This window comes from Agathobaculum faecis, assembly GCF_014287995.1.
Taxonomy (GTDB): Bacteria; Bacillota; Clostridia; order Oscillospirales; family Butyricicoccaceae; genus Agathobaculum; species Agathobaculum ammoniilyticum.
This window is the reverse complement of record NZ_JACOPL010000005.1, coordinates 1-56,567: the sequence shown is the minus strand read 5'-3', so window position 1 is coordinate 56,567 and position 56,567 is coordinate 1. Positions and strand designations below refer to the sequence as shown.

Annotated in this window: 59 protein-coding genes, 1 rRNA gene and 1 pseudogene (1 of these 61 running past the window's edge); 15 read left to right on the top strand and 46 right to left on the bottom strand. The window is 52.4% G+C overall.

Annotated features, from left to right (window positions below):
* Positions 1-68, top strand: the end of a protein-coding gene (locus tag H8S45_RS06520) for a flagellin N-terminal helical domain-containing protein (protein ID WP_186949833.1). The gene continues 1,402 nt to the left of window position 1, outside the view; the window shows 68 of its 1,470 coding nt (coding positions 1,403-1,470); its start codon lies beyond the left edge, outside the window; the stop codon is at positions 66-68.
* A gap of 107 nt (positions 69-175) precedes the next feature.
* Positions 176-358: a YjfB family protein gene (locus H8S45_RS06515; protein WP_054327104.1), complete on the top strand. Its 183-nt coding sequence runs from the start codon at positions 176-178 to the stop codon at positions 356-358.
* 71 nt (positions 359-429) lie between these two features.
* Here the strand turns inward: H8S45_RS06515 and H8S45_RS06510 are convergent, their stop codons facing one another.
* From H8S45_RS06510 to H8S45_RS06355, 32 genes are all read right to left on the bottom strand, one after another.
* Positions 430-1,758 carry an EAL and HDOD domain-containing protein gene (locus H8S45_RS06510; protein WP_082397030.1) on the bottom strand — a complete coding sequence of 443 codons (1,329 nt, stop codon included), beginning with the start codon at positions 1,756-1,758 and terminating at the stop codon, positions 430-432.
* A gap of 24 nt (positions 1,759-1,782) precedes the next feature.
* Positions 1,783-2,715 (bottom strand): chemotaxis protein, encoded by a 933-nt coding sequence (locus H8S45_RS06505; RefSeq protein ID WP_107631883.1) that lies wholly within the window; start codon positions 2,713-2,715, stop codon positions 1,783-1,785.
* Positions 2,716-2,743: 28 nt separating this feature from the next.
* On the bottom strand, positions 2,744-3,223 hold the full coding sequence (locus tag H8S45_RS06500) for a chemotaxis protein CheD (RefSeq protein WP_054327103.1): 480 nt from the start codon (positions 3,221-3,223) through the stop codon (positions 2,744-2,746).
* A complete protein-coding gene (locus tag H8S45_RS06495) occupies positions 3,220-3,843 on the bottom strand; it encodes a chemotaxis protein CheC (RefSeq protein WP_174887850.1) in 624 nt (207 codons plus the stop codon). Before H8S45_RS06495 ends, H8S45_RS06500 begins: the two co-directional genes overlap by 4 nt.
* A gap of 15 nt (positions 3,844-3,858) precedes the next feature.
* A complete protein-coding gene (locus H8S45_RS06490) occupies positions 3,859-4,575 on the bottom strand; it encodes a flagellar hook-basal body complex protein (RefSeq protein ID WP_054327102.1) in 717 nt (238 codons plus the stop codon).
* A gap of 24 nt (positions 4,576-4,599) precedes the next feature.
* Positions 4,600-5,355 carry a flagellar hook-basal body protein gene (locus H8S45_RS06485; protein WP_054327101.1) on the bottom strand — a complete coding sequence of 252 codons (756 nt, stop codon included), beginning with the start codon at positions 5,353-5,355 and terminating at the stop codon, positions 4,600-4,602.
* A gap of 17 nt (positions 5,356-5,372) precedes the next feature.
* Positions 5,373-6,155 carry a sigma-70 family RNA polymerase sigma factor gene (locus tag H8S45_RS06480; RefSeq protein WP_054327100.1) on the bottom strand — a complete coding sequence of 261 codons (783 nt, stop codon included), beginning with the start codon at positions 6,153-6,155 and terminating at the stop codon, positions 5,373-5,375.
* 43 nt (positions 6,156-6,198) lie between these two features.
* On the bottom strand, positions 6,199-8,271 hold the full coding sequence (flhA, locus tag H8S45_RS06475) for a flagellar biosynthesis protein FlhA (RefSeq protein WP_054327099.1): 2,073 nt from the start codon (positions 8,269-8,271) through the stop codon (positions 6,199-6,201).
* Between the two features lie 26 nt (positions 8,272-8,297).
* Positions 8,298-9,368: a flagellar biosynthesis protein FlhB gene (flhB, locus tag H8S45_RS06470; RefSeq protein WP_147574316.1), complete on the bottom strand. Its 1,071-nt coding sequence runs from the start codon at positions 9,366-9,368 to the stop codon at positions 8,298-8,300.
* A 28-nt stretch (positions 9,369-9,396) separates the two neighbouring features.
* Positions 9,397-10,167: a flagellar biosynthetic protein FliR gene (locus tag H8S45_RS06465; protein ID WP_107631879.1), complete on the bottom strand. Its 771-nt coding sequence runs from the start codon at positions 10,165-10,167 to the stop codon at positions 9,397-9,399.
* A 19-nt stretch (positions 10,168-10,186) separates the two neighbouring features.
* Positions 10,187-10,447, bottom strand: a complete 261-nt coding sequence (gene fliQ, locus H8S45_RS06460) for a flagellar biosynthesis protein FliQ (RefSeq protein ID WP_054327098.1) — start codon at positions 10,445-10,447, stop codon at positions 10,187-10,189.
* Positions 10,448-10,471: 24 nt separating this feature from the next.
* Positions 10,472-11,137, bottom strand: a complete 666-nt coding sequence (fliP, locus tag H8S45_RS06455; RefSeq protein WP_054327097.1) for a flagellar type III secretion system pore protein FliP — start codon at positions 11,135-11,137, stop codon at positions 10,472-10,474.
* A 5-nt stretch (positions 11,138-11,142) separates the two neighbouring features.
* Entirely contained in the window at positions 11,143-11,517 is a 375-nt protein-coding gene (fliO, locus tag H8S45_RS06450) for a flagellar biosynthetic protein FliO (protein WP_054327096.1), read from the bottom strand.
* A 1-nt stretch (position 11,518) separates the two neighbouring features.
* A complete protein-coding gene (locus H8S45_RS06445; protein WP_054327095.1) occupies positions 11,519-11,884 on the bottom strand; it encodes a response regulator in 366 nt (121 codons plus the stop codon).
* A 24-nt stretch (positions 11,885-11,908) separates the two neighbouring features.
* Positions 11,909-13,150, bottom strand: a complete 1,242-nt coding sequence (fliY, locus tag H8S45_RS06440; RefSeq protein ID WP_054327094.1) for a flagellar motor switch phosphatase FliY — start codon at positions 13,148-13,150, stop codon at positions 11,909-11,911.
* A 2-nt stretch (positions 13,151-13,152) separates the two neighbouring features.
* Positions 13,153-14,184 (bottom strand): flagellar motor switch protein FliM, encoded by a 1,032-nt coding sequence (locus H8S45_RS06435; RefSeq protein WP_054327093.1) that lies wholly within the window; start codon positions 14,182-14,184, stop codon positions 13,153-13,155.
* A 33-nt stretch (positions 14,185-14,217) separates the two neighbouring features.
* Positions 14,218-14,967, bottom strand: a complete 750-nt coding sequence (locus tag H8S45_RS06430; RefSeq protein WP_107631876.1) for an OmpA/MotB family protein — start codon at positions 14,965-14,967, stop codon at positions 14,218-14,220.
* Between the two features lie 34 nt (positions 14,968-15,001).
* On the bottom strand, positions 15,002-15,841 hold the full coding sequence (locus tag H8S45_RS06425) for a motility protein A (protein ID WP_054327091.1): 840 nt from the start codon (positions 15,839-15,841) through the stop codon (positions 15,002-15,004).
* A 57-nt stretch (positions 15,842-15,898) separates the two neighbouring features.
* Positions 15,899-16,129 carry a flagellar FlbD family protein gene (locus tag H8S45_RS06420; protein WP_054327090.1) on the bottom strand — a complete coding sequence of 77 codons (231 nt, stop codon included), beginning with the start codon at positions 16,127-16,129 and terminating at the stop codon, positions 15,899-15,901.
* Positions 16,130-16,214: 85 nt separating this feature from the next.
* A complete protein-coding gene (locus H8S45_RS06415) occupies positions 16,215-17,372 on the bottom strand; it encodes a flagellar hook-basal body complex protein (protein ID WP_082397028.1) in 1,158 nt (385 codons plus the stop codon).
* Positions 17,373-17,472: 100 nt separating this feature from the next.
* The gene (locus H8S45_RS06410; protein ID WP_054327088.1) at positions 17,473-17,856 is read right to left on the bottom strand and encodes a TIGR02530 family flagellar biosynthesis protein; all 384 of its coding nucleotides are present in this window, start codon (positions 17,854-17,856) and stop codon (positions 17,473-17,475) included.
* Positions 17,853-18,431 (bottom strand): flagellar hook capping FlgD N-terminal domain-containing protein, encoded by a 579-nt coding sequence (locus tag H8S45_RS06405; RefSeq protein ID WP_107631874.1) that lies wholly within the window; start codon positions 18,429-18,431, stop codon positions 17,853-17,855. Before H8S45_RS06405 ends, H8S45_RS06410 begins: the two co-directional genes overlap by 4 nt.
* A gap of 20 nt (positions 18,432-18,451) precedes the next feature.
* Positions 18,452-19,567 carry a flagellar hook-length control protein FliK gene (locus H8S45_RS06400; RefSeq protein WP_054327086.1) on the bottom strand — a complete coding sequence of 372 codons (1,116 nt, stop codon included), beginning with the start codon at positions 19,565-19,567 and terminating at the stop codon, positions 18,452-18,454.
* 30 nt (positions 19,568-19,597) lie between these two features.
* Positions 19,598-20,050: a flagellar export protein FliJ gene (fliJ, locus tag H8S45_RS06395; protein WP_054327085.1), complete on the bottom strand. Its 453-nt coding sequence runs from the start codon at positions 20,048-20,050 to the stop codon at positions 19,598-19,600.
* Positions 20,051-20,075: 25 nt separating this feature from the next.
* Entirely contained in the window at positions 20,076-21,377 is a 1,302-nt protein-coding gene (fliI, locus tag H8S45_RS06390) for a flagellar protein export ATPase FliI (RefSeq protein ID WP_107631872.1), read from the bottom strand.
* Positions 21,378-21,408: 31 nt separating this feature from the next.
* Complete coding sequence (locus H8S45_RS06385; protein WP_082397026.1) at positions 21,409-22,269, bottom strand: FliH/SctL family protein; 861 nt, start codon at positions 22,267-22,269, stop codon at positions 21,409-21,411.
* Entirely contained in the window at positions 22,253-23,260 is a 1,008-nt protein-coding gene (gene fliG, locus H8S45_RS06380) for a flagellar motor switch protein FliG (protein ID WP_054327083.1), read from the bottom strand. Before fliG ends, H8S45_RS06385 begins: the two co-directional genes overlap by 17 nt.
* Positions 23,253-24,863, bottom strand: a complete 1,611-nt coding sequence (gene fliF / locus H8S45_RS06375; protein ID WP_054327082.1) for a flagellar basal-body MS-ring/collar protein FliF — start codon at positions 24,861-24,863, stop codon at positions 23,253-23,255. Before fliF ends, fliG begins: the two co-directional genes overlap by 8 nt.
* A gap of 54 nt (positions 24,864-24,917) precedes the next feature.
* A complete protein-coding gene (locus H8S45_RS06370; RefSeq protein WP_082397025.1) occupies positions 24,918-25,229 on the bottom strand; it encodes a flagellar hook-basal body complex protein FliE in 312 nt (103 codons plus the stop codon).
* Positions 25,230-25,247: 18 nt separating this feature from the next.
* A complete protein-coding gene (flgC, locus tag H8S45_RS06365) occupies positions 25,248-25,715 on the bottom strand; it encodes a flagellar basal body rod protein FlgC (protein ID WP_054327081.1) in 468 nt (155 codons plus the stop codon).
* Positions 25,716-25,730: 15 nt separating this feature from the next.
* The gene (gene flgB, locus H8S45_RS06360) at positions 25,731-26,111 is read right to left on the bottom strand and encodes a flagellar basal body rod protein FlgB (protein WP_054327080.1); all 381 of its coding nucleotides are present in this window, start codon (positions 26,109-26,111) and stop codon (positions 25,731-25,733) included.
* A 621-nt stretch (positions 26,112-26,732) separates the two neighbouring features.
* Positions 26,733-28,991, bottom strand: coding sequence for an S-layer homology domain-containing protein (locus H8S45_RS06355; RefSeq protein WP_082397023.1), 2,259 nt, complete (start codon positions 28,989-28,991; stop codon positions 26,733-26,735).
* Between the two features lie 261 nt (positions 28,992-29,252).
* On the opposite strand from H8S45_RS06355, the gene H8S45_RS06350 reads away from it, so the two are divergent.
* Positions 29,253-30,212, top strand: a complete 960-nt coding sequence (locus H8S45_RS06350; protein WP_147574313.1) for a hypothetical protein — start codon at positions 29,253-29,255, stop codon at positions 30,210-30,212.
* Between the two features lie 145 nt (positions 30,213-30,357).
* On the opposite strand, the gene H8S45_RS06345 is transcribed toward H8S45_RS06350, so the two are convergent.
* A complete protein-coding gene (locus H8S45_RS06345; protein ID WP_054327077.1) occupies positions 30,358-30,933 on the bottom strand; it encodes an HDIG domain-containing metalloprotein in 576 nt (191 codons plus the stop codon).
* Between the two features lie 53 nt (positions 30,934-30,986).
* A complete protein-coding gene (locus H8S45_RS06340; RefSeq protein WP_054327076.1) occupies positions 30,987-32,117 on the bottom strand; it encodes an FtsW/RodA/SpoVE family cell cycle protein in 1,131 nt (376 codons plus the stop codon).
* Positions 32,118-32,285: 168 nt separating this feature from the next.
* On the opposite strand from H8S45_RS06340, the gene H8S45_RS06335 reads away from it, so the two are divergent.
* The 3 genes from H8S45_RS06335 (at position 32,286) to H8S45_RS06325 (ending at position 35,465) form a co-directional block, all read left to right on the top strand.
* Positions 32,286-33,956, top strand: coding sequence for a formate--tetrahydrofolate ligase (locus H8S45_RS06335; protein WP_186949831.1), 1,671 nt, complete (start codon positions 32,286-32,288; stop codon positions 33,954-33,956).
* A 72-nt stretch (positions 33,957-34,028) separates the two neighbouring features.
* Positions 34,029-34,961, top strand: coding sequence for an AEC family transporter (locus H8S45_RS06330; RefSeq protein ID WP_054327074.1), 933 nt, complete (start codon positions 34,029-34,031; stop codon positions 34,959-34,961).
* 129 nt (positions 34,962-35,090) lie between these two features.
* Entirely contained in the window at positions 35,091-35,465 is a 375-nt protein-coding gene (locus H8S45_RS06325) for a TnpV protein (protein WP_054327073.1), read from the top strand.
* A gap of 91 nt (positions 35,466-35,556) precedes the next feature.
* Here H8S45_RS06325 and H8S45_RS06320 read toward each other — a convergent pair whose 3' ends face one another.
* Genes H8S45_RS06320 through H8S45_RS06310 form a run of 3 tightly spaced genes read right to left on the bottom strand, consistent with a single transcriptional unit; the run spans position 35,557 to position 38,888 of the window.
* On the bottom strand, positions 35,557-36,684 hold the full coding sequence (locus H8S45_RS06320; protein ID WP_186949829.1) for a restriction endonuclease subunit S: 1,128 nt from the start codon (positions 36,682-36,684) through the stop codon (positions 35,557-35,559).
* Positions 36,671-38,704 carry an HsdM family class I SAM-dependent methyltransferase gene (locus H8S45_RS06315; RefSeq protein ID WP_186949827.1) on the bottom strand — a complete coding sequence of 678 codons (2,034 nt, stop codon included), beginning with the start codon at positions 38,702-38,704 and terminating at the stop codon, positions 36,671-36,673. Before H8S45_RS06315 ends, H8S45_RS06320 begins: the two co-directional genes overlap by 14 nt.
* Entirely contained in the window at positions 38,691-38,888 is a 198-nt protein-coding gene (locus H8S45_RS06310) for a hypothetical protein (protein ID WP_186949825.1), read from the bottom strand. Before H8S45_RS06310 ends, H8S45_RS06315 begins: the two co-directional genes overlap by 14 nt.
* Positions 38,889-39,781: 893 nt before the next feature.
* On the opposite strand from H8S45_RS06310, the gene H8S45_RS06305 reads away from it, so the two are divergent.
* The 3 genes from H8S45_RS06305 to H8S45_RS06295 all read left to right on the top strand — a co-directional run bounded on the left by H8S45_RS06305 (position 39,782) and on the right by H8S45_RS06295 (position 43,074).
* A complete protein-coding gene (locus tag H8S45_RS06305) occupies positions 39,782-41,026 on the top strand; it encodes a plasmid recombination protein (RefSeq protein WP_330603153.1) in 1,245 nt (414 codons plus the stop codon).
* The gene (locus tag H8S45_RS16240; protein WP_054327070.1) at positions 41,023-41,292 is read left to right on the top strand and encodes a transposon-encoded TnpW family protein; all 270 of its coding nucleotides are present in this window, start codon (positions 41,023-41,025) and stop codon (positions 41,290-41,292) included. The genes H8S45_RS06305 and H8S45_RS16240 overlap by 4 nt, the downstream gene beginning before the upstream one ends.
* A 102-nt stretch (positions 41,293-41,394) precedes the next feature.
* The gene (locus tag H8S45_RS06295; RefSeq protein WP_054327069.1) at positions 41,395-43,074 is read left to right on the top strand and encodes a recombinase family protein; all 1,680 of its coding nucleotides are present in this window, start codon (positions 41,395-41,397) and stop codon (positions 43,072-43,074) included.
* Positions 43,075-43,176: 102 nt separating this feature from the next.
* Here H8S45_RS06295 and H8S45_RS06290 read toward each other — a convergent pair whose 3' ends face one another.
* Positions 43,177-44,157 (bottom strand): hypothetical protein, encoded by a 981-nt coding sequence (locus H8S45_RS06290; RefSeq protein ID WP_147574311.1) that lies wholly within the window; start codon positions 44,155-44,157, stop codon positions 43,177-43,179.
* On the bottom strand, positions 44,141-44,659 hold the full coding sequence (locus H8S45_RS06285; protein WP_242977945.1) for a sigma-70 family RNA polymerase sigma factor: 519 nt from the start codon (positions 44,657-44,659) through the stop codon (positions 44,141-44,143). Before H8S45_RS06285 ends, H8S45_RS06290 begins: the two co-directional genes overlap by 17 nt.
* Positions 44,660-44,828: 169 nt before the next feature.
* Here H8S45_RS06285 and H8S45_RS06280 point away from each other — a divergent pair, with 169 nt between their 5' ends.
* Positions 44,829-45,671: an aldo/keto reductase gene (locus H8S45_RS06280; protein WP_307718894.1), complete on the top strand. Its 843-nt coding sequence runs from the start codon at positions 44,829-44,831 to the stop codon at positions 45,669-45,671.
* Between the two features lie 277 nt (positions 45,672-45,948).
* A complete protein-coding gene (abc-f, locus tag H8S45_RS06275) occupies positions 45,949-47,424 on the top strand; it encodes a ribosomal protection-like ABC-F family protein (protein ID WP_147574310.1) in 1,476 nt (491 codons plus the stop codon).
* A 4-nt stretch (positions 47,425-47,428) separates the two neighbouring features.
* On the opposite strand, the gene H8S45_RS06270 is transcribed toward abc-f, so the two are convergent.
* On the bottom strand, positions 47,429-47,962 hold the full coding sequence (locus H8S45_RS06270; protein ID WP_054327065.1) for a zinc ribbon domain-containing protein: 534 nt from the start codon (positions 47,960-47,962) through the stop codon (positions 47,429-47,431).
* 162 nt (positions 47,963-48,124) lie between these two features.
* Here H8S45_RS06270 and tsaE point away from each other — a divergent pair, with 162 nt between their 5' ends.
* The 4 genes from tsaE to H8S45_RS06250 are packed head-to-tail and all read left to right on the top strand — an operon-like array spanning position 48,125 to position 50,533.
* Complete coding sequence (tsaE, locus tag H8S45_RS06265; RefSeq protein ID WP_054327064.1) at positions 48,125-48,550, top strand: tRNA (adenosine(37)-N6)-threonylcarbamoyltransferase complex ATPase subunit type 1 TsaE; 426 nt, start codon at positions 48,125-48,127, stop codon at positions 48,548-48,550.
* On the top strand, positions 48,547-49,248 hold the full coding sequence (gene tsaB, locus H8S45_RS06260; protein ID WP_054327063.1) for a tRNA (adenosine(37)-N6)-threonylcarbamoyltransferase complex dimerization subunit type 1 TsaB: 702 nt from the start codon (positions 48,547-48,549) through the stop codon (positions 49,246-49,248). The genes tsaE and tsaB overlap by 4 nt, the downstream gene beginning before the upstream one ends.
* A 26-nt stretch (positions 49,249-49,274) precedes the next feature.
* Complete coding sequence (upp, locus tag H8S45_RS06255) at positions 49,275-49,904, top strand: uracil phosphoribosyltransferase (protein ID WP_147574309.1); 630 nt, start codon at positions 49,275-49,277, stop codon at positions 49,902-49,904.
* 56 nt (positions 49,905-49,960) lie between these two features.
* On the top strand, positions 49,961-50,533 hold the full coding sequence (locus H8S45_RS06250) for a GNAT family N-acetyltransferase (RefSeq protein ID WP_054327062.1): 573 nt from the start codon (positions 49,961-49,963) through the stop codon (positions 50,531-50,533).
* A 41-nt stretch (positions 50,534-50,574) separates the two neighbouring features.
* Here H8S45_RS06250 and nrdG read toward each other — a convergent pair whose 3' ends face one another.
* From nrdG to rrf, 6 genes and pseudogenes are all read right to left on the bottom strand, one after another.
* Positions 50,575-51,084 carry an anaerobic ribonucleoside-triphosphate reductase activating protein gene (gene nrdG, locus H8S45_RS06245; RefSeq protein WP_054327061.1) on the bottom strand — a complete coding sequence of 170 codons (510 nt, stop codon included), beginning with the start codon at positions 51,082-51,084 and terminating at the stop codon, positions 50,575-50,577.
* Positions 51,084-51,227 (bottom strand): annotated as a pseudogene (gene nrdD / locus H8S45_RS06240) (anaerobic ribonucleoside-triphosphate reductase); the annotation flags it as partial. The gene nrdG and the pseudogene nrdD, both read right to left, overlap by 1 nt.
* Positions 51,228-51,287: 60 nt before the next feature.
* The gene (locus H8S45_RS06235) at positions 51,288-53,621 is read right to left on the bottom strand and encodes an anaerobic ribonucleoside triphosphate reductase (protein ID WP_054327059.1); all 2,334 of its coding nucleotides are present in this window, start codon (positions 53,619-53,621) and stop codon (positions 51,288-51,290) included.
* 348 nt (positions 53,622-53,969) lie between these two features.
* Positions 53,970-54,668 (bottom strand): P-II family nitrogen regulator, encoded by a 699-nt coding sequence (locus H8S45_RS06230; RefSeq protein WP_147574308.1) that lies wholly within the window; start codon positions 54,666-54,668, stop codon positions 53,970-53,972.
* Complete coding sequence (locus tag H8S45_RS06225; protein ID WP_107631858.1) at positions 54,661-56,193, bottom strand: DUF1538 domain-containing protein; 1,533 nt, start codon at positions 56,191-56,193, stop codon at positions 54,661-54,663. The genes H8S45_RS06230 and H8S45_RS06225 overlap by 8 nt, the downstream gene beginning before the upstream one ends.
* 129 nt (positions 56,194-56,322) lie before the next feature.
* Positions 56,323-56,439, bottom strand: a 5S ribosomal RNA gene (gene rrf / locus H8S45_RS06220).
* Between the last annotated feature and the right edge of the window lie 128 nt (positions 56,440-56,567).

The following is a 56,567-nucleotide window of genomic DNA, read 5'->3' as shown; positions in this document are numbered from 1 at the left end:
AGTCCGCGCAGGCAATGCTCGCGCAGGCCAACCAGGTGCCGCAGGGCGTTCTGCAGCTCCTGCAGTAAGGTTTTTGTTGTACTGCAATATTTATTATCCCTACACATCACAGGAAGGCACGCATTTCCGCGTGCTTTCCTGCATTTATGGACCCGCAAAGAGGAGGTAACCGCAAATGAGTATGATGAGCGATATCGCTGGTCTTTCGGTTTCCATGCATGCGGCACAGCTACAGCAGAGCGTATCGATCTCAATTGCCAAAAAGTCGATGGACTCCGCGGAGCTTGCCGCGCAGGAGCTTCTGCAGATGCTTCCCGCCCAGCCGGGCGTGGGAGAGCATATCAATACCTGTGCATAATGCCAATGGGGAGGTACGGCGCCGTACCTCCCCTGATATTTTCATAAAAAAGGAGCCATATGGCTCCTTTTTTAGTTCTCCTCTCTTGGCAGAGACTCTTTTTCATTGTCAGGCTGCGCCGTGAGCGCCGCTTGCGCATCGGCGGCCTCCTCTTCGCTCATAGCCGGGTGGAGCATCTGCTCCCACATCCGGTTCACTTCCTCCATACAGTCGAAATAAATGGTCGTGAGCAGGTTTGCCGGTATTCCCAGCGCTTCCGCGTTTTCCGTAATCTGCTTCCAATCTGCCTTCTCATAGCTTATGATCAGTTCAAGCAGCTTGCCCGCAGTCCCTTCATGTCTGAGCAATGCATTCCGTAGTTCGTCCACCATCGGGATATCCGAAAGGATATCCTCCATCGGCGCATCGATCAGGTAGCCCAGCGTAGAGAACATACCAAGCAGGTATGCCTCTGAACGGGTCAAGGGCTTCTGCTTCATATAGCGGTGCAGCTCGCCTGCAAAGCTTGCTCGCATAAACGACCGTTTGATAAACTCCTCGGAATCCTCCAGCTCCTGCGCGCTCTGGTCGCCCGCGCTGAGCAGGTATACCCAGCGCTTAATCTGGTTTAATCCAAGTGTCATAATCGCCTGCTGGACGGAGGTCGTCTGTGTACGGCGCGCAAAATAAGCCGAGTTGGCAATTTTGAGCAGGCTGTAAGTCAGTGTAACATCCATGGAAATGATCTGCTCAATTTCCTGTACATCGGGCTCCTCACGTGTAACCGCAACAACCAGACGAAAGAAATTACTGCGCAGGTAGCCGCTTTGATGCACCTTATTCGCCAACTTATCTGCCACAAATGCTCCCTGCATGCCATAAACGCCCAGTTCTCTGGCCTGGTCAAACTTCTGCTGGTCATCCACGCCCGTGGCGATCACACGCTTATTCATACTGTGCGCCACACGCATGACATTTTCCGCCGAGTTGCCTCCTGTTGTCTGCATATTGAGTTTAATATAGGAGATATATTCCAACATGCCCAGATAGCGCGGCATAAACTGAAAATCGTTGACTGCAATCTGGTATCCCTCTTTTGCATACTGCTGTACCAAATGCATGGCAAAAGGATGGATGATTACACTGTCATCGATTTGAATGATGAGCGAGTCGTTCTTAAACAGATGCGGTGTGCGGCGCGCCAGCAAGGAACTGGTGAAGGTCATAAATGTACAGGAATCCTTAAGGGCTTTTTCAGAGTTCTGCATCAGGAAGTCGTAAATTGCTTCCGCAGCCGCCGCATCCTCTCCCGTATCCCCTCCGTATGCCTCATTTCCGTTGGAATACATAATCTCATATCCCAGCACATGGCTGTCCGCGTCCTTGATTGCCTGCCGGACAATATATTTATTTTTTACCATGAAATCTGCCCCCTTTGGCCGCTTTTACCTTGCCTGCTTCTTTTTATCCAGCAAGCCGTCCATCACATCCACCAGGTGTCCAATCTCAGGCTTGGATAGCTGCTCGTCCGCACCAAGTTCCTTTCCCTTCACACGCATTTCCTCAGTCACCAGCGATGAGAAAATAATAACCGGTATCTCGCGCAGCACCGGGTCAGATTTGATCAGCTTGGTCAGCCTGTGTCCATCCATACTGGGCATTTCAATATCGGTGATAACCAGTGCAGCATGCCTTTCCAAGTTCGCTGGCTCCTCTGCCAGCGGTTCGATATAATCCCACAGCTCCTGCCCATTTGCGAACATGTGCAGGTTTGTATATCCTGCCTTTTCGAGTGAATCCTGTATCATACGCGACAGCAGGATCGAGTCCTCCGCCACCAGCACCGGACAGCTACGCTGCGCACGCGCCCCTTTTTTTTCGATTTCAGATATCTGTATTGTGGTTTCTGGCGCTATTTCCGCAACGATTCGTTCAAAATCAAGCACAGTCACCAGTTGCCCTTCGCACTGGGCAATGCCTGTGGCCACGCCTTCCTCGCCGCCGGAAACCGTTTTGTCCGGCTTCTGAATATCTGTCCACGAAATGCGGCTGATCCCCACCACTGTATGCACGCGGAATGCAATATACATTTTATTGAAATTGGTAACGATAAACAAATCCTTGGGGTTTGGCTTGGAATGCTGCCCTGTGAGATAGAATGGAAGATCCACCACGGTCAGCACAACATCGCGCGGCTTGAATATTCCCTCCACCGCGGGATGGGCATGCGGCATTGCTTTTACCGGCACGCTCATCATAATCTCACGCACCTTTGCGACATTAATGCCATACAGGTTATCATCGACCGTAAACTGCATGATTTCAATTTCGTTGGTTCCCGATTCCAGTAAGATATTGCCGCGCTTGTTTTCCTGCATAATTCCCACTCCTTCGATCGCTGTTATGTCAAAGTATTTTCTCCGCCTTACCGACGACCTTGATGCAGCCCTCTCCGGTAGCAACATCAAATAACAACGTGCGCGCACTTCGTCCGCCGACATCCTCTCGCAACAGCCGAACCCGCTCCTGCTGCAGCACCTGATGCACGCTGTCGATGTTCCTCTGCCCGATGCTGCCCAGGCTCCCGTTCCCTGCTACGTCAAACATTTTCGCCCCGCCCGCGATCTTTGCTACCAGGCGCGAGCGCCGCGCGCCTCTTTGTTCCATCTTACTGATCGTCAGGCGTATCCCAGTATCCGCATACTTCAACGGCGAGGTACGGTTCGCTTCCATATTGAGCGGCAGCATGACATGCACCAGCGCCCCCAGCCTGATAAATGGGTCATAGAGACAAATGCCTATGCAGGAGCCTAATGCATAGGTAATTAAAACGCCCTCATCGCGTGCCATTTTCATATCGGCAATGCCGACTGTCAGCTTATTCATCCGTCAATTCCCAACCTGTGCAGAAGATAATTCAGCGAACGTACATCCGGCGCAAGGAGCAGCCGGCAGGGAAGCTCCTTCCCCTCTACCAGAAAGCTGCCCCCGATCAGCATAATGTAATCCGACTGGTTGCCGTAAGCCGCCATTGGTACGGTAATGATCGCTCCCTGCATATCGATCGTCAGCTGGGGTACCGATGGCACGATCTTGACGCCGGACAGTCCGGACAGCGCATTGACAAAAGAGGAGATCAGTATGTTCCCGACCTCGATAACCGCTGAATCCTCCAGCTCTGTCAGGTCGTCATAACTGACGATCTGCTTTCCCATAATGTGCTTCAGGATCAGGTTGATTGCATCCAGCTGCACCAGCGCCAGCATCAACCCATTGATTTCTCCACTCAGGCTGGAGATGATGCCTGCAGAAACGGTTTCAAAGCCACCCAGCTTTTCTACAGCGTCGTTGAACTCCAGCACCTGAACCTCTGGCAGAGGGATGCGCACCTCGCAGCCCAACAATGCGGATAAAGCTGTCGCAGCATTTCCCGTCCCTATACTGCCTACTTCACGCAGTGCATCGATCTGCTGTGAATTCATTTCCTCATATTTTCGTAAATTCACGTACTTGCTCTCCTATCAGGTCCTTAAGCCGTTGATTGTTGACTCCACTTCATCCTGTGTCTGCAGCATCTTCAGCGCATAGGAAAAAGACCGTTGCGCCTCGATCACCTTACCGAACTCCGTTGCAATGTCTGTATTAGATGCTTCCAATACGCCTTTCATCGCCTTGCCTGTTGCTGGAAGCGGCGCGCCGTTCTTTGCAACTGGAAGCAACTTGTTAGAGCCCAAATGCTGCATCCCATCCGTATTGGCAAAATCAAATACACCAACGGGATACGCCGCTTCCGTACCATTGGTCAACTCAATCGGCTGCCTGTTTTGATCAAGCACATAATACCCGTCGCTGTCGCACAGGTAGAACACCGCCTGCTCTCCGCGCTGGACACTTCCCCAGTGGAAAGCGCCAGAGCGCGTATAGCATATTTCATTGCTCTGTGGATTCAGCAGGGCAAAAAAGCCGAGTCCCTCTATGCCATAGTTTTGGCCGGACTCCCGCGTCATCATGGCGCCCTGAGAAAAATCCGTCGCCGTCTGGATCATGCGGCTGCCCGACCCACGCGGCAGGGCTGCATTATCGGGTCCCGTCCAGTTCCGGTAAAGCAGGTCGGAAAACTGCGCTTTTTCCGCTTTAAAGCCGGCATTATTGACGTTTGCCAGATTATTGGCTGTTACGTTCAGCCGTTTCTGTTGCTGCGATACTGCAACAGAAGCGGCATAAAAGGACTGATTCATGCTTTAAGGCTCCCTTTCGATTTTTTAAACTCGCCCAAGTTCGGTCGAAGTCTTCGTCATAAGCTGATCATACATTTTGCTTAACTGCGATGAACTCTGCAAGGCACGTTGGCAGGTCATCATCTCGGTCATCTGCTGTACCAGGTCAATATTGGAGCGCTCAATCATTTTATGGTGGATTATCCGGTTGCCTGCTGCCTGCGGCTGGATATTGGCAGTGAACATCCCCTCCCCCGTCTTTTCCAGCGTCTGCGCTGGATCGGCAAATGCAAATACGCCCAAGGCTCCCAGCACACGCCCGTCCGGCCCCATGATCGTACCATCAGTTAAGGCAGTGATATGATCCGTCCCCAGATAGATAGGCTGTCCGTTTTGTCCCAGTACGCGCCCTTGTCCAGCAAGGTAGAGATAACCTTGATCGTCCAGCATAAACGATCCGTTTCTCGTATATACCCGCCCCGACGCACTTTGAACGGCAAAATATCCTTCCCCTTCTATGGCAAAATCGAACGGAAGCCCCGTCTGCTCCAGCCCACCTTGGGAGTGATCGGTATATACCTCATCGAGCGCTGTGATATAACTCGTCGTTGTACCCAATGCCTGCGGGGCTTTCTGCTTGTTCCCCACTCGGCTGCGCATAACCTCATCAAAGGTCGTGTCCGCATAGCGATCTGCTTTATAGCCTGTGGTGGCAGTATTGCTCATGTTATTGCCGATCACATCCAGGTTCCTCGTCTGCGTGAGCATGGCCGAGGTCAGATCGTAAAATCCTTTATACACTGCGTATTCCTCCCTCGTTATGTATCATATATATAGGCTGTCATTGCGGCTCGGAGCTTCCGGATCGCATTGGAATGGATCTGAGAAACACGTGGCTCGCTTACGCCAAGCACCTTTGCTATCTCTTTCATCTGCAACATCTTCTGATAATACAGTGACAGAACAACCTGCTCATTTTCCCGCAGCCCTGCAATACTGTCACGCAAAACTTTCTGCATCTCCTTCTTCTGATAACGCTCCTCCGGCTGGGCGTCCGCGTCACTCTGCGGCAGCTTTTTCACCAATGTGTCGGAATCGTTTTCATCCAGCATCATGTCCAGGGAAAGCACATTGCACAAAGCAGTCTTGGCAAGCTCTGCTTGGTAGCGCTCCACGCTGATACCAAGATGCCCTGCCACCTCCTGATCTGTTGGCGCCCTGCCCAGTCGAGTATATAGTTGCCCATTGGCCTCATCGATCTCCCGCATATGTCGGCGCACGGACCGGGGGATCCAGTCCTGCTTCCGCGCAACATCAATAATCATGCCGCGCAGGCGTTTGCATATAAAGGTTTCAAACTTTACATTTTGGCTCAGATCAAATTTATCCAGAGCATTCATTAAAAGGATGATCCCCTCGTTAATAATATCATCGACCTGTGCGAAGCTGGCATAAACCCCACGCAGCTTTAGTGCCACATTTTTTACAAGACAGGCATACCGCATCACCAGAACCTTTTTCAGTTCCTTATCACCGGACTGCTTATACTCTTCGAGCAGCGCCTCGTTCGACAGCTCTGCCCACTGCTTCTGTTCTTCCAAAACGCCTCTTCCCGTCCTCTCTCATCTTCCGGGCTATGCCAGATCAAAGCGTAACGTTTCCCAGCGACTGAATCTGCACGTTTGTAATAATCTCATTAAAGGAAAGCACTGTTATATCCGGATAAAACTGTTCCAGCAGCCTGCTCAAATATATCCGGATGATATGGCTGGTCAGCAGAATCGGCTTCTGCGAAAGCTCGGCAAACTTTTTTACATATTCCCCCAGCTGTGACAAAAGCTTTTGCATCAGTTCGGGGCCGATGGCAAGATAAACGCCCTGTTCATTTTTCGTCAGGCTTGCCACGATCTTCTTCTCCACTTCTGCATCCAGTGTAATTACGTTCAGCTTTCCATCCTCGCAGAACCGGTGGGTAATCGTCCGCTTCAACTGGGCACGCACGCTTTCGGTAATCAAATCCGTATCCCTAGTAATCGCTACCGCGTCAACAACCGTTTCGACGATGGTCACCATATCCTTAATCGGTATCCCTTCTTTTAACAGGTTTTTCAGAATCTTCTCCAGCATTGCATAGGAGATAACGTTGGGGAACGCCTCTTCCACCAACTGGGGGGCGATTCTCTTCATGTTATCCACAAGCTGTATGGTTTCCGCACGGTTCAGGATTTCATAGGTATGCTTTTTAATCGTTTCCGACAAATGTGTCAGCATAACCGAAAGCGGGTCGATCACTGTATAGCCATAGATCTCCGCCATTTCTTTATTTTCGGGCAGAATCCAGCGAGAGGGGATCCCATAGGAGGGTTCTATGGTTTCAATCCCGTCGATTTCCCCTGCGGGATTCGGCGGCTCCAACGCAAGATAATAATCTGTCAGGATCTCTCCGCGCGCCACTTCCTCCCCTTTAATCTTGATGACATACTGGTTGGTCCCCAGCATCGCCACATCACGCAAGCGGATAGACGGCACGACAAAGCCCATATCCTGTGCATACTGGCGCCGGAAAATAACGATACGGCTGATCAGCTTGCCCCCGCTCGATTCATCAACCAGCGGGATCAGACTATATCCAAATTCCATTTCGATCGGCTCGATATTGATCAGCGAGTACACATTATTAATATCTTTATAATAATCCATCTCGGATTGCTGTGCTTCCGCCTCGCGTTTTGCAGCTTCCTGTGCCGCCGGCAGTTCCTGCTGCTGCCGTTCCAGCGCCTCCATCTGGCTGGTTACCCGCCGGCTGACCAGAAACAGAGCAGCCGAGATCAATATGAGCTGAACATGCGGCGTACCGGGAAGGACCGCAAATATGGCAAGTATCAGCCCCGCAATCGAAAGCGCGCGCGGCTGCGCCAGAAACTGACGGATTACATCGTTGTTCAGGCTTCCATCCGCAACCGAACGTGTTACGATCATGCCGGTAGCTGTGGAAATCATCAGCGCCGGCAGCTGCGATACCAAGCCGTCGCCAATCGTTGCAATCGAGTAAATGCTGAGAACATCGCTCAGTTCCATGCCAGACTGTACAATGCCAATGATTGAGCCCGCGATAAAGTTGATCGAGGTGATGATGATCGACATGATCGCATCACCTTTTACGATTTTGGTCGCGCCGTCCATTGCACCATAGAAGTCTGCTTCCCGCTGGATTTTCGCTCTCTGGCGTCTGGCATCCTGTTCGTTTATGATACCGGAGGACAAATCTGCATCAATCGCCATCTGCTTTCCAGGCATGGCGTCCAGCGTAAAACGCGCTGCGACTTCTGCCACGCGCTCCGCTCCCTTTGTGATTACGATAAACTGCATCAATACAATGATCAGAAATATGATGACGCCGATAACCACGTTGCCCTGAATAACGAATTCGCCAAAGACCTTGATTACCTGCCCTGCTTCCCCCTGCTCAGACAGGATCAGGCGCGTTGAGGAAACATTCAGTCCCAGACGGAACAGCGTCGTGATCAGCAGAAGCGACGGAAAAATTGAAAATTCCAGCGGCTCCTTAATATTCATCGTGATCAGCAGGATGATCAGCGACAATGAAATATTCAGAATAAAAAATACGTCCAGCAGGAATGGCGGCAGCGGAATCAGAAGAAAAAGCACGATGACCACCACGAACACAGATATGACATTGTCAAAAATTCGTTTCATCGTTTCACCGTTACTTCCCTATATCTTTAACCAACCGGTTTTTTATGATTCAGCTTGTAGATATAAACCAGCACATCTGCCACCGGACCATATTGCTCTGCCGGTATCATCTGCCCAACCTCGGCCGACGCATACAGCGCCCGCGCCAACGGCTTGTTTTCGACCACCGCAACGCCGCTTTGCTCCGCTACGGCTACAATACGCAGGGCCAACGCATCCTGCCCCTTGGCGACCACAACCGGAGCTGCATCCTGTCCGGCGCGATAACGCAATGCGACCGCAAAGTGCGTCGGATTTCGTATGACCACATCCGCGCCCGGCACAGCCTGCATCATGCGCGAACGCGCCATTCTTCGCTGCAGCTCTTTAATTTTCCCTTTAATCTGCGGGTCGCCTTCCATCTGCTTGTATTCCTCTTTAATCTCCTGTTTGGACATTTTGAGCTGTCGCTCAAATTCCCACCATTGGTACAGGTAATCAAAAAAGGAAATCACCAGAAACGCTGCCGCCACCTCCAGCAACAGGCCAAGCCCCAATTCCAGCATGGACTGAATCGATCTTGCCAGATCCATATTCATATACTGGGCAAACTTTAAAAGCGCTCCCTCCACAAACCGGTAGATCAAAAACAGCAGTATCGCTATTTTCAGCACGCCTTTGAATGCCTCTATAATGCTTTTCAGTGAAAAAAGCCGTTTGATCCCCTGCAAAGGATTCAGTCTGCTGAACTTGGGCCGGAGCGCCTCAAATGACACCAGAAGCCTTGTCTGTGCAAATGTTGCGGCAACCGCTGCCAATATAGTGATAAGAAGAGGGAGCGCGACGGACCGCGCCAACGCCATCATAGACTGTGCCTTCAGTTCAGTCCCTATGGCGCTCGCGCCGCCGGTCGGCAGGCTTCCCACCAGCCCGATGCAAAAGCGTACCAGCGCGGCCATAGCCTCTGCCATCAAAGGCAAGCCAATGCGAAGCGTCACATAACTGGCAAACAGGGTTGCCACTGCGACCACGTCGCGGCTCATCAAAACATTACCCTTTTTTCGTTCGTCACGGCGCCGTTTTGGTGTCGCTTTTTCGGTCTTTTCTCCAGCCGCCATGCCCGCTCCCCCCTTTCCGGCTGCAATACTATAATATTGTCGTTTTTATCATCTGCTCGATTGCCACCAGCATTTGCTTTTCCATGCCCAAAAGGAATTCCCCCATCAGCGGCATGAGCAATGTCACCAACAGCAACCCCAGCAGGATCTTTAATTCAAAGTTGATAGCAAATACATTGATCTGCGGTATTACCTTCATCAGAATACCCATTCCCAGCTGCCCGATAAGCTCTGCAGCCAAAACAGGCAGGCTGAGCTTAAGTGCCAGCACTGTACAGGAAGCGAACAGCTCCAGAAGGCTGGAAACCGCCTGCTCCCCTAATACAGCCGATCCAAATGGAATAATACGGCCTGAATCGAGTAAAATGCGCAGTAGTGTGATATGCCCTCCCGCAGAGAAAAAAAGCAGGACAAGCATGATATTCAGCAAGGTAGAGGTAAGGGATACATTGGTCCCCATAGCAGGATCGTAGTTTTCGGACATATTCATCCCCATTTGCGCATCAATCATATGTCCCGCCAGAAGCGGCACATAAAAGAAGCAATGCATGACCACTGCAACCAGATAACCCAGCGCAAGCTCCAATAAAAGCCGCAGCGCAAGCTCTATTGCCGTTGCCGGCACAGCCACAGCATTCTGTACGGCAAACGCACCGACAAAGACCGCCATAACAAGGCTCACTCCGGCCTTGACCATAGCCGGCACATTCATCCGTCCCCAGAGCGGATTAAAAACAACAAAGCCTGTCATCCGCATCAGGATATACAGGAACAATGTCAGCCCCGCTTCATCTATCATCTTTTTGCTCCCTGTGCGCCTATCCCAGCATTTGTGTAAAAATCATTCTTGTAAAGTCCTGCATGGTATTCAGCATCCATCCACCGCCCACCATACAGAATACTGCGATCAGGAGCAGCTTTGGTACAAACGAGAGCGTCTGCTCATGGATCTGTGTCGCCGCCTGAAAAATAGCAACCAGTATGCCGACCGCCATACTTGCAATCAGCATTGGCCCGCCGATCTTGACTGCAACCCACATCCCCTGCCGCAGAATATCCATCACCTGATTTTGATCCACTATGGCACCCGCCTTTCTCAACCGCTATCGGAAGCCCTGCGCCAGCGTGGAAAACAACAGCTGCCATCCATCCACCGTGACAAACAACAGCAGCTTGAACGGCATGGAGATCATCGCCGGCGGGAGCATAATCATACCCATGCTCATCAATGTGGAAGAAACCACAATATCGATCAGCATAAAGGGGATATACAGAAAGAAGCCGATCTCAAACGCTCGCTTGAGCTCGCTCGTCATATAGGAGGGAACGACCACCCGCATGGACAGCGCCATCGCCTCCTCCTCGGACGCAGGCGCATCCACCTGTGCCAGATCACAAAACATATTCAGCGAGGACTGCTCGGTCTGCCGCAGCATGAACCGCTTCAGCGGGACCTCCGCGCGTTCAATCGCCTGCTCCTGCGTGATTGCCTGTTGCCGATATGGTTCATATGCGTTTTGCTGTATCTCCGTTAAAACCGGATTCATGATGAACAGTGTTAAAAACAGCGCAATCCCAATCAGCACCATATTGGGCGGGTTCTGCTGTGTCCCTATCGCACTGCGCAGGAAAGACAGAGAAATGATGATCCGGGTAAAGGAGGTCATCATAACCAGGATGGACGGAAGCAACGCGATGACTGTGGTAAGGAACAATACCTCCAGCGTCTGGACGTTATCTCCATTTACATTGATCAGTCCTTCGGGCATGCCCCTTATCCCCCCTTATCCTGATCGTCTCTTCCATGCAGCCTGCGGGAAAGCGTCTCAAAAAAAGCCGCCGGAGCGGTGTCAGCCTTATGCACCGCAGCCGATTTCTTCCATAACTGCGCCTGCTCCTCCGTCAACTCGGCAATCAGGCTGATGTGCTCCTTGGATACTCCCAGAACAAAGCACTGCTCACCAAGCTGAACAACCAGCAGGGACTGGCCGGTCCCTATTGGCAGCCTGTCCAAAACACGCATCCGGCTGCCCACGCCCGCATTCCCCACGCCGCTGCTCAGCCCAATTTTCCGCGTTACCCAGTAGGCTAGGAACAATATAACCGCTGTACACAGCAGCATCCCTGCCAGTGAAAGCAAGGGCGGCATATCAGGCCTGGCCCACGATCGAGCTTACGGTTTTAATAATACGGTCCGGCTTAAAGGGTTTTACGATGAAATCCTTGGCGCCTGACTTGATCGCCTCGATTACCATTGCCTCCTGCCCCATTGCAGAACACATCACTACCGAGGCGTTTGGATCCGCTTTACGAATCGCTTTCAGGGCTTCCAAACCGTCCATGTTCGGCATGGTAATATCCATAATCACCAGATCGGGCTTCAGCTCTGCATATTTCGTAACTGCTTCCGCGCCGTCACTTGCCTCATACAGGTCGGTATAGCCGTTCTCATTCAGCGTATTTTTGACCATCATGCGCATAAAAGCCGCATCATCCACCAGTAAAATCTTCGCCATTGTAAAAACCATCCTTTTTTATAATTACTTGCTTAGGTCTTCCAGTTCCAACGGTTCAATAATCTCGGCAATACGGATGCCAAAGTTATCGTCAACTACCACAATATCACCTTTGGCAATGCATTTTCCATTGACATACAGATCCGCCCGATCCCCTGCCAATCGGTCCAGCACCACAAGAGAGCCCTTTGTATAATTCAAAATATCCTTTACCCGCCGGCGCGTCCTTCCGATTTCGACTGACACGTCCACCGGTACGGACATCAGCAAATCCAGATTGCCCTCCTGCTCTTGCGTTAGCTGCGCCGTCCTGCTGTCCAGCTCCGGCATGACAGGGCTGCTTGTTTTGATTGTTTTCGGCTCCGCCGGCGGCTGAGGCATGTAATACATGGGCGGGTATGGCATCTGCATCCCATACGGGGGATATGGCATCTGCATCTGAGGCTGCGGCATCTCAGCTGCACGAGCAGGTGCCGCTTCCTGTGGCGACTGTACGGCTGCCTGCTGCGGTGTCTCTGCCGACACTTCCGCGGAAGGCATATTCTGTGCCAGCAGCTTTTCAATCTCATCCTGGCTCAACGCCGCGCCGACGCTTGCCTGCTCTGCCACAGGCGATGGAGCTGGGGATGCCGCCGCCTGTGGCGACGGCTCCTCCGGCAGGCCGACATCGGCACCGGAAATGTTAAAGCCCTCCAGCAGTTCACGCGCCAGATCCATGCTAAGCGCGCTCATAAATTCACTTTCGACTGCATTTTCAATGCTAAGCTGGAAGCGGACGACAACCATCGTTCCACCTGACGGGAAATATTCCCGCACAAATTCATCCAAGCTCTGTATCTCAAACGCCTGCGGCGTTGAGATATTCACCATGCGATTGAGAAAATCAGACATTGCGGTGGATGCAGCCCCCATCATCTGATTCATGACCTCACAAATCGCACTCATGTTCAGCTCATTGATCTGGAAGTCCTCGTCTTTGGTTTCCGTTCCCAGCAGGATATCCGCGATCGCCCGCACATCGCTCCGTTTGAGCAGCATGATGTTGCTTCCGGTCAGTCCGGCTATGTAATCGATCTTTACACCGATTGCGGGCTGTAGGTCGCCAAGCGTGAAATTTTCGGCGGATACAAGCGATACCTTGGGCGTTGTGATGTCCACACGCCGCGCCAGCATATTGGAAACAGCCGTTGCAGAAGAGCCCAAACTGATGTTGAAAATCTCTCCAATTGCATCCATCGCCATTGGGCTAAACAAACTCGATGCCATTCTTACTGCCTCTCTCCTTCATCTTCTAAGCGCCCCATTTCAGACAGCACATAGGTCTTATCGATCCGAACCGCTTTATTTTTCTGAAACACTCCCATGGTGCCGTCGAACCAACGCTTATCCCCTATATTCAGGAATACCTTTGAATCCTTCGGCTGTCCCAAATCTATCACATCGCCAACATGCAGATGGTAAATATCTGACAATCTCAGCGTTGTGTGCTGCAGTTCCGCAATAATGGGAAGCTCCGAGGCGCGCAGGTAATCCATAATTTCATCGCTGTCATGCTTATTGGGCTGGCGCATGCTGCTGGTTTCCCGATTCATTTGGCTGAACACGTCGCTCAGCATGGTGCCTGGCAGGCATATACTGAAGCGTCCGCTGCTGACAGCCGTCTTTACTGTTATACCAATGATAACAACGGCCTCATCCAGCCCGATCAACTGAACCAGCGTCGGATTGACCTCGACGCGGTTAAACCGGAATCCGATATCAATATAATTTTTCCAAGCGCTGTCCAAACAGTCCACCATGCTCCGCATAAGGTCTGTGTACAGCCTCAGCTCTATATCCGTATACTCATAATCCGATCCGATCTCGCCCTCTACGTCGCCGCTTCCCCCCAGCAGGCGGTCAATCATACTCACCATGATGCCTGTCGTGATATGGAGCAGGATCGGCTCCTTTTCCCCCGTATCCTCCAGCGTATCCTGCACCAGCACCAGCACATCCCGTTCGCTCAAGGCATTGGAAAACTCGTAGTACCGCTGTTCCTCGACGGACTCGACCTCAAGGTCGCATGCCAGATGCAGCATTGCGTTCAATCGGGAGGACAACACCCTGACATAGCTTTCAAAAACACTACTCACCATCTTGAGCCTGTCGCGTGTAAACTTCTTAGGGCTGTAGAAGTCATATTTCGGATACCGCTTTTCTTCAGACTGTGCGGTATTCCCCACTCCCGCGTCAATATTGCCATTTCTCGCCGCGTTGAGGAGCATATCTATTTGGCTTTGTGATAAAACTTCAGACATGTTATAACAAATCCTTTTACCTGCGTACTGTTATTACTCCTCCAACGCGCCCTCGCGCATGGTGAAATATTTCTCCACACTGTTTTCGGCGCTGCCGGGATCCAGTCCCGTGACCATCAGTTCCACACGCCGGTTGTGCGCCCGCTCTTCCTCGGTGTCAAAGCCATCGATCGGCCGCCACTGCCCATAGCCCACACTCACCAGCTTATCCGCATCAACTACGTTTTTGTTTTGCAGATATACGGTTACTGTCGCCGCACGGTTCGAGGCCAGGAAACGGTCCACCGTCGGGTCGTTTGCCTTATCAGGGGAACCCTGTGAGGTATGTCCCATCACACGCAGTTCGTCAATCAGTTTGCTCTGCGGTTGTATTGCCTTGGCAACCTCGTCCAGCATCCTTTTTCCGCTGTCAAGCAGCTCCCAACTGTCGCCCGCAAAGAAAACCGCATTCTGGAAGGTAATGAACACATAATCTGCCCCCTGGGTGACGGTCATCTGCTGCTGCAGGTTATTCTCTGCGCTGTATTCATTCAGTGCCGCCGCAATCTGTGTGAGAGCCTCCTGCACATCCTGTTCAGTCGTTTCTACCTTATCCTGTCCTCCCATTCCCACAGCCTCCGAAGAAGGCTGCCGCTGGAAGCTCTGCACAAACTGCTGCCATTTCTCTTCATTAATTGTCGACATGCTGTACAGCATAATGAAAAAGCAAAGCAGCAGGGTTACCATATCGCCATAGGTATCCATCCAGTTTGCGCCACCGCCACCGCCCTTTTTTCGTTTCATGCCGTATCGCCCCTCCTATACCGCAGGCAGATCATTATTTTTCTTTTCTGGAGCCCTTCATCTTTTTCCCTGATTCCCCAGCTTCTCCGCCAGTCGCTTGCTGCTCCAGGTAACCTTCCAGCTTTTCCCTGATAAATTTCGGGTTTTCGCCAGACTGGATCGCCATAACGCCTTCTACGACCAGCTGGCGGCACAGGCATTCCTCTTCATCTCGTGTACGAAGGTTGTTCGCTATCGGGTTGAACACCAGATGCGCCAAAATACAGCCGTAAAACGTAGTAATCAACGCCGTGGCCATAGCCGGTCCAATATCGCTTGCTCCCGTGCTTGATTCTCCCATACCAGCCAGCATCTTGACCAGACCAATCAGGGTGCCGATCATACCGAATGCCGGCGCCGCAGCGGATCCTTTTTCATACATGGAAGCAACGTCGTCATGCCGCGCACTCAGTTGGTCGATGTCACTTGTCAGCATCTCACGCACTTTTTCCGAGTCGTTACCGTCCACAATCAGCATGATGCTTTTCTTAAAGAACGGGTCTTCCAGCTGACTCGCCGGCTCTTCCAATGCCAGCAATCCATTTTTTCGTGCGATCTGAGCAAATTCAACCACTTCATCAATAATGCCTGCCGGATTGAACTTTTTCTGGTTCAGTATGATGCTCAAATGCTTGGGGAACTTTACCAGAGTCTTCATGGGATTGCCCGCGATAACCGTTGCCAGCGTGCCGCCAACTACAATTAAAATACTGGGAATATCTACAAATTGTTCCAGCTGAGTGAAGTCAGTCGCAGTCGGGGTGTCGCCCATGATAATGCCATAGACAATCATGAAAAAGCCAAACACAATGCCTATGATAAATGTTAGATTCATTTTGCTGCCAGTCCCCCTGTCCGGGTTTTTCTATATTTTTTCTATATTTCTTTCAATCTATTTCCAGTCCCTGTTTTGCTTATCAGAGATCGTGATTTCCCGATAAATATCCCGCACCTTGGCCGTATACTCCTCAATCAGGGCAACGACACGCTCCGGTGTTTCCCGCACGATGTAATAGTCATGGTTCATCATAATGATTTTGGTTTCCGGAATAAGTTCAATGGTTTCAATCTGCATATGGTTCAACAGGAATGGTTCCCTGTTCAGCTTTGTCAAGCGGATCATTGTACTACCCCTTTCCCATACAATGCAGGGTGCGGGGCGCGCAATTTACGCGCCCGCCCTGCCAGCCTTTGCTTATCGTCCTGCCTTACCGCTTCATGCTTACCAGATCGGAAAGCATTTCATCGGTCACAGTAATGATTTTTGTGTTCGCCTGAAAACCGCGCTGTGCAGTGATCAGGTCGGCAAATTCAACTGCAATGTCGGTCTTGGACGATTCCAGGCCGCCTGCAATAATCTTGGTCGTGCCGCCCTTGCCGATCGCCAGATCCGACGTCGCCGTATCGGCAGGCATATTGTTCAGATAGGCATCGCCTAAAACACCGGTGCAAGTGCCGACCGTCATATCACCCGCGTTATTACCACCCTGGTAATAGCCGTTGCTAAGCTTGGTCAGGCCGTTCGGGTTGATAACACTCCCTACCGCGATGACGCCGACTGTAATCGGATCGCCGCCGTCAATAACGGCAGTGATTACGCCGTTTTGACCAACACTCAGGTTAACCGCACTCGCTGGTACCGTCTTATTAATATTGACATCCTCACCACCATTCTGGGGATATTCCAGTTGGTTTGTTGCTCCCTGGTCATCCAGGACCGGATACATCGCGCCGTTCTCCTTAATACCCGTACCGTCTCCTTTGGGTGCTGCGAGCGGCAGGCGGATCGGCTGCAGGCAGGTGTTCCACACGACATTGCCCTCTGCATCCGTCATGATATTGCTGCCCGCCCCTTCGGTAATCTGATCTGTACCCTGCGGCATGAAGCCGTATACACAGTTGCCATCCGGAGTCACCAGATACCCGTCGCCGTCCAGCCAGAAATTGCCCACGCGGGTCAGGGTCAGGTTATCGGGATCGGGTTCGTAATAGCCTGTGATCTCTTCCGTAGTACCGTCGTCATTGATTCCCTGTATATTCGACGGCTTTGGCCCTACCAGAAAGAATCCGTTGCCATCCAGATACAGGTGGGAGTTTGTACCGGTCGCCGCATAGGTACCCTGTGCAAAGTTCAGATCGATCGAGCCAATTTTGGAGCCATAGCCAATCTGCGCGGCGTTGGTGCCGCCGTACTGCGCGCCGCCCGCTGTACTTGCCTTGCTCGAAGTGTACATGGATTCCGTAAAAGAGGTCACGCCCGGCTTAAAGCCATATGTATTGGCGTTGGCAATGTTGTTTCCGATTACATTCATCTTCTGCATGTGGGTCTGCAGGCCCGCAATCGCAGCATACATAGAACCTGTCATAAGATACGATATTGCTCCTTCCAAGCATCGCGCTGCCGGAAGCCGTCAAACGGACGAGCTTCCAAAGCCTCCCCCTGTGGGGTCCTGCTTTCTTTATCCTTTACAAAAGAACAGCGCCGTCAATATTGGTAAATACATTGTCTTTCATTTCTTCCTGTGAGATCGCTGTGATCACACGGCTTTGCGGTACATTCACGATAAACGCCCGTGTCGCATCAAACACCAGGATATTTTTTGCGCCCTTCGCCTGTGCGCGTCCAACCGAATCGTTCAGCCGCGCCATCAGGTCACCCGTTATTTCAATGCCGCGCTCCTCTGCACGCTGCTGTGCATGCTTGGACAGCGCCACACCGCCCTCCTGTGCTTCGACGCCAATGCTTTCCAGGCGATGCCGCAGCAGGTCACCGAACGTACCGGTCTCTGGTGCTGTCTGACGCCGCTCCGTTCCCGCTGCTGGGAACGTACCATTCAGACGTTCAATCATAGGCGTTTTTCATCCGCACCGCTGTCCGGATCGGTCTCAGGCTTTTCTTCCACCGGCGGTTTTTCCTCGGTTCCGTCGCCCGGTTTTTCCTCCACCGGTGGCTCTTCATCTACCGGCGGCAGTTCCCCGACTGCCATGATCGAGTTCAGCTTATACTTCTTGCCATCCACGAAAATCACCTGCTCGCCGTTTTCGCGTGCGCTTCCCGTCACGGTTCCAACGACCTCGTTCAGCTTGCCATTCACATATTCGCCCACAGTCACAGTCTTTCCAACCAGCGAGGCTGAATAGGACATTGTGGCCGCATCCGTAACCGTGGCCATTGCCTGAATTGTGGACATCTGCATCAGCTGGTTCATCATATCGCTTGTTGAAGCAGGGTTTTCAATATCCTGATTCTGAAACTGTACGATCATCAGCTGCAGAAAGTCTTCCATTGTCAGGGCGAGATTATCTGAACTTCCGTTATCCAGATAACCGGAATTATCGCTTGCTGCTTTCGTCTTTTTTGAGCCGGAGCTCTGCGTATCCGGCACATAGGCCCGCGCCACGGTGGGGGCAAATAAATCGCTCATTCTGTATCACTTCCTTTTTGTCATACGGTTTCCATCTGGTACAGTCCCAGACGGAGCTGGCCTAAAAAGCTGTCCTGCTCTTCCTGGCTGATTGCCGGCTCCTGCGCCCGATGGTTCTGGTGCCGTTCCTGCTGCTGCCGGTTATGCCCATCATACTGCGGCTGCTGGTGCTCCTGCTGTGGCACCTGTATCTGAACATGCTGTCCAGTTCGGTCCTCCAACAGTGCTCCCAGGTTGCCCGCATGCTGTGCAAGCAGGGATGCAGTCTTTGCATTGTCCGCATGGATCAACAAACCAATGCCTCCTGCGGTCTGCGTCAGCTCAATCGTAATCTTTCCAAGGTGCTCTGGTTTGAGCTGTATTTCCACCTTATCGCCTGTGTTTTTCAGTTCCGCACGCACGGTATCCGCTATACGGGCATCCATATCAGCCGACGCCGTATCCACGGCTTGTGCAGCGTCCGCTACCTTCACCGGCACATTTTCCACATTCTGGAACACAGGCTGTTCCGCCTGTGCGACGGTAACCTGTACCGGCTTTTGTGCGTCTTCAGTAGTACTCTGCCCGGGCGTATTTTCTCCATCTGTCTTTACAGCCGTCGAAAGATACACCGTAGGCTCGCTCTGCTTTATGACCGACTGACCTGTTTGGACGGTCTGCCCTCTTTCTTCTGGCTGCCGTACCTGTCTGGGTATCTCTGATGCGATTTCCTCTACCGGCTGCTGCAGCACGTTCTGCACTTCCGATGCCGCTTGTTGCACACCCGTCCCCTTTGCCGTCACCATTGGATCGACTGTTGGCTGCGGCAGGTTTGCTACCACAGGAACACCGCCGCCAGCCGGCTGCTCTTCAATTGCCGCTGGCACAATAAACTGCTGCACCGCCAGCGCCGCCATCAACTGCTGCGCCGCCGCGGCTTCTTCGGTCCCATTCGCCTCCTGCAATTTTTCTGGTGGCTCTCCGCTGCCCTGCGGCACCTCTATCTCCCCATCAATTTCCTGCGGGGCTGCGGCGTCGTTCTTTTTCCGTGCAAGCAGATCCTGAAAATCGTTTTTAGGCGGATCGTCCGTGCTTACGTTGCCCTTTGCAGAATACTGCAACAGTGATTTGAGCAACGCGATCTGTTCCGTATTCATTCTTCCTCACCTCCTTTCACCGCACCGCTGTCAATGCGCCATTCTGGAAACAACGCGTGCAGCCGACACAAATTCATCAATCATCTGCTCCTCGTTTTTCTGCTCCTGCTTATGATAGGCGTCCAGCTTTTTTTCTTTCAGCTTTTCAATCGTCGCCTTATCTCTTTTGGCTGCAATCACCGCTTCCCGCTTCTGATCTTCTACCCTGCGCAGTTCTTCCAGAGCCTTTGCCGCAGCCTGTATTTCCTTTTCCTGTGTCCGTAGCATAAGGTCATAGCCCATCGCATCCGCAACAGTCATTCCATGCGCCTTGCGGACACGATATTCCTCGTTTACAGAACGGAAGCTTTGGGTAAGGCGGTCCACAACCGTCTCCTGCTCTCTGGTCCTTGCGATAGCAGCCGCATGCTCGGCACGCAGCGCATCCAGCCGCTGCTCCTGATAACGCAGCACCATTTCCATTGAAAAATGAAACTTTTTCATCGCAGCTCCCCGTCTTTTCATCGCTTTACTGGAGAATTTTCCGCATTTGCTGCAGGCTTTGCTCATAGGTAAAGGATTCGTTGATCCCCTGCATCAGGAATGCGTTTATCTTGCTTATTTTAGCGATGGCATTGTCAAGCTTGGGATTCGTTCCTGCTTTGTAAGCACCAATTGCAAGCAAATCCTCATTTTTTTCATAAATGCTCAATATATTTCTCAGTTCACTCGCCAGTCTGATATGCTCCTGCGGTGCGATTTCAACCATCAAGCGGGAAATACTGGCCGATACGTCGATTGCCGGATAATGGTTCGCGTTTGCCAGCTTGCGCGAGAGGACGATATGCCCATCCAAAATACCGCGCACTGTATCTGCGATCGGCTCGTTCGTATCGTCGCCTTCCACAAGCACCGTATACACACCGGTGATCGAACCTTTTTCAAAATTTCCGCTCCGCTCCAACAGCTTGGGTAACTCCGCATAAATGGACGGTGTGTAACCACGCGCTACCGGTGGTTCTCCCACGGCCAGTCCGATTTCGCGCTGCGCCATTGCAAAGCGCGTCAGGGAATCCATCATCAGGAGGACATCCAGCCCTTTGTCACGGAAATATTCCGCGATTGCAGTTGCCACAGAAGGGCATTTCATGCGGAGCATCGCCGGCTGGTCCGAGGTTGCAACAACAAGGATCGAGCGCCGCATCCCCTCTTCCCCCAGATCTTTCTGAACAAATTCCAGCACCTCTCGCCCGCGCTCGCCCACCAGAGCAATCACGTTAATATCCGCTTTCACATTTTTTGCAATCATACCCATCAGCGTTGATTTTCCCACACCGGAGCCTGCAAAAATACCGATGCGCTGTCCCTTCCCAATCGTCAGCGTCGCATCGATCGCACGGATACCAAACTCGATCCGCTCGCGGATCGGCGGTCTTGTCAACGGGTTAATATAGGGACTGTCAACATAGTAGCTTTCCCCCTCTGGGAAAGCCGTCCCTCCGTCTATCGGCTGCCCCATGGCATTAATGATACGTCCGCGCAGGAAGTCCCCCACCCGCAGACGAAGCCGCCGCCCTGTATTGCGCACAAAGCTTCCGGGGGCGAGTCCACTCATATTCTGGTAAGGCATCAGCAGCATATGCTCGTTTTTAAAGCCTACCACCTCAGCCAGCACCTGGCTGTTGGACTCCGCAGAATAGATACGGCATATGTCTCCCATCGCCCCCCGCCCACCGGAAGCCTCAATGGACATGCCAATAATATTTTCTATTTTCCCAGTACGGCTCAGCGTATCGCTGTCTCTGATCTGTTGGATGACCCGTTCAAGCATTGCTTTTCTTCCTTATTCCCGCCGATACCGGCTATGCGTTCTCCCGCACGATTGCGCGGATATTATCCAGTTGTGTTGATGCGCTCGCATCGATGATTTCATCCGGCATTTCGACAATACAGGTCCCGGGCTCCGCATCGTGCATCGGCACGATCTTCACATGTCCTGAAAGACCGGACAGCGCAGACGCCAGCGCCGGATCCGCCTGCGCGGCTCCTTTTACATCACAGTCCGCCACATAGATCTGCACCCACTCGCGCCGTTTCAGCTTATCAGTCGCCGCTACAATCATCCTCCGGATAATTTCCTCGCTGCTTTGCAGACTGACATGGATTACTTTTTCTGCGACTGTAATCGCAACCTGCAACAGCTCCTCCTGCAGCCGGTCGATAGAATCATCCCGAATCTGAGCCGCCTGCTGCAAAAAGCGCTGCATTTCCTGGACAGACTGCTGCGCTGCGGCCTCTGTTGCTGCGGCGGCCTCTTTCCGTCCCTTTTCCGCACCATCCGCATAGCCTTGGCTGTATCCTTTTTCGGCCGCCTGCTGATGTATCTTTGCCACCTCAGTCTCGGCTGCCTGCTTTGCCGCCGCGATAATCTCATCGGCCTGCGTATGCGCGTCCCGCAGCAATGCATCTGCTTCCGCACGGGCAAAGGACAGGGAGCGCACCGGTGGCACGCTTTCCTGCACTTCCTCCGGTTCCATGTCGCTGCGCTGCGTCGCCTCGTCCTGCTCGGCGGACTGCGACGGGGGCTCCCCCTCATAGGGGACGCTTTCCTTCAGCCGGACCATTTCCTCCAGCGTATCTGCCATCTGTTCGGTATCTGGAAGCTGATAGTCCTCCGCATGAGGCTTCATAAAATATTTGAGGATATTAGGCAATGATCTCATCCTTTCCACCCTTCAGGATAATGATTTCATTCCGTTCCTCCAAATCACGAATAATACCAACAATACGCTGTTGCGCTTCTTCCACGTCGCGGATACGCACATTGGTTGTGATTTCGAGATCCTCCTCGATATTCTGCCGCATACGCGACGACATGTTGGCAAACAGCTTTTCTGCCACCTCCCTGTTTGCCCCCTTGAGCGCCAGCACGATATCCCGTGTATCGCAATCGCGCACAAAACGCTGCACCGAACGATCGTCCATCTTGACGATATCCTCGAAAACGAACATGCGTTTGCGGATTTCTTCCGCCAGTTTGCCGTTCCGCTTTTCCAATCCATCGAAAACTGCTTTTTCGCTGGAACGCTCCAAATTGTTCATAATAGCGGCAATCTGGTCGAGTCCGCCGACCTGTACCTTTTCCGCAACGATAATATTGGCAAACTTCTTCTTCAGCTCTTCTTCCAGCATTTTTACCGCGCCAGGCGAAGCGCTCTCCATGCGGGCGATATTCTCCACAACACGCAGCTTTTTGTTTGCCGGCAGTTCCTCAATGACTGCTGCAGCCTTATCCGGATCCACATAGGACAGCACCAGCGCAATCGTCTGCGCACGTTCATGCTGTAGCGTGGAAAGAAGCGTTTTCGCGTCTGTTTTATCCAGGAAAGAGAACGCACGGTTAGTCAACGCCTTCGTCACCTTACTGAGCAGCTGATCGGCCGCCTGATCGCCAAAGGCTTTTTGCAGCACCGACCGTGCATACTCCATCCCGCCCTCTGTAACCGCCTTATTGGTCAGGCACATCTGGTAAAATTCTTCCAGCACCTGCTCCGTGCGTTCTGTCGGGACATGCCCCAGCTTGGCGACCTCGAGCGTCAGCTGCTCCAGTTCATCCGGTCCCATATATTGATAAATACGCGATGCCTTATCTGTCCCCAGCGCAACGATCACTGTGGCGGCCCTTTGCTGCGGAGTCAATTCCTGATCAGCCATTTACACCGTCCCCTTTTAACCAAACCCGTATCATCTGCGCTGCGATCTCTGGATTTTCCTCTGTAAACTTTCGGATATCCTGCTTCAGCTCCATGCTCTTTTCGTTTTGGATATCCAGCAGGTTTTCCCGTTTCTCACGCTCTGCGCGTTCCGCAGCAGCAAGCGCCGCCTGCTGCTCCAGCTCTTCCAGAGCCGCTTTTGCCTTTTTGCGGCGGCGCTGTATGATAAGCAACAGTATCACCAGCATGAGCAGAAGCCCCACCGCGCCCGCGATCGCATATATTGCCCATTTGGGCAGCTGCAGCCCGCCAATCGGCAAGCTGTCTGTATTAGTCGGCGTATCCGTGTAGAACGGCGCGATCAGCACATTAATCTTATCTGCCTGTACCTCAGGTGCAATGCCTGCCGCGCGGGCGATATGGCTGGTCAATTGTGCCGCCGCAACATTACCCGCCGCATTCTGATTGATGGTTACCGCAATCATCACATCGGTAACAACCCCTGAATTCTGCTCGCTCTGCTCGGTAGAGGAGTTCACCTTGTAGTCCTCGGTTCCTGCGTTTTTGATCCAGGTTTCATCTCCATTGACCGCGTCCTGCGATTCCATGTAAGTTTCAATGTCCGCATTGGACTGCGTACCGACTACACCGCCCGCGGTATTTTCATTTCCCCGCGTCAGCTCCTGGTCATATTCCCGCTGTCCAATGATCCCCTCGCCTTCAGGCGCCCCCTCCGGAGAGGAATAAACCGTATTCTCCTGTACACGCCGGCTGACATCCACCGTGCTGGTCACGCTGACCCGCACGTTGTCCGGCCCGTAAATCGGCGTCAGCGCCTGCATTACTTCCCCGCGCACACGGTTATTTACCTGATTTTCCAGCCGCAGCTTCAGGTCGGACGCCGAGGAGGTCGTGCTGTTTTCTGCGCCCGGCATATAGCTGTTGCCGACCGAATCCGTAACCGTAATACTGCCGAACTCCAGCCCCTTTACGCTGCGCGCAACAAGGTTTCCGATTGCATCAACATAGTTTTCCGGCAATGCGCCGCCATCCTGCATCGTTACAAAAACAGCAGCGGTCGCAGGCGTCGCGTTTTCACTGTCAAGAACATAGCGCTGATCCGAGCCCTCGGAGATATTGACCACCGCGTCCTTAACGCCTTCAAAGCAGCGGATAACCGCTGCCATCCGGTCCTGCAGTTCATAGTTGCGCACCGTGTCCCTATCCGAGTCGCTTGCCATCATACTGATATTGTTGAAATAGGTGTCATAACCGAAGCCTGATTTTGGATAGCCGTCCAGCAGCAGCTTTGCTTTCAGGTCCGGCTCCTGGGCTGCGGGCACTTTAATCGTATCTCCCTCGATCTTATAATCCGCAGCGCCGTACTCTTCCAGCTTTCCCACAATAGCTGATGCCTCATCGGTTGTCAGTCCTGTAAACAGTGTTTCGTAAGGGCGATTGTTCAGCACCACGGCAGCGATAACAGATACGATGATTACCGCCACAATAATAATTGCCGCAGTAACGATCCTTTTCTTTTTATTTTCTCCTTCAAAAAAGCTTTTCACTTTGTTGAGGTTGTTTTGCAGTTTTTCTTTTACCATTACTTCCGCCCTGTTCCCCAACTACCGATACTTCCGGCTGTGTATCCACAGCTGTTATATGCTCATGCGGGACAGTTCACTGTACGCATCGAGCGCTTTGTTGCGAAGCTGTACCAGCAGCTCCACCGACATTTGTGCCTTTGTGCTTGCGATCGTCCGAATAGCAGGGTTATCCAGTTGCCCTGTCGCCATCAGATACTCCGCTTTGTTCTTTTCCTGATCGGTCTGCCTTACATTATCGATTGCTTCCTGGAAAATCTGCTCAAAAACCGGAAGCGCCGTCCGTTCGGAGTACTCCCGCTCTTCTTTCCCCACGGAAATGGGCAAGGCATCCCATAAGGGATGTATATTGGAAATCACTGCCATCCTTACGCTCCCTCCTGTTTACTTACCGATTTCCAGCGCGCGCGACGCAACTGTTTTCAGCGTATTAAATGCCGTAACATTTGCCGAAAATGCCTGTGTCGCTGCCATCGCATCGCTGATCTCCTTGACCAGATCAATATTGGGCAGCTCAACATATCCCTGCGCGTTCGCATCCGGATGCGTGGGATCATACGACAGCTTAAACGGGCTTGTGTCTTCAATAATCTGCGTCACCCGCACGCCCCCCTGCTGGGACAGCCCGCCGGCAGCCGCCGGTACACCTCCTGCGGCCTGTGCCAAAACATTGCGGAACGAGTCCCTTCCGTTTTCCGCTTCCATGACCACCAGCTTTCTGCGGTATGGTCCGTTTCCACCTTCGACTCTTGTGGTGTTGATATTGGCTACATTTTCCGAAATAACATCCAAACGCAGCTGCTGGGCGGTCAACGACGAACCCGTAATGTTCATTGAACTGAGAAAAGCCATTCCGCTACCCTCCTGTTATTGTCCGCGGATTGCAGTGCGCAGCAAAGAGAGATCATCAGAAACCGCGCTCATTACATGCTGCAACTGCAGCGCGTTGCGCGCCAGCTCAATCCCCTGCTCCGTTGCATCCACACCGTTTCCATCCATGCGCGCCGTTTCATTTTCCGCGACATGAATAACCGGTCTTGCACCCTCTATAGCCTCGCGCAAGCCGCCGCCCGACGGTACAGCGGCTTGCAGACGGCTACGCAGCGTTTCTTCAAAGGTCACATATTTGGTTTTGTAATTCGGTGTTTCAACATTCGCCAAATTATCTAAGATCGCGGTTTGCTTTGTCCACAGAAAATCCATGGAACGTTCCATCATCAACAGTGAATTACTGGTAAGCGCATCCATTTTTCCCTCATCTCCAAACTGTCGAACCCTACAAGTTCTTCCGAATTATATACGAAATAATCATTCTGTTATATTTTACATCTTCTCCTGATTAGGGTCAACGTTTTTTCGACAATAATCGATATTTGTTTTCAACATCTATAGACATTTTCAACAAATCCGTATCACTCAGATGCTCTCCACCCCTTTTATCACCGAAAAAAAAAAAAAAAACCACTTATTTGCACTAATAATTCACCATTACAGCCTTATTTTCCACACTTATTTCTTTTTTTGTTTAAATAGTCAATTTTTTATAATACTTTTCCCAATAATTCCTATAATTTCAACCGCTCCTATGTACGTGCTCGTAATCATGCGTTATTTTTATGGAATGACATTACATAATCGTTTTTTATTGCAGCGTCTCTCCATCAATACATAATATAAAATTCGTTTATTTATATGAACATCACTTTCCTGATAAAGGCTCTCCTCCCGTTTCCTTGTCGCGGCTGTCCTCACAGAGACGCCGCTGCCTCTAAGCTTTAGTGGGCGCGGCCTAAAGCCGCGCCCACTATCCCCAAGCATGCGGACATCTGCTCTCCAGCGTCCTATGCTCATATGTAATTTAACAAAAATTTATATATAAGAAGATGCTAATTGAATATAGCGGTATGCCCAATAGGTATATGGCACATCTTTGTAAGACACTCCACTGCCGCCGGAGGTCCTGTTCAGCAGGCGCGTCATCAGCGCCGCTACTTCGCTTCGCGCGATATAGCTAAACGGACGGAACGTCCCATCCGCATACCCATTGACCCACCCGCGGGACACCGCATAATAGATCGCATCCTCGTTCGTAGCACCTGTCACATCGCTGAACCGCAGCGTACCGCGCGAATAACTCGGCGATCCCATCAGCCGGTAAAGCATCTCTACAAACTCTGCCCGCGTAATATACTGGTTCGGATGGAAGTAGCTTGTTACATCAATAATACCCGCATTTGCAAAGGCATTGATTTCACCTGCGCACCACATGTTGTAGGGTACATCGATAAATATATCCCCTGTGTTGGAAACGTTCTCAACATCGGACAATCGGTACAGCATGACGACAGCCTCTGCCCGTGTCATATTGGCTTCCGGCCGAAAGGTGCCGTCGGCATAGCCGTTGAGGAACGCGATCCTGCTTGAAGTATTGAGCTTTACCGTTCCCGTTGGCTTTACCGAATCCCTTGAATAATAAGCCCGTCCAGAAACCGTAACATTTTCTTCTATGTCATCCAGATACAGCGTCACTACGCCGTCCGCATTGCGGCTCATCTGATAGCTCTCCCCGCCGACGCGGATGTATGCCTTATCCGCCCCCACAGTGCGGCTACTGCCCCCGATTTTCACTGTAATCTCATCGATCTGGTAATTCTTATTGGGCGTAAAGTAAAACCGTACGCTGTCTCCCGCATCGATCCGGCTACCGGAAACGCTTTTGGTAATCTTCATATTGCTGGAGCTGTTGATCGTAAGCGAGGGGCGGGACACCGTGCTTGAGCTATTCGAGGTCGCCCCTACCGTGACAGGCTCCCTGATATTATCGATATAAAGCGTATATTCCCCGTTGCCGTTGTCCTGAATCTCATAATTACGGTTGCCTACACGGATTGTCTCATCATCCGGATCGGCGGAAGCCTTGCTTTCCCCAATCCGAACGGTAATTCTCTTTACGGAATACCTATCCGACGTGGTGCTGATCGTAAAAGCGGCGTCCTCACCACGGGCTACCGTATCCCCCACATCTGAATCAATATTGATGCGGGAACCCTCCTCCAGCTTGATGGGAATATTGTTTTCATCGTATGTGGAGGCAAATTCAATCGTGACATCATCTGTGATTTCCGGAAGCACAAAGGATACGCTGTCATCTGATTCCCGCACGGAAATGCGGTCGTAATTCACCATGAAGTAAGACTGCTCCGGCGTCCATGTTGCATAGGTTTTCCCAACCTGCACCAGCATCTGGTCGATCAGGTAGCCTTCCTCCGTTGAAACCCGAACTGAAAGGGAATCCCCCTCATCCACAGTGGTCGTTTCACTGCCGGGGCGGTCAAGCTCCAGCCCGTCATCCATATAAATGCGTACCTTGTGCGTAACCGGTATTTTTTCTATGGATGGCGTGATCCTCAGATCGCCATACAGCGGGCCACTGACCGTCGTCTGATCGGCGGCACTCCAAGCAATTTTCAACCCATTCCAATCACCTGAAGAGGACACCGTGTTCGTCTCCGTTTTTCCATTTACGGTATAGGACAGGTACAGGCTTTTCAGCTGATACCCCTGATCCGGCGTAACAGAAAGTGTCGTCCTTTCGCCGTTTCCATATGTACCGCTCCCGCCTGTTTTCCCATCTTCTGGTTCGTCAATTTCCGCATCATACTCTGTGACGGGCGCGTAGGCAGATATGCTGATATCCGCGTCCGCTGTCAGCTGCCCCGCTGTAACCGTCAGCCTGCATGTATTGGAATAGCTCGGCCACTGATCCACCTGCGCCGATATCCCACTATTCACATCCGCTCCGCTCAGCATATCCTGCTCCAATGTAAGCGAAACCGTTGATCCTGCCTCTGGTTTAATTTCTATGGTTATATTTTCCAGCCGGTACCCCTCCTCCGTTACGAGGGTAAAGGAGGCGCTTTTTCCGTCAGTCAGCTCCACTTCACCATTCGGCTCAAATTGGACCTTGCTGCCGCTTCCGTTTGCAATATCTACCGTTGCAGCATTAGATGCAGATCCTGTTGGAGAATCTTCAACACTCCCAATCTCCGCCGCAAGAGCAGCGGGCGTTGGCATAAGCAGTACTGCCGCCAGCAGACCGGCCAATCCCTGTGTCCATTTCCCATTCATACGCACCGCGTCCTTTCCTGCGCACGGCCGGGCACCGCTTTCGCTGGCGTCTTCGCTGCCGTGTAAATACCTTTTTATTATTTATCGGACATATCCATCAGAAAAATAACCATGATTTCACGCCTTTTTGCTTTTCATCGTTTTCGCTCATTTTAATCTCTGTTCCCGCTTTGTTTTGTGCGCAATTTCCGTTGCCTTTGTCACAGGCAGAACGGTATCATATATACAGATATTTTTGATGAAAGAAGGGATCTCAGGATAATGAAACGCTTTTTCATATCTTTTTCCGTTTGTCTATTTTGCCTGCTGTCCGCTTGCAGCGGCGACAGCTCTGCTTCCGAAACCATATCCACTTACAGCTTCGGCGAGGATACGATTCCCGCGCTGGAGCAGGTGATGACGGAACAGTCCGGCGGGCGCCTGACCGCTGTGCTTTCTCCCGAAAGCACAGCGGGTGATGACGCAGGTACTGACGACGGCAACGCAGAGCGTACAGACAGTGCGGGCAACGAGGCCGACGCGACCTCCCCCTACATCGCTTACGACTATCAGCAATTCACTGAATATCAGACCGGTCCTGTCGTGCGCTCCTATGTCGATCTTCTGACTGGCGAGGCCATCGCCCTACAGCCTGAGGAAAAGCCGGACGACAGTGTCTATACCCAGCCTGTCGGCTCCATTCTGCTCACCCGTCAGGCGGTCATGGACGGCGCTACGTCTGCAAACAGCGAAGGGGAAAATACTGGCGACGGCGAAGCAACGTCCTATGCATCGCTCCCGCATGACCCTGAACTGCTATTCCGCGTCCGCATTGACTGGACGCCGACCAGTTGTCTGGTTACGCTCGACCATGTAGCCGGGCAGGACTTCGGCAACTCCCTGCTCACAGCCGGCTCTGCCCTCTCCTTTTCCACCGCGAAAGACCTGCTGAACACCGTCTCCCCCGAAGAAATCGGCCTGCCAGGTTCTTCCATGTCCGAATACAGCCTGAAGCCCGGTCCCGGCTTTGTAGAGGTGGACCATACTGCATGCCTGACAATTTATGTATATCAAAAAAACGCGGCAGGTACGAATTCCCTTGTCGAAACCTACTTTATCTCCTCCGACGGGTCTACTCTGTACCGTCAAACCGGCACCGAACCGAATCAGGTGGAGAAAATCACGCTGTCCGGAGGGCATACTTCCCAGGCCGCCTCTTCGGATAGGGAACCCACTGAATAAGCCACATACTCATTGAAGGGCGTTTTTGGGCATTCGCTCCCTACCGCTCCCCTCCCATATGCAAAAAGGCGCTATCCAGCTTGGATAGCGCCTTTTTGCAATAATATCCTGTGTTATAAAAGCCTGTCTAACGGTTGCTCTTAAGTTATTTATTATGCAAGCTTTCCATTTGTGCGTTAACCACATCCTCGCTTACCCGCATCGCGTCCAGCGTCAGCTGCAGCAGCTCGTCCAGTGTAAGCCCGCACAGCTCCGCCCCCCGCGCGATCACCTCGCGCGAACAGCCGGCAGCGAATTTTTTATCCTTATATTTTTTCTTCAGGCTTTTCAGCTCCATGTCCTGCACGCTTTTGGAGGGCCGCATGAGCGCGGCCGCGCCGATCAGTCCGGTCAGCTCATCCGAGGCAAACAGCAGCTTTTCCATTTCGTGCGTCGGCTCCACATCCGAGCAAAGCCCCCAGCCGTGGCTGCACACCGCATGGACAGTCGCCTCGTCCGCCCCGCCCTCGCGCAGCAGCTCGGGCGCCTTGACGCAGTGCTGCTCCGGCCATTGTTCAAAATCAATATCATGCAGCAGACCGGCTACGCCCCAAAAATCCGCGTCCTCGCCCCGCTGCTCCGCGAAATACCGCATAACGGCCTCGACCGTCAGCGCGTGGCGCAGATGGAACGGTTCCCTGTTATATCTGCACAAAAGCTCCCATGCCTGTTGTCTTTCCATTGCCTAACATCCTTTCCGCGTTTTTCTGTTTTCGTTTTCCGTCCGGCCGCGCGCTACTGCAGCCACGACGGCTTTTCCCTCATACGCACGCCCGCGGCAATGCCCAGCGCTGCGTACATGGTGACGATCGACGTGCCGCCGTAAGAGAAGAACGGCAGCGTCAATCCCATGACAGGCAGCAGGCCGACGTTCATGAAGATATTCATAAACGTCTGGAACAGGAACATGCCCGACACCCCCACGGCGAGCAGCGACGAAAACGTCGTTGACGCGCGGTACGAAACATAAAACAGCCGCAGGATCAGCAGCGTCAGCAGGCCGATGATGAGCATGCAGCCGATAAAGCCCAGCTCCTCGCCCGCGACAGAAAAAATATAGTCGGTCTGGTTTTCCGATACAATCTGCATCTGCGTCATCGTGCCGTTGGTCAGGCCCTGCCCGCTGAGCTGCCCCGAGCCGATCGCGATCTTGCCGTAGGTCGCCTGGCGCGAGATATCCGGATCGATCGACGGGTCGAACAGCACCAGGATGCGCGTGATCTGGTAGCCCACCAGGACAAAATTCCACAGGAACGGTATGCTGACCAGCCCGAGCCCCGCGCCCACGGCGATCCACTTCATCGACAGACCCGCGGCAAACAGCATAATCAGCGCGATCATAAAATACTGGATCGCCATGCCAGTATCGCCCGAGGCAACGACCACCGCGCCCATCATGATGAGCGTGTGCAGGCCGATCACGAACAGGCCGCGCCATTCGCTGATGTGCTCGCGTATTTCGGAAATGTGCGCAGCAAGCGTAAAAATAAAAATCAGCTTGCCCAGCTCGCCCGGCTGCAGGCTGGTCACGCCCAGGTTGAGCCACGCGCGCTGGCCGTTGACCTCCTGCCCAAGTGGGGTGAACAGCAGCATCTGCAGGCCGATATTGAGCAGCACGAATATCTTCCACCAGCCGCTCATGGTTTCCAGGTCAATCAGGCTCATCACGACAAACGCGCCCAGGCCGATGATAATCGCCGCCGCCTGCACGAACAGGTTGCGCGTGCTGCCATCCAGCCCGCTCACGGGATTGAGCGTTGCCGAATAAATCAGCACCATGCCATACGCCGAGCACAGAAGCGCGAGGACAAGCAGATAAAGGTCGGTATTTTTCAGGTAATGTCTGACGGTTTTGAAAACGTCCACGCCGCCCCTCCTTTTCTATATGGGATTTGCGCCTGTTTTATATCATACCACAATGCAGCGCCGTTTGCGAGTCGCAAATTCAGCAAATTTTTCGCGTCTACCGCTGGAAAACTGTGCAGAACATTGTTATAATATTGACACTGTGTAAATTATACGGGAGGAAATGTTATGTTATCCGATATCGAAATCGCGCAGAGCTGCCAGATGCGCCCGATCGCGGAAGTCGCCGCGGCTGCCGGGCTGGATGCGGACGACCTGGAGCTGTACGGCAAGTACAAGGCCAAGCTGTCCACAGACGTGTGGACCAAGCTGGAGGGCCATGAAAACGGCAAGCTGGTGCTCGTCACCGCCATCAACCCCACCCCCGCGGGCGAGGGTAAGACCACCACGACCGTCGGCCTCGGTCAAGCGATGGCCAAGCTTGGCAAGAATGCGGTGATCGCGCTACGCGAGCCATCCCTCGGTCCTGTATTCGGCATCAAGGGCGGCGCGGCCGGCGGCGGCTATGCGCAGGTTGTGCCGATGGAGGACATCAACCTGCATTTTACTGGCGATATGCACGCTATCACCGCCGCGAACAACCTTCTCTGCGCCATGCTGGACAACCACATGCAGCAGGGCAACGCGCTCGGCATCGACCCGCGTCGCGTGATCTTCACCCGCGTGATGGACATGAACGACCGCAGCCTACGCAATATTACGATCGGCCTGGGCGGTAAAATGAACGGCGTGCCGCGCGAAGACCATTTTATGATCACGGTCGCCTCCGAGATCATGGCGATCCTGTGCCTAGCCTCCGACTTGGACGACCTGAAAAAGCGCTTCGGTGACATTCTGGTCGCCTATTCCTACGCAGGCAAGCCAATCTTCGCGCGTGACCTGCATGCGGAAGGCGCGATGACCGCGCTGATGAAGGACGCGATCAAGCCCAACCTGGTGCAGACGCTCGAAGGCACCCCCTGCCTGATGCACGGCGGTCCGTTCGCCAATATCGCGCACGGCTGCAACAGCGTGCAGGCGACCAAGCTCGCCTTAAAGCTCGCGGACATCGCCATCACCGAGGCCGGCTTCGGCGCGGACCTTGGCGCGGAAAAATTCATGGACATCAAGTGCCGCAAGGCTGGCCTCTCGCCCGACTGCATCGTCCTCGTAGCGACCGTGCGCGCGCTTAAATACAACGGCGGCGTATCCAAGGCCGAGCTGAACGCGCCCGACCTGGCCGCGCTCGAACGCGGCGTCTGCAATCTGGACGCGCACCTGGACAACATGCAGAAGTTCGGCGTGCCGGTGGTTGTGGCCATTAATTCGTTCCCGACCGATACCGAGGAGGAGGTCGCTTTCATCCGCGCGCACTGTGCAAAGCGCGGCGTGCGCGTGGCTCTCTCCGAGGTGTTCACCAAGGGCGGCGAGGGCGGCAAGGCGCTTGCAAACGAGGTGCTCGCCGTGCTGGACGAGGGCAAAGCGGACTTCCATATGCTCTACGAGGACAGCCTCCCGCTCGAGGATAAGATCCGCAGAATCGCCAAGGAGATCTACGGCGCGCTGGGCGTGACCATCGCCCCGGCGGCGCACAAGGAGCTGGCGAACATCACCGAAATGGGCTACGGCCATCTGCCGGTATGCGTGGCGAAAACGCAGTATTCGCTGTCCGACGATCCGGCGCTGCTCGGCCGGCCAACCGAATTTGTGGTCAACGTGCGCACGGCGCGCCTGGCCGCAGGCGCGGGCTTTGTCGTCGTCGAGACCGGCGCGATCATGACCATGCCCGGCCTGCCCAGGGTACCGGCTGCGGAAAATATCGACGTGGATCGGGAAGGCAGGATCACCGGCCTGTTCTAACGCTTCCTGACGCAAAGGTCGCCTGGGGGCGGCCTTTGCCTTGCCCCAACCCAACAAGGAGGGAAAACGCCCATGCAAATCAGCCTGATCCTGATGCGGGAGATCGTCCAGCTGTTCATCATCCTGCTGATGGGCTACATCATCGTAAGGGCAAAGCTGCTCCGTCCGGAGGACAGCCGCAGCCTATCGGTCGTCATGGTATACCTGCTCACGCCCTGCGTCATCATCAACGCTTTCCAGGTCGAATACACGCCGCAGGTCATGGCCGGGCTTATCTTCTCCTTCGCCATTTCGATCGCGGCGCACATCCTGTTTCTGTTGCTCACCCGCCTGCTTGCCGGTCCGCTGCATCTGGATGTGATCGAACGCACCGCCGTTATCTACACCAACGCGGGTATCCTGGTCATCCCGCTTGTGAACGCGCTGCTCGGTCCGGAATACGTCATTTATTCCTGCGCGTTCATCGTGGTGCAGCAGGTGCTGATCTGGACGCACTGCCGCAGCCTGCTCTGCGGCACGCGCGGCATGGAATGGCGCAAGCTTTTCCTGAACGTCAATATTATCGCGATTGTGGCTGGCTGTGCGTTGTTCCTGCTGCGCGTGCCGCTGCCCGCCCTTATCAACGACACGTTGGGTACGCTGGGCGATATGTTCGGGCCGCTGGGCATGCTGCTGGCCGGCATGGTCATCGCGGACACACCGCTGCGGCGCCTGTTCACCACGCCGCGCAATTATCTGCCCGTGCTGCTCCGCCTGCTGGCCTTCCCGCTTGTGACCGTGCTGCTGCTGCGGGCTGCCGGCGCGGCCGGCTGGATTGCGGACGGAAAGAATATTCTGATGATCGTCTATCTCGCCTGTATCACCCCCGCCTGTGCGACCGTGACCTCGCTCGCGCAGCTCTACGACCGCAACGCCGCGTATTCCAGCGCACTGTATGTACTGACAACGCTGCTTTCCATCGTGACTATGCCGGTGATGATTGGCGTATACGACGCGCTGATATGAGGATATGGCAGGAAAAAGCCGCCCGAAGGGAGAGGCTACATAAGGAAGTAGCTTCTCCCTTTGGCTTTGTAGTCAGCCAGATTGATTGAATTGTAGGGAAAATTCAAATCATAACGGAGGATTATAGCAATGGCAAAATCAATTTTTGAAGAAATGGGTGGCACTTATCACGAAGAAAACGGGTATCTTATTCCTGACCTTACTTTACCCACCGAAGAAGAAAAGCCCATCGGGATATGGGGACAACGGCATTTACGGTATATCAAGGAGCATAAGCAACTGTTCTATGTCAATCTGCTGACAAGTGGCAGGTTAAATAGCTATCTTGCCGATATAAACGAGCTGGCAGAGGAATTGTTCTTTCGGCTGGTAAAACAACTTGCCGAAAAAGAATGCATAACGGAAGAACTCAAAGCAGAATACCAAATAGAGTGGGTTGGACGAACGAACAATATACGCTCCAGAGTGACGGAAATCGTCAATGCAGAATTGATTTACGCATAACTGAATCTGTTGTTCAAAAGTTAAAAATCTCGATTTAGATAAATATGACAGCGGCAGGGATAAAATCCTTGGCGCTGCTTTTACTAAAAGGTTATGCTATTTCTTTACTAATGAGGCAACTATACTGTTCTTCAATCTGTTCAATGGCCGCAATTCTATTTTGAAGTAATTGATGCTTTTTGACAAGCGAAAGTTGCTCATCATAACAAGGAATATCAATTTTAGTATAGGAAAAAAATCCTGTCATATTCCACGTGCCATTATCCGAGTTGGAAGCATATGACAGAAAATCTTGTTTATATTGGATTGCAAGCCATCGTAAATCTATTTTATAAGGAGAATCATCTTTAACAAAAAGTATATATGCATGGTCATTTATGGTATATCTTCCTTTATTTAAATATTTTGTGTAGCCTGCTTTTCCATTTCTGGTAACCAAAAGTCCTTCTTGCCCCTCAAATACTTTCAATTGACGATTATTAATGACGCACATTGGAATCTCACCCATCATTGTGCTATCTTCAGTAGCACTTGACAATATCTGATAATGTTCGGCACCGTTCTGCAGGGTTTGATAAATGAATTCTTCCGTGAGTCCCGTATTGCCGCTCATATAGTCTATGCAGGTTGAAATATCTATGTTTTTGCCTTGATATTTTGTGTATTCAACAGATATTTCTTTGTCTATAAGGCATTTATAATTATTCTTTAATGTTGCTAAATTCTCTAACTTAGCCTTTATACCTTTTAGCAAGTGTAAAATATTATTTTGCACCTCAAACTTTGGCAAATCAAATTCTTCAGCATAAATCTGTGTTAGCGACAATGTTTTTGACCCATCACTTACACCCATTTCTCTATAAAAATTCTGCAAAAATATTGAAAAATACTCAAGATTGACCTTATCTCTGGCATTTTTTCGCAATGTAATGAATCCAGCGTGGTGATTTAAAGCAAATTTCTCATCACTTTTATAGGTCATACTTCCTGCACTACCATCTAAACTAATGATTATTCCTTCACCAGAAAAAACAGTTATAGGTACTCCCTTTTTTGTTTTAGCTGAGATGGATATTCTGCGTTCTGTTGTAGCGTGTTCTTTATTGCCACCGTACAACGGAATTAATTCATCACCATTTTGAAGGGAGGCATATATTGCTTCATCAGTTAATGCATAATTGCCTTTTTCAATTTCATTAAACACATCAAGAAATTTCACTTAATACCCTCCTCATTTCATCATCAATTTTCTTTAATTCATTAGCAAATTCTTCTTCGTTAATGTAGTGTGGCGAATATGGTCGCAAATAGTATTCGGGAAGTAAGGTTTCATAGTTGTCAGATGTAATACGCTCGATATCTATATTTCCACCTTTTCTTGCCGTTTGTACAATACCTTTTTCGTCTATCCAATTGCTTTTGGTTTCGCTATCATCAAAAGTCAACCATCTTTTTTCAAGTACACCTGGCATTTCAATGCCGTCTGTGCTAACCCAACCAGAAATTTCATCGTGCATCCAACCATTGCGATTGTTCCGAAGCTTGGTTGGGAAACGTTTATCTGAATTGGCGAGTCCATCGTTATCAATAATATACATCCACACAGGCTTATCTTGAATTTTTGTTATCGTGTTGCTCCGTTTCTTAATAAACAAAGCATATGTTTTTTCCTTTGTATAAGGTGCAAAGGCAAACTTAGGCAAGGAAACTATTGCATAAACTTCACACTTTTCCAAAATTTCCCGTCGCAACTTTTTGTATGAAGGGTTTTCCAATACACCATCAGGCGTAATGATACACGCTTTGCCACCAATTTCAAGCAAATCAATAACCTTACAAATAAATGCAATCTCCGTTCTATTAGTAGATATTGCTTCAGTATTTGCTTTGATTGTGCCGCTTCCATAAGGCGGATTGGTTATCACATATTGATATTTTTTGTTCAATATATTTTTCCCTTGGCGAGTAGGTTTTAATGAGTTGTCGGAGTACATATGCGTGTGTCCGTCACCTACCAAGAACATATTAAGTCGAGTTCTGGAAATATTTTCGTCACGTACATCAACACCATAGAAGCACTTTTTAGACAGAAATTCTCTTGCTTCAGAAGTAAGTGTTCCACTTTTTTCATAATTGTTTAAGAGGACTTTGAAGCTTTCAGTTAAAAATCCACCCGTTCCACAAGCGGGGTCAATAATAGAAAATTCCTTCTTTTTGTTATATACATCCTCATCTTGCAACAACAACTTAGAGAAAATATGCGTATAGTGTCGTCTTGTGAAATATTCTCCGAAATCTTTCTTTTCCTTTGAAGATGCAAACATTTCATATACGGCACCAAACAAATCAAATCCAGTACCGTGTAAAGGTTTCATAGAATCAATAATGCCATATATTTGCTTTACATCATCAACACCAATAAGTGGTTTGTTCTTGCCGTCACCACTAATAGCAATTCTGACCACTTCCATAACATTCTTAAATTCTTTGAATGTAGTTTCATCTTCCAAACGGCTTATATAACCACTTAAATTATTCTTGATTTTTTCTGCAACTTCATCGTTACAAGTAGACCAATATACTTTTGATGCATCTTTATTACCATCAATTTCTTCTTTCTCTTCAAAATATTCAAGAGCTACAAAACCTACTGTAAAGTCGATTTTTTGAACATTATCTTTGAAATTGATACCTCGATAAACGCCTGCAAGTTCCCATAATTTCTTGTTAAAGATTGCTTCTGAAATTGTAGAAATCGAGTCAACATTCGTATTGATAGAATCTAAATTGGGATTTTCTGTTAATTTGTTTTTAATCAAACGATAAATGTCTATGGTTTGAAATTCTCTAATTGGATTTCCGTTTAGCGTTAATTGTTTTAATGTTTTGGCATTATAGAAATATGTTGTTTTACAATTTGTAACAATAAAATACGGTAATCCCAATTTAGGAGCCTTGGTTTTGCCTTGTTTTAAAGCATCTTTCCAATCTTTATCATCCACCTTACAGTCATCTTTTGCTTCGGCATATGCAACAAGATTTTTTATATACTGTTCATCGTTGGTTCCGTCATATTCAAACTCAGAAATAAGTATATCTGGGCGTTTTGAGCCTGTATATTTAGAGAATGTAGTATCATTAACAATTTGGCGGAATGGTATACTCAATTGTGCAACTAAAACTTCATTTATCAGTCTGCTTACAGATAGCGCCTCTTGTTTTTTCTTAGTTTTTGCCATTTTGGGTTCCTCCTATAATTTCAGAAATTGTGTTTTTATATTTGACGCTATCAGTCAAATAAGCATAAGCTGCTTCATTAAAAAAGTCCACGAGCTTTCGTCCATCAAGTGCAAGCGTGCCTTTGAGTTTGCTATGTAGTTCGGGAGTTAAGCGCACCTGAACCTGTTTTGTTTTTTCGTCCACTCGTTTCACCTCTATTTGATATCATTATATCTTGATATAATGATATCAAATAGAGGGCAAATTGTCAAGACTGACACGAATAATTTTTCTAAATCGGGGGAAAATAATAAGTTTTGGTCTTGACAAACACCTATTCTGCGATATATAATAAATACTCTTTTTGGGGAGTTTCAACTGAATATCTAATGTTCTTATGATGAGAATGCGGCGCAAGCCACCCAATGCCTGCGGTATGCTAAGAGGAAATACCGCTGCCCGCCGTCAAAAGCTGTTTTGTACTGTCAGCGGCGGATGGGGCATGAAAACAGTATGGTTTTGAATTTCAAAGCCGTTACATAGAACATCATTTTGAAGCGAGAGCAAAGCTCCCGTTGATTTTTGGTGTCTGTGTAACGGCTTTTTTTGTTTTGCCGTTTACAACTGAATGACCGTCCGAATGGGATATGATTTTGCGATGATATGAGCAAGACAACGCTGCTGAAAAACAGAGGTAGGAACGACATTCGAGTAGAACGGTGTATCTCGTATGTAACGCTTTTGCGGGTTGAAGTCCGCTTGTCGCAAGGCTATTCAGACTTGTATATATCGTTCTGAATGCTTTTATACGGCAGTCCCAATTTTGACCGTATCATGCGTTACATCGGTCTTATGCGTACAGCGTGCTTGAAGTTTCTGAGGAGTGCAGAGGTACTCTTTTCAAAGAGTGCCTTTGCCCCTCGGAGAGCCCACTGACAGCTTTGCAGCCGTAAGGCTGAAAGTGTCATAGTGGGTTACGCACTTTGAAAAGGTGCGTAACAAAGACCGCCAACCTCAACATATCCTCCCCATTGGGAGAAAGAAATACAACCCGAAACAGAAAGGAAGTGAGAAAAATGTCAAGACAGAATTTCAGCGTGGCAAGGGTGGAAACCCGCACAAGGGAGTCCATCGGCAAATACGAACGCCACAACGAACGCAAGAACGAGCATTACGGCAATATGAATGTTGACCTGTCCCGAACGCCTATGAATGTGCATTTCAAATCCTGCGGCGCTCTGACCTACAACGAAACCCTCGATAGGCTGGTCTCTGACGGTAAAGTGACGCTTCGTGGTCTGAAAAAGGACGCTAAAATCTTTGACGAGATGATTTTAGATGTCAACACCGACTACTTTGAAACCCACGGCGGCTATGAATATGCCAGACGGTTTTACGCCGAAGCCTATCGGTTTGCCGTAAAGGTGTACGGCGAAGATAATATCCTATCTGCTGTTATGCACGCCGATGAAGTCAATCTTGCCCTGTCCGAGCAGTACGGTGAGCCGGTTTACCACTACCATATGCACATTGTAGCATTGCCTGTGGTAGAAAAGCAAGTGTTATGGACGAAGCGGTGTAAAAATCCTGAATTGGTCGGCACGGTCAAAGAGGTCGTTCAGCAGGTCAGCCACTCGAAGAAATGGAAATCTCCGCAGGCTGTGGACGAGCAGGGCAATCCTCTCTATGACGAGCGTGGAAAAGCAGTCCTTGTCCCCACCTACAGCATTTTGCAGGACGAATTTTTTGAGCATATGCAGAATGCAGGCTTTAATGATTTTGTCCGTGGAGAGCGTGGCAGTACCGCCGAGAACAAAACCAGCCTACAATATCAGATCGACAAGGATAAAGAACGCCTTGCCCAAATACAGGAAAAGATTGCGTCTGCGGACGAGGAATTATCCACTATACTGCCTGTGCGGGCAAGTGCGGAAATCATAGACGCTATGGGGAAGAAAACGCTGACAGGCAAGGTGCAGATGTCGGCAGAAGATTACGGCTATCTTTCCAACTTAGCAAAGGAGTGCCTTGTAAACAGGCGCACCGTTCAGATTTTGGAGAGCAACAATCGGTTTCTGTCTGATAAGGTAAAATCCCTAAAAGCAGAGCTTGCGGAACTGAAGGAAAAATGCAGACCGTATCTGGAAGCGTTGAAGGCTGCTCCCCAAAAGGTCAAAAACCTTATTGACGGTATCCTGAAATCCCTCCGAAAAACCGCACCTGAGCAGGATAAGGGCATTTTCCATAAGCCGCCCGAAAAGGAAATGAAGTCTTCCCCGTGGGATTTGACAGTCCCTGCACGAAAATCAAAGCCGAAAAAGAAGGAGAATTTTGAACGATGACAGATATTCTTTATCTTGACGAATACGGAAACACCGTAGATGACGGCAAAGAAATCCACGAACTGATTGACGGGATAACGGATATGCTTGCCGCTATGACAAAGGCAGAACGCCTGAACTGGTTTCGCAAAAGCCAATATCCATATTCCATAAACTTTGATATGAAAATCGGCAACACGGTCTATTCCGTATCCAGTCATTTTAACAGAACCGCAAACGAGAGTTTACAGGAAAAAGCACAGCGAATTATCTTGAATAAGTTGTGAAATTTTTACTGTACCGCATTAAAGCGTTGAATTTTAGCGGCAGATATGGTATGATAAGGATACCTACAAATCATATCATATCTGGCTGCGGAAAGGAGAACTATGAACACAAAACAGTCAGATAAACGAATTACCGCCCTGTATGCAAGGCTTTCCCGTGATGATGAGAAAGAAGGAATATCGGGCAGTATTCAAAATCAAAAAGCAATTCTCGAAAAGTACGCAAAGGACAATAAGCTGCAAAATCCCCGTTTCTTCTATGATGACGGATTTTCGGGTGTCACCTTTACAAGACCGGCATTTATGGAGATTATGGAGCTTGCCGAACAGGGTATGATAGGGACTATCGTTGTCAAAGATCATTCCCGACTTGGCAGAAACCGCCTTGTTGTCGGTCAGCTTTTGGAAGAAGATTTTGTCCGTTTGGATATTCGATATATCGCCATAATGGACAACATCGATACCGAAAAAGGTATCAGCGATATTGTGCCGATGCAGGATTTATTCAATGAGTGGCACGCAAAGAACACCAGCGATAAGGTGCGCAAGGTGATGCAGAGCAAGGGTATGTCAGGCAAACCGCTGACCACAAATCCGCCTTTCGGGTATATGAAAAGTCCCGATAATAAGGACGAGTGGATTGTGGACGAGCCTGCTGCAAAGATTGTCAGACGAATATTTGACCTCTGTGTATCAGGACTTGGACCGACACAGATAGCTAAAAAGCTTCGTTCTGAAAAGGTGCTTACTCCTACGGAATATTGGAACAGTATCGGCAGAAAATGCAGTAAGCCGCCCACCATTCCGTATGGCTGGGTAGCGGATACGGTATCTGGGATTCTTGACAAGCAGGAGTATTGCGGCGATACAGTCAATTTTAGAACTTACCGTAAGTCTTTCAAAATGAAGAAAAAGCTCGACAAACCGAAAGATGAATGGAAAGTATTTCCCGATACCCACCCTGCAATCATCGACCGTGAGACCTTTGAGTTGGTGCAGGAATTACGCAAGCACCGCCGCAGACCTACTAAAAGTGGGATTGTCAGTATGTTTTCGGGATTGCTTTATTGTGCCGACTGCGGAGAAAAACTGTATTACAGCGTAACCAATAACTACAAGCGGGAGCAAGCCTATTTCTTCTGCTCGGCCTACCGCAAAAACTCTGATGTATGCTCTGCCCACTATATTCGTGAGAAAGTCGTGGAGCAGCTTGTGCTTGAGAGTATGCAAAGAGTACTGTGGTATGTGCAGAGTTACGAAAAGTTATTCGCACAAAGGCAGTTAGCGGAATTTGGCGAGAAACAAAAGAAAGAATTTGCTGAAAAGCGCAGGGAACTTGATAAGTCAAAGCTGCGTGTTCGGGAAATTGACGGAATTATCCAAAAGCTCTATGAAGATAACGCAACGGGCAAAATCAGTGACGAGCGTTTTGCGACAATGTCGATGTCGCTTGAAAATGAGCAGAGCGAGTTGAAAGACCGTATTCCTGCTTTGGAAGATGAACTTGAAAACGCCAAAGTCAAGACCGAAGGCTTACAGAGATTCATTGACAAAGCAAAGCGAGTTACCCGTCTTGAAGCACTTACTTCCGAATTGGTACACGAGTTTATCGAGAAAATTGTGGTATCCGCACCCGAATACAAGGACGGCAAGCGTTATCAAGAAGTTGCAATCCATTACAACGGTGTTGGCATTATTCGAGAGCCGACAGCCGAAGAAATGGAAGAATACTTTCAAGAACACATCAGTAAAAAGTCTTTTTTAAAGGCAAAAACGGCATAGCCACAAAGCCATACCGCATTCACACAACAACATTTAATTGAGATACGAAGCCGCTTGGGGCACCTTCCTTACGGAGGGTGCCCCAATGGGGCGGCTTTTATGTTATGTAACCGGTATTTCCTGCCCGGCGAACACCACTGCCTGCACATCGTCAGCAGAGATGTGACCGAGGCCATTATTAAATGGTGCAAATTCCATTCGGGTCTTTTCTCCATTCTCATCCTCAATACCTGCCGATTGGCATCCGATTCGTTCCCCTGATTTCAGCAGCAGATATGTATTGCTCTGATCCCAGCCGAACAGCGCTTCATTTGCGCCGCTCCACTCAGCCGATATATCAAGCGCGGAAAATTGCAGGCAGTCCAAGGTCACCGTACCAGCATCCGTCTGAATGGATTTACCGACCAGCAATGTCTCCCCATCATCGTTGCGATCCACTGGGAAAGTAAACTCCCAGCATCCGTCCAACTCTTGCAGTTCGCCATCCGCCTCATACCAAAAGCCGTTAAACAAAGCAGACGCCTCGCCTGTCAGCGCAAAATCCGTTGCGCTCAGCCGAATCAGGAACTCCAACGGAGCATCCTCCTGCCCGTTAACGCTAAGGAAACTTATATTGCTGCCATGTGATAGCTGCGTTTTCTGGTCGGGTATGGTAAACTCCCAGTCACAAAAACCCGCATCGGCATACTGCGTTCCCGAACGGTTCGTCCAGTTATCCACCCGCATCGTCTTTTCTGTTTCACTGGCTACCGTCCCCTTAAGGTAGACATACCATGTGTCCCCGTATATTTCATCCAGCGTAACTGTAAGGCCTGCGTCCGACTGACTGAGCCCCAGCGCGGTTCCCGTATGCGTATCCTCCCAACTTGCCATGGTATTCCGGATGTTATCCCGTACAGCCTGTACTGCAAATGCCCCGGAAAACGTCAGCGCCGCCGCAACTGCAACCGCTACCATCCCTCTCATTCTGCGCCGCGGCTTATGGCACCGTTCTACGCGCATGCGCACCGCCTTCTGTTGACGGTTGTCAAATGTTACGTTTTGCAAGGCGGAATTGCATTCTTCTCTAAATATTTTCCTCATAATACCACTCCTTCAGCATGGGTTTAAGCTGTTCCCTGGCCCGTTTGAGCCGGCTAACTACGGTGTTCGTCCGCACATGCAGAAGCTGTGCGATCTCACGCGCCTTGTAGCCCTCATAATAGTGCAGCAGGACGACTGCTCGGTATTTGGGTGCGAGCGACAGCACCGCACGAATCAGCGTGTCATCCGCCCCGTCAGACGCATCGGCCAGCAGGGCGGCAAGCGCTTCGCCGTCCGCGCGGCGCTTGTGCCATGGCGACAGGAGATAGCTTTTGCACACATTGATCGCAATGCGCGTCAGCCACGTTTTTTCACCGCTCTCGCCGCGAAAGCCGCCTGACCGCCACGCGCGGAAAAAAGTGTCCTGCACTGCATCCTCAGCCAGCGTGCGGTCGCCAAGGTACAGGGTACACAGGCGCAACAGGTCGGTGCCATAAGCCACCATAGCATGGTCAAGGTCGAATGCCTCCCTCATAGAGGGCGGGGCTGTGATTTCCCTCATCGTTCCCTCCTCCTTTCTGCCTATTAGACCCCTGCAGTGAAAAAAATATTGCATGCATTTTCTCCTGCTTCTTTCCAAAGTGTAAAAATCTTTTTTTCCGCCACAGGATATGATATACTGAACCTGTTACAATGTAGCATACCCACCCTCTGCTGACAAGGATGTGTAAATGATGGAAAACTTTACGTTATCCAACGGTGTGTCTATTCCCGCCGTTGGATATGGCACTTATCTTGCGGACTGCGACAGCGCCGCAGTCGTCGAAAATGCTCTGCGCGCGGGCTACCGCCATTTTGACACCGCTTCTTTTTATGGCAACGAGGCCGAGCTGGGGCGCGCCCTCCAACAATGCGGCGCGGCGCGCGGCATGCTTTTTCTAACCTCCAAGCTGTGGAAGACCGAGCTGGGCTACCGGCAGGCGCTCGACGCATTCGAGCGTTCTCTGGAAAAGCTCGGCACAGACTACCTCGACCTATACCTGATCCACTGGCCGCGTCCGGACGACCTCTCCGCGGAGTGGGCCGAGCTTGACCGCGGCACCTGGCGCGCCCTGGAGGAGTTATACCATGCGGGCCGCGTTCGCGCGATCGGCGTGAGCAACTTCCTGCCCCACCACCTGCGCAGCCTGATGGAAACCGCGGAGGTCGCGCCCATGGTCAATCAGATCGAATTCCATCCGGGCTACCCGCAGACCTGGAACGTCGAATTCTGCAAGGCGCACGGCATTCTGCCGGAGGCGTGGAGTCCGCTCGGCCGCACGCGCGTGCTGGACGATCCGTTCCTGCGCGAGCTGGCGGCCGGATACGGGAAGTCCGTCGCGCAGCTCTGCCTCCGCTTTGCCCTACAGCGCGGCGTGCTGCCGCTGCCCAAGTCCTCCGCGCCGGAACGTATGGCGGCCAATCTCGACATTTTCGATTTTACGATATCGGACGCGGATATGGATCGCATCCTCACCCTGCCGCAGTTCGGCTGGTCCGGCCTGCATCCGGACTTTCCCAAGCAGCAGCCCTGAACGGGCGCAGCCGGCCGCGCAAGCGGCCGGCTGGCATTTTTGCTTGACAAGCCGCGCGGAATGCGGTATACTGACCCCGTTAATAAATGATTTGAGGTGGAAGGATGAAATAAGCTCTTCTTGCAGGATTCATTGGGCTGGCAGACCGCTTTGGTTTGCCGCACCCGCTTGCAGGAGCGCTTATTTTGTCTTTGCCGCCTTTTTCTGCGCCTTTTTGCGCGTGGGAAGCGGTCTGCGTCGTCCTGCACCGTTTTTCATGCGTAGGAGGTGCATTTTTATGTCTGTCATCGAAATTTCCAATCTGACCTTTGCCTATGAGGGCAGCTATGACGCTATCTTTGAGAACGTTTCCCTCCGGCTGGACACCGACTGGCGGCTCGGTCTGGTCGGCCGCAACGGGCGCGGCAAAACGACGCTGCTGCGGCTGCTCCAAGGCGCGCTGCCCTGCGGCGGCGCGGTCCGCTCCACCGTGCCGTGCGACTATTTCCCTTTTCCCATCCCCGACCCGTGCAAGGACGCAATCGGTGTGGTCGAGGACGTGCAGCCGGACTACGAATACTGGCGGCTCGCGCGCGAGCTGTACCGGCTGGCGCTTTCGGACGAGATCCTGTACCGGCCGTTCCGCTCGCTGTCCGGCGGCGAGCAGATGCGGTTGTTGCTCGCGTTGCTGTTTGCGCGCGAAAACCGCTTCCTGCTGATCGACGAGCCGACCAACCATCTGGACACGGAAGCCCGCGCGCTGGTGGCGGATTACCTGAAAAGCAAGCGCGGCTTCCTGCTCGTCTCGCATGACCGCGCGTTTTTGGATGGCTGTGTCGATCACATCCTTTCGATCAATAAATCGGATATTTCGCTGCAAAAAGGCAATTTTTCGTCCTGGTTCTCCAATAAAGAACAAATAGACGCTTTTGAGCTGGCTGAAAACGAGCGCTTACGCGCGGATATCCGGCGGCTGGATGAAGCGGCCAAGCGCGCCGCCCGCTGGTCGGATCGGACCGAGTCCGAAAAGCACGCGCGCAACAGCGGCCTGCGTCCCGATCGGGGCTATATCGGCCACAAGGCAGCCAAGATGATGCAACGCGCCAAGTCGCTGGAAGCGCGGCGGCTGGATGCGGTGGAGCAAAAGGCGGGGCTGCTGCACAACGTCGAGCGCGTGGACGATTTAAAGCTCCACCCGCTCTCCTACCGCGCGCAGGCGCTTGCCGAGCTGACCGACGTGGCCGTGCAGTACGGCGGCGCGCCGGTCGTCGCGGACGTGCGCCTTGCGGTGACGCGCGGCGCGCGCATCGCACTCACCGGACGAAACGGCAGCGGCAAATCCAGCCTGCTCAAGCTGATCGCCGGTCAGGATATCCCGCACACCGGCACAGTGCGGCTGGGCAGCGGGCTGACCGTGTCCTATGTGCCGCAGGACGCGTCCTTCCTCTCCGGCAGCCTGACTGGCTATGCCGATGCCTGCAGCGTGGACCGCACGTTGTTCCTCTCCATCCTGCGCAAGCTGGACTTTGCCCGCGTGCAGTTTGAAAAGGATATGGCGGATTACAGCGCCGGGCAAAAGAAAAAGGTGCTGCTTGCCCGCAGTCTCTGCGAGCAGGCGCACCTGTATCTGTGGGACGAGCCGCTCAACTATATCGACGTATTTTCCCGCATGCAGATCGAGCAGCTCCTGCTCGCGTACCAGCCCACACTGCTGTTCGTCGAGCACGACCGCGCATTCTGCGAAAAGATCGCCACCGAAACCGTGCGGCTGTGACCGTTTACCTCTCCAGCCGCCCCCCGCAGCGGGGGCAGTGTTCCTCCCCGCCGTTCAGGGGCTTCCCGCAGTGCGGGCATCTCATCCATAGGCACGCGATGCCGACTTCGGCCAGCAGATAGCTGCCGATCAGCACGGCCAGCGCCGGCCGCTCCCAGGCAGCATAAGGGCTGCACGCCAGCGCGAGAAACACCGACACGGAAAGCGCCCAGCGCAGGCGTGCCGCCCACACATGGCCGCGTGCCAGCTTTGCCGATGCGGGCGACGCATGGTCCCGCCGGATGCGGCCGCAGTCCTCGAGCGAGGAGCCGCAATGCGTGCAGTATCGCGCGCCGAACTTCAGCCCCTTGCCGCAGTACGGGCAGCGGTAGCCGGCGAGCAGCACCGCCGTACCCGCGACCGCCAGCAGAAGGGCGCCCCCGATCGTCCACGGCGTTTCCCATGCGGGCCAGTCGTGCCGAACCGCGGTATACAGAAGCACCGCCAACGCCGCCGCGAGCAGGCTAACTCCTGCGATTTCTGCCTTTTTGAAGCTCATGCCGTTCCCCTCCCCTGTTTTCGCTTCCAGTATAGCACCCCTGTGTTAAATCCGCAGTGCGGTGCGCATAAAATTCCGGCAAAGCGCCGCGCCGGCCTGCGCCTTGCCATTTGCGTCCCGCCGTGGTATGATAGTTAGAGAATGTATAGAAAAGGTGTTTTGATGGAATATATCACCCACTCCCCCGAGGAGACCGAAGCCCTCGGCGCGGAATATGCGCGGTCGCTGCGCCTAGGCGACGTGGTCGCGTTTTCCGGCGACTTGGGCGCGGGAAAGACCGCGTTCACGCGCGGCGTGCTGCGCGGTCTGGGATACAAGGGCCGTGTGACCAGCCCGACCTTTGCGATCGCCAACGAATATGACACGCCCGCCGGGCGTGTGGCGCATTTCGACCTGTACCGCATCCTAGACAGCGAGGCGCTGATCGAGATCGGCTTTGACGAATATTTGGGCGGGGATCGCATTGTGCTGATCGAATGGAGCGAAAACGCGGCCGATATTTTGCCGGATTCCTATAAAACCGTGCATATTTCGTACGGAAATGCTGAAAACGACCGAGCGGTCACGATTGGGGAGGTATCCGCTTGAAGATACTTGCATTCGAATCCTCAGCGGTCAGCGCGTCCGTCGCGCTCATTGAGGATGAGCGGCTGGTCGCACAGTCTTTCCAAAATTGCGGCCTGACGCACTCGCGCACGCTGCTGCCCATGGCGGAGGACCTGCTCGCCAACTGCGGTGTATCCTTGGACGAGATCGACGCCATCGCGGTTGCACACGGCCCCGGCTCGTTCACCGGCGTACGCATTGGCGTGGCGACGGTCAAAGGGCTTGCGCTCGGCGCGGGCAAGCCCTGCGTCGGCGTATCCACGCTGGAAGCGATGGCCTGGGGCGCGCGGGTGCTGGGTGGCCCGCTCTGCTGCGTGATGGATGCCCGCGCCGGACAGGTATACAACGCCCTGTTCACGGTCGAAAACGGCGCGCCGCGCCGTCTGTGCAGCGACCGTGCGCTGCGGCTGGCCGATCTGGGCGAAGAAATCGGCGGAGCGCCGTATTTTCTGGTTGGAGACGGGGCCGATCTATGTTATAATACCCTTAAGGAACGATGTCCCGGCCTGCGTCTTGCGCCGCCCGAATTGCGGTACCCCACAGGCTTCGGCGTGGCGGCCGCCGCCCTGCCCCTTTTGAAAGCAGGCCAGACCTGCCCGCCGCAGGCGCTTGATGTCTTTTACCTGCGCCGCCCGCAGGCCGAACGGGAGCGTCTCAAACGGCTTTCCGGGCAACAATGAATTTCAGAATAAAGGAGACAACGATTATGGCAACCGTTCACGAAATGGATCATCCGCTGATCAAGCATAAGCTCAGCCTGATGCGGGACAAGACCACCGGCGTTAAGGAGTTCCGCGAGGCGGCCCGTGAGATCGCGATGCTGATGTGCTATGAGGCCACCCGCGACCTGCCGCTCAAGGAAATCACAATCGAAACGCCGGTTTCCGAGGCGCGCGTACAGGTGATCTCCGGCAAGAAGATCGCGCTGGTCCCCATCCTGCGTGCCGGCCTCGGCATGGTGGAGGGTATGCTGGAGATGATTCCGGCTGCCAAGGTCGGACACATCGGCCTGTACCGTAATCCGGAGACGCTGCAGCCGATCGAGTACTACTGCAAGCTCCCGAACGATATCGAGGAGCGCGACGTACTCCTGCTCGACCCCATGCTCGCCACTGGCGGCTCCGCGGTCGCCGCGATCGACGGGCTCAAGCGCCGCGGCGTTAAGCACATCAAGCTGATGAACCTGATCGCCGCGCCGGAAGGCGTCGAAACTGTTCAGAAGGCGCATCCGGACGTCGAGATCTTTGTTGCCGCCATCGACGACAAGCTCAACGACCACGGCTATATCGTACCCGGCCTGGGGGACGCGGGCGACCGGATCTTCGGCACCAAGTAAAAAAAACAAAAAGATGGTGCGGCTAACGCCGCACCATTTTCATGGGAGCTTTTCAAATGGAAGAAATTCAGCATTATGAGATCGAGTCCGACCGCCTGCGCTTCCGGCGGCTGCGCGCGGATGATTTTGGCCTTGTCGCCCCGATCCTGCAGGATGTGCAGACCATGTATGCTTGGGAGCATGCGTTTTCCTATGAGGAGGTCTGCGACTGGATCGCCGACATGCTGCACCGTTACCGAGAGGACGGCTGCGGTTATTTTGCTGCGCTAAGCCGGCAGACCGGCGCGCTTGTCGCGCTTGCCGGCCCTCTGGTCGAGCAGCTCCAAGAGCGGGCTGAGATCGGGATCGGCTATATCGTCCGGCGCGAGCTGTGGGGGCAGGGCTACGGCGTGGAATGCGCCCGTGCCTGCATCCGCTATGCGTTCGGCGTGCTCGGCGCGGTGCGTGTGGTCGCGACCATCCGCCCCAACAACCTGCCCTCTCTGCGTGTCGCCGCCCAATGCGGGATGCAGGCCGTCGAGCAGATCAGCAAGCATTACCGCGGCAAGGACATGCCGCATATCGTCTGTGCGCTCGACCAGCCGCTGACGCAGGGACAAGCAACGGCTGAGGACAGCGCCGATGCCTGAAAGTCAAACCAAAACCCGCCTTTTCAGGCGGGTTTTCTTCATTAACGGTATTGCTCCGCCCAGACCGGCGCTTGCTCTGCAAGCGACCGGGGGACATCCAGCACGCGCTGGTTTTCGCTGCCGCGGAACCGCAGCTCGATATTGCGTTCAGCCTCGATAAACCGCCCGTCTACCAGCAGGTCAAGCTGGGAAAGCAGCTTTTTCACAGAGGGATCGGGCAGCCCCAGAAGCTCTTCGAACGTATAGCCGGAATACGCCATCAGGTGCTTCCCCTTCTTCTTCAGCTCAACCGCCAGCCGGTACAGTGGCTCGGGCTGACAAAACGGTTCGCCTCCGGAAAAGGTCACGCCCTTTACCAGCGGGTTTTTGCACATATCGCGCAGCAGGGCTTCTAGCTCCATATCCCTGCCGCCCGCAAAATCGTGCGTCTGCGGATTGTGGCAGCCCGGGCAGTGATGTGGGCAACCCTGCGTGAACAGAGTATAGCGGAAGCCGGGGCCGTCGACAATCGACTCCCCGACCGTACCCGCAATGCGTATGGACCCTTCCATTACGCCGTATGCTCCTCTTCCAGCGAGCAGCACGCTACTGTGTGCTTTACGCGGTCATGCTCCTCCGCGCGCTTGGCGTTATTGAACCGATCGAGCGTGCCGACCAGATAGCCCGTGATGCGGCGGATACGCTCAAAGCCGACACCCTCGCCGATCAACTGCTCCTGCATTACCTTTTCTTCCATAATCGTACGCTTCCTTTCTCAATCCTTGACGATTTTCAATGTATTGGGCTGACGGTCGGCTTCCTCCGCAGGATCGCCGTGGTAGCCGAGCGTCATACTGTTCAAATTCTTGTAAAGGCCGAGCTTCTGCAGCTTGGAAAGCGGCACGCCCTCGCCCTCATGCCGGCCGCAACGCGGGCAGGTTTCACCGATGATGCCGGTATAGCCGCACACAGGGTCGCGGTCGATCGGATGGTTGATGGCGCCATAGCCGATACCCGCCTCTTTCATCGCGCGGACTACCGCCTCAAACGCCTCCAAATTCTGCGTCGGGTCGCCGTCCAGCTCGATATAGCTGATGTGGCCGCCATTGGTCAGTTCGTGGTAGGGCGCCTCTCGCACAATCTTTTCAAACGCCGAGATCGGATAATATACCGGTACATGGAACGAATTCGTATAGTAATCCCGATCGGTCACGCCCTCGATCTTTCCGTACTTCTGGCGGTCGATCTTGACGAAGCGGCCGGACAGCCCCTCTGCCGGCGTCGCAATCAGGGAGAAGTTCAGGCCGTATTTTTCGCCCGCCTTATCCACCCGCTCGCGCATGTGGCTGACGATCTCCAGACCCAGGTTCTGCGCTTCGTCGCTTTCCCCGTGATGCTTGCCGATCAGTGCCTTGAGCGTTTCCGCCAAGCCGATGAAGCCAAGCGTCAGGGTACCGTGCTTGAGCACCTCGCCCACCGTATCATCCGGTCCGAGCTTATCTGAGTCGATCCATACGCCCTCGCCCATGAGGAACGGATAATTGCGCACCTTTTTCGCCGCCTGTATCCGGAAGCGGGCCAGCAGCTGATCGAATACCAGATCGATCTTCCGGTCGAGATCCTCAAAGAACCAGTCGATATCGCCGTGGCTGCGGATCGCGATACGCGGCAGGTTGATCGACGTGAACGACAGGTTGCCGCGGCCGGTGACAATCTCGCGCGTGGGGTCATACCGGTTGGCGATCACGCGGGTACGGCAGCCCATGTAAGCGCATTCGGTTTCCGGATGGCCGGGCTTGTAATATTTGCGGTTGAACGGTGCGTCCAGGAACGAGAAGTTCGGGAACATTCGCTTGGCCGACACGCGGCAGGCCAACTTGAACAGGTCGTAGTTTGGGTCGGTTTCGTTGTAATTGATCCCTTCCTTGACCTTGAAGATATGGATCGGGAAGATCGGCGTTTCGCCGTTGCCCAGTCCCGCCTCGGTCGCCAGCAGAAGCTGCTCTGTCGCCAGACGCCCCTCGGGCGAGGTATCCGTGCCGTAATTGAGCGAGGAAAACGGGATCTGCGCGCCCGCGCGGGAATGCATGGTATTGAGGTTATGTACCAACGCCTCCATGGCCTGATAGGTGGCCTTACGGGTTTCCTTATCTGCGTATTTGCGGGCGAAGCGCACGCATTTGGCCGCCGCCTCCGTGCCAAGGTTCTCCCCCAGCGCGGCGGTCAGGGCCTCGTCATAGCCGTTCCTCCCCGCCAGACAGGCCCATTTGCCGGTCTGGCGTTCGAGCCGTTCGGTCAGCGCCGCGGCATCCACCTCATTGTTCTCATCTGCGCCATATACTTCCAGCGCTTTCGCCAGATTGTCGCGGAACAGCTTGCGGAAGGTCTTCTTCACCCCCGGCGCCATCGAGTAGTCGAAGTTGGGAACGGACTGTCCGCCATGCTGGTCATTCTGGTTGGACTGAATGGCGATACAGGCCAGCGCGGAATATGAACGGATATCGTTCGGCTCGCGCAAGAATCCATGCCCCGTCGAAAAACCGCCGGAGAACAACTGCAATAGGTCGATCTGGCAACAGGTTGTTGTCAGCGTCAGAAAATCCAGGTCGTGAATATGGATATCGCCTTCGCGGTGCGCCTTGGCATGCGCAGGGTCGAGAATAAACATCTCATAGAACTGTTTGGCGCCCTCTGAACCATACTTGAGCATAGTACCCATCGCGGTATCGCCGTCGATGTTGGCGTTTTCGCGCTTGACATCGTTTTCGAGCGAGGATTGGAAAGTCAGATCCTCGTACACTTTCATCAGTTTGGTGTTCATCTCGCGCACGCGTGTGCGCTCATTCCGGTAGAGGATATACTTTTTTGCCGTGCGGGCATGTCCGTTTTTAATCAGCACCTTCTCTACCGTATCTTGTATCTGCTCAACGGTAGGGATCTCGTCTCCAGCAGCGGCTTCCAGCGCTTTTTCCACCTGTCCGGCCAGATCGCGCGCCATTTCGTAGTCCTGGCCGCCCGACGCCTGCGCCGCGCCGAAGATCGCGCTTGCAATCTTATCAATTTCAAAGGGCGCACGGCGGCCGTCCCTTTTGATGATCTGCTGGATCATATTCGCTGTCCCTTTCCTTTTCGCCGCCGTTTGCGGCGCTCACTAAATTTCGTAGTGTTTTTCATTTTTCTGCACCATATATTGTGCCTGTATTTGATATTTTACCCCTATCCCTATACAATGTCAAGCCCATTTCGGCTTTTTGGCAGAATCACAAGAAATCCGCATTTTTTCTTGTTGCATTTTCTAATCTTTTCTTTTTCCCCCTGTGGACCATGTGAATAATCCCCTGTGGACAGCCTGCCTCCTGTGGATAAAGCTGTGTCCGCAGTGTGGAAAGCTACCGGAAGACGCAAAAACGCCCGCACCATATATCACACAATATATAGTGCAGGCGCTCTGTTCGGTTTAATCCGCCAAACCGATCGCGTTGGATACCGGAAGCGACAGGACAATGCCGTGGCTTTTGGTTTTCATGCCGACCGCTTTCATAATAGCGGTCATGATCTCCTGCTTCTCCTCGCTCTTGACCACGAGGAAAACAATCTCCTTTTCCGCCTGTATCTCGATGCCGAAAAACTGCTTAACCTCATCCTCCGCGATACCGCGGGCGGAGATCACCGTACCGCCGCGGGCGCCCGCTTTCCGCGCGACATCCATGACCAGATTGGTATACCCCTGCTCCATGACGACCGCGACCACGTCAAAGCCGTCCTTCTTTTCCGCTCTGTCCATATCCAACACCTCCGTTTGTTCTGCCTGTGTCAGCAGCTTGTGCCAACGCACACCGATTCCTGTGACCGGCACCGAAAAGGCGATGCCGCGGCCTGGGTAACGCATTTTCAGCTCATAGCCGAGCCGTTCCAGCAGATGCTGCGCCAGTTGATGCCCAGCAAGACACATCACGATCGCTTTCGATGTTTCGCCCAGGCCGAGCAGGTCAAGCATTTCCGTGCGCGCAGTCCCCCGCGCCATGCACTCAAAGCTGACCAGCGCGCGATTTTCCCGATAAACACGCAACACGCTCTCAGCCTGCGCCGTATCGACCACCGCTACAACAAGCTCGACTGCGCTGTGTACCGTCATCTGAGGCTGATACTCACTCATGCGGCGTGTCCTCCTGTAATACGATGATTTCATCCTCATCCTCTGCGGCGGGCAGTTCCTCCTCCGCTTCGGTAAGGCGTTGCTTCTTCCTATATAGAATACCAAGAATTTGTATCGTAAGCAAGGGGGTCATTGCAACCATCGCCACAATTCCAAACGCATCGGTCAATACATTGCCACCCATCGCCTCACAGGCGCCCATTGCAAACGGCAGCAGAAAGGTCGTCGTCATCGGTCCGGAGGCCACGCCGCCGGAGTCGAACGCGATACCGGTGAATATTTTGGGTACCAGAAAGGTCAGCCCCAGTGCGACCGTATAACCCGGCACCAAAATCCAGTAAATCGACAGCCCTGTCAGCACACGCAGCATGGACATGCCTACCGAGCACGCCACGCCGATGGAAAGGCTCAGCATCATAGCGCGCTGGGATACCGCGCCGTTTGTAATCATCTCTACCTGTTTGTTCAGAACATGTACTGCGGGTTCGGCCGTGACTAGAAAATAGCCGATCAGCATGCCAAGCGGCACCAGCAGCCAACTATGTCCCCCGCCGGCGAGCTGTTGTCCCAGGAAATGGCCGGCCGGCATAAAACCGACGTTTACACCAGTCAGAAACAGTGCCAGCCCAACAAAAGTATAAATAAAGCCGACGCCGATTTTCTGTAGCTGCAGCCGGCGGAAACGCCGGAAAACAAGCTGGAATATCGCGCAGAAAATGATAATCGGGAAAAGCGCGGAGCATACCTCTTTAATATACTCCGGCAGATCGTGCAGGAATACCAGCGCTACCTGCTGCGTGTCCTGCACCTCCGGCACTGTGACCGGCGTATAGCTGGGATCGCCGCCGCGATAGAAAATCCCCAGTAGTAGCACGGCCAGAATCGGCCCAATGCTGCACAGCGCAACCAAACCGAAGCTGTCGTCCTGCGCGTCACGGTCACCACGGATGGAGGCCAGGCCGATGCCGAGCGCCATGATGAACGGAACCGTAATCGGGCCGGTCGTCACGCCGCCCGAATCGAACGCCACCGAAACGAATTCGTTGGGGACAAAAATAGAAAGCACGAAAACGCCGATGTAAAACATAATCAACAGATTCGCCAGTCGGATCTTGAACAGGGTACGCAGCATGGCAATCACGAAGAACAGGCCGACGCCAGCCGCTACTGTCCAGATCAGCATGGCATTAGGGATGGATGGTACCTGCTCCGCCAAAACCTGCAGGTCCGGCTCTGCAATCGTGATCAAAATACCAATCAGCAGCGTAATACCGATAACAATCGCCAGATTTTTCGTTTTCGGCAGCTGCGCGCCGATACCTTCGCCCATAGGCGTCATAGAGACATCCGTACCGAGCGAAAAAAAGGCCATTCCAATAATCAAAAGCACCGCACCTGTCAAAAAGAGAGTCAACGTTCCGACAGGCATAGGCGCCACTGTAACGCTAAGCAGTAAAACGATCACTGTAATTGGGAGTACCGAAGACAGCGACTCCATCAATTTTTCTTTCAGGATTTTGTTCATTCACATTCCTCCAGCACCATCTTAATACAATCTTAATATTATCATACCAGAAAAATGCGTTCTGTACCAGCGGTCAGAGCCAATCTTAACAAAAACAAAACGCCAACCCTTAACGGATTGGCGTTTTTATGTGCGCGTTGAGTTATCTTCCCGGGCCGTCGCCAGCCAAGTATTGTCACCGTAAACGAGCTTAACTACTGTGTTCGGAATGGGAACAGGTGTACCCTCGTCACCATTAACACGCACTGTTCAGGATTACACCTTGAAAACTGAACAATAACTATGGCAAACAAAGAGTAAAATCTGAGATTGCCTCTAATATGAGGTCAAGCCCTCGGCCTATTAGTATCAGTCCGCTGCATACATTACTGCAC

Excerpts from the sequence above, each read along its gene's own strand:
- H8S45_RS06515 (WP_054327104.1), top strand. The coding sequence starts at position 176 with ATGAGTATGATGAGCGATATCGCTGGTCTTTCGGTTTCCATGCATGCG.
- H8S45_RS06510 (WP_082397030.1), bottom strand. The coding sequence starts at position 1,758 with ATGGTAAAAAATAAATATATTGTCCGGCAGGCAATCAAGGACGCGGAC.
- H8S45_RS06505 (WP_107631883.1), bottom strand. The coding sequence starts at position 2,715 with ATGCAGGAAAACAAGCGCGGCAATATCTTACTGGAATCGGGAACCAAC.
- H8S45_RS06500 (WP_054327103.1), bottom strand. The coding sequence starts at position 3,223 with ATGAATAAGCTGACAGTCGGCATTGCCGATATGAAAATGGCACGCGAT.
- H8S45_RS06490 (WP_054327102.1), bottom strand. The coding sequence starts at position 4,575 with ATGAATCAGTCCTTTTATGCCGCTTCTGTTGCAGTATCGCAGCAACAG.
- flhA (WP_054327099.1), bottom strand. The coding sequence starts at position 8,271 with ATGAAACGAATTTTTGACAATGTCATATCTGTGTTCGTGGTGGTCATC.
- flhB (WP_147574316.1), bottom strand. The coding sequence starts at position 9,368 with ATGGCGGCTGGAGAAAAGACCGAAAAAGCGACACCAAAACGGCGCCGT.
- H8S45_RS06465 (WP_107631879.1), bottom strand. The coding sequence starts at position 10,167 with ATGATAGATGAAGCGGGGCTGACATTGTTCCTGTATATCCTGATGCGG.
- fliP (WP_054327097.1), bottom strand. The coding sequence starts at position 11,137 with ATGCCCGAAGGACTGATCAATGTAAATGGAGATAACGTCCAGACGCTG.
- fliO (WP_054327096.1), bottom strand. The coding sequence starts at position 11,517 with ATGCCGCCCTTGCTTTCACTGGCAGGGATGCTGCTGTGTACAGCGGTT.
- H8S45_RS06445 (WP_054327095.1), bottom strand. The coding sequence starts at position 11,884 with ATGGCGAAGATTTTACTGGTGGATGATGCGGCTTTTATGCGCATGATG.
- fliY (WP_054327094.1), bottom strand. The coding sequence starts at position 13,150 with ATGGCATCGAGTTTGTTTAGCCCAATGGCGATGGATGCAATTGGAGAG.
- H8S45_RS06435 (WP_054327093.1), bottom strand. The coding sequence starts at position 14,184 with ATGTCTGAAGTTTTATCACAAAGCCAAATAGATATGCTCCTCAACGCG.
- H8S45_RS06430 (WP_107631876.1), bottom strand. The coding sequence starts at position 14,967 with ATGAAACGAAAAAAGGGCGGTGGCGGTGGCGCAAACTGGATGGATACC.
- H8S45_RS06425 (WP_054327091.1), bottom strand. The coding sequence starts at position 15,841 with ATGAATCTAACATTTATCATAGGCATTGTGTTTGGCTTTTTCATGATT.
- H8S45_RS06420 (WP_054327090.1), bottom strand. The coding sequence starts at position 16,129 with ATGATCCGCTTGACAAAGCTGAACAGGGAACCATTCCTGTTGAACCAT.
- H8S45_RS06415 (WP_082397028.1), bottom strand. The coding sequence starts at position 17,372 with ATGACAGGTTCTATGTATGCTGCGATTGCGGGCCTGCAGACCCACATG.
- H8S45_RS06410 (WP_054327088.1), bottom strand. The coding sequence starts at position 17,856 with ATGATTGAACGTCTGAATGGTACGTTCCCAGCAGCGGGAACGGAGCGG.
- H8S45_RS06405 (WP_107631874.1), bottom strand. The coding sequence starts at position 18,431 with ATGAGCGATTTATTTGCCCCCACCGTGGCGCGGGCCTATGTGCCGGAT.
- H8S45_RS06400 (WP_054327086.1), bottom strand. The coding sequence starts at position 19,567 with ATGAATACGGAACAGATCGCGTTGCTCAAATCACTGTTGCAGTATTCT.
- fliJ (WP_054327085.1), bottom strand. The coding sequence starts at position 20,050 with ATGAAAAAGTTTCATTTTTCAATGGAAATGGTGCTGCGTTATCAGGAG.
- fliI (WP_107631872.1), bottom strand. The coding sequence starts at position 21,377 with ATGCTTGAACGGGTCATCCAACAGATCAGAGACAGCGATACGCTGAGC.
- H8S45_RS06385 (WP_082397026.1), bottom strand. The coding sequence starts at position 22,269 with ATGAGATCATTGCCTAATATCCTCAAATATTTTATGAAGCCTCATGCG.
- fliG (WP_054327083.1), bottom strand. The coding sequence starts at position 23,260 with ATGGCTGATCAGGAATTGACTCCGCAGCAAAGGGCCGCCACAGTGATC.
- fliF (WP_054327082.1), bottom strand. The coding sequence starts at position 24,863 with ATGGTAAAAGAAAAACTGCAAAACAACCTCAACAAAGTGAAAAGCTTT.
- H8S45_RS06370 (WP_082397025.1), bottom strand. The coding sequence starts at position 25,229 with ATGGCAGTGATTTCCAATATACATCCCTTATGGGATGCCTTGCCCATT.
- flgC (WP_054327081.1), bottom strand. The coding sequence starts at position 25,715 with ATGGCTTTTCTCAGTTCAATGAACATTACGGGTTCGTCGTTGACCGCC.
- flgB (WP_054327080.1), bottom strand. The coding sequence starts at position 26,111 with ATGGATGCGCTTACCAGTAATTCACTGTTGATGATGGAACGTTCCATG.
- H8S45_RS06355 (WP_082397023.1), bottom strand. The coding sequence starts at position 28,991 with ATGAATGGGAAATGGACACAGGGATTGGCCGGTCTGCTGGCGGCAGTA.
- H8S45_RS06350 (WP_147574313.1), top strand. The coding sequence starts at position 29,253 with ATGAAACGCTTTTTCATATCTTTTTCCGTTTGTCTATTTTGCCTGCTG.
- H8S45_RS06345 (WP_054327077.1), bottom strand. The coding sequence starts at position 30,933 with ATGGAAAGACAACAGGCATGGGAGCTTTTGTGCAGATATAACAGGGAA.
- H8S45_RS06335 (WP_186949831.1), top strand. The coding sequence starts at position 32,286 with ATGTTATCCGATATCGAAATCGCGCAGAGCTGCCAGATGCGCCCGATC.
- H8S45_RS06330 (WP_054327074.1), top strand. The coding sequence starts at position 34,029 with ATGCAAATCAGCCTGATCCTGATGCGGGAGATCGTCCAGCTGTTCATC.
- H8S45_RS06325 (WP_054327073.1), top strand. The coding sequence starts at position 35,091 with ATGGCAAAATCAATTTTTGAAGAAATGGGTGGCACTTATCACGAAGAA.
- H8S45_RS06315 (WP_186949827.1), bottom strand. The coding sequence starts at position 38,704 with ATGGCAAAAACTAAGAAAAAACAAGAGGCGCTATCTGTAAGCAGACTG.
- H8S45_RS16240 (WP_054327070.1), top strand. The coding sequence starts at position 41,023 with ATGACAGATATTCTTTATCTTGACGAATACGGAAACACCGTAGATGAC.
- H8S45_RS06295 (WP_054327069.1), top strand. The coding sequence starts at position 41,395 with ATGAACACAAAACAGTCAGATAAACGAATTACCGCCCTGTATGCAAGG.
- H8S45_RS06290 (WP_147574311.1), bottom strand. The coding sequence starts at position 44,157 with ATGAGGAAAATATTTAGAGAAGAATGCAATTCCGCCTTGCAAAACGTA.
- H8S45_RS06285 (WP_242977945.1), bottom strand. The coding sequence starts at position 44,659 with ATGAGGGAAATCACAGCCCCGCCCTCTATGAGGGAGGCATTCGACCTT.
- H8S45_RS06280 (WP_307718894.1), top strand. The coding sequence starts at position 44,829 with ATGATGGAAAACTTTACGTTATCCAACGGTGTGTCTATTCCCGCCGTT.
- abc-f (WP_147574310.1), top strand. The coding sequence starts at position 45,949 with ATGTCTGTCATCGAAATTTCCAATCTGACCTTTGCCTATGAGGGCAGC.
- H8S45_RS06270 (WP_054327065.1), bottom strand. The coding sequence starts at position 47,962 with ATGAGCTTCAAAAAGGCAGAAATCGCAGGAGTTAGCCTGCTCGCGGCG.
- tsaE (WP_054327064.1), top strand. The coding sequence starts at position 48,125 with ATGGAATATATCACCCACTCCCCCGAGGAGACCGAAGCCCTCGGCGCG.
- upp (WP_147574309.1), top strand. The coding sequence starts at position 49,275 with ATGGCAACCGTTCACGAAATGGATCATCCGCTGATCAAGCATAAGCTC.
- H8S45_RS06250 (WP_054327062.1), top strand. The coding sequence starts at position 49,961 with ATGGAAGAAATTCAGCATTATGAGATCGAGTCCGACCGCCTGCGCTTC.
- nrdG (WP_054327061.1), bottom strand. The coding sequence starts at position 51,084 with ATGGAAGGGTCCATACGCATTGCGGGTACGGTCGGGGAGTCGATTGTC.
- H8S45_RS06235 (WP_054327059.1), bottom strand. The coding sequence starts at position 53,621 with ATGATCCAGCAGATCATCAAAAGGGACGGCCGCCGTGCGCCCTTTGAA.
- H8S45_RS06230 (WP_147574308.1), bottom strand. The coding sequence starts at position 54,668 with ATGAGTGAGTATCAGCCTCAGATGACGGTACACAGCGCAGTCGAGCTT.
- H8S45_RS06225 (WP_107631858.1), bottom strand. The coding sequence starts at position 56,193 with ATGAACAAAATCCTGAAAGAAAAATTGATGGAGTCGCTGTCTTCGGTA.